At 64.1% G+C, this 57,671-nt stretch carries 39 protein-coding genes and 5 tRNA genes (2 of these 44 cut by a window edge); 15 read left to right on the top strand and 29 right to left on the bottom strand.

The annotated features are described in order from the left end of the window. The 7 genes from OIK44_RS04045 to OIK44_RS04015 all read right to left on the bottom strand — a co-directional run. Positions 1 to 1,826, bottom strand: partial view of a 3-hydroxyacyl-CoA dehydrogenase NAD-binding domain-containing protein gene (locus OIK44_RS04045; protein WP_273669386.1) — the 5' portion only. Its footprint begins 262 nt before the window's first position; the window shows 1,826 of its 2,088 coding nt (coding positions 1-1,826); its start codon is at positions 1,824 to 1,826; the stop codon falls past the left edge of the window. A gap of 212 nt (positions 1,827 to 2,038) precedes the next feature. Further along, positions 2,039 to 2,743 carry an ABC transporter ATP-binding protein gene (locus tag OIK44_RS04040; protein WP_273669385.1) on the bottom strand — a complete coding sequence of 235 codons (705 nt, stop codon included), beginning with the start codon at positions 2,741 to 2,743 and terminating at the stop codon, positions 2,039 to 2,041. Continuing rightward, entirely contained in the window at positions 2,740 to 3,498 is a 759-nt protein-coding gene (locus OIK44_RS04035; protein WP_273669787.1) for an ABC transporter ATP-binding protein, read from the bottom strand. Before OIK44_RS04035 ends, OIK44_RS04040 begins: the two co-directional genes overlap by 4 nt. Before the next feature lie 2 nt (positions 3,499 to 3,500). After that, positions 3,501 to 4,757: a branched-chain amino acid ABC transporter permease gene (locus OIK44_RS04030; RefSeq protein ID WP_420213813.1), complete on the bottom strand. Its 1,257-nt coding sequence runs from the start codon at positions 4,755 to 4,757 to the stop codon at positions 3,501 to 3,503. After that, positions 4,754 to 5,698, bottom strand: coding sequence for a branched-chain amino acid ABC transporter permease (locus OIK44_RS04025; RefSeq protein WP_273669384.1), 945 nt, complete (start codon positions 5,696 to 5,698; stop codon positions 4,754 to 4,756). Before OIK44_RS04025 ends, OIK44_RS04030 begins: the two co-directional genes overlap by 4 nt. A gap of 13 nt (positions 5,699 to 5,711) precedes the next feature. After that, the gene (locus OIK44_RS04020; protein ID WP_273669383.1) at positions 5,712 to 6,959 is read right to left on the bottom strand and encodes a branched-chain amino acid ABC transporter substrate-binding protein; all 1,248 of its coding nucleotides are present in this window, start codon (positions 6,957 to 6,959) and stop codon (positions 5,712 to 5,714) included. Positions 6,960 to 7,032: 73 nt separating this feature from the next. Further along, a complete protein-coding gene (locus OIK44_RS04015; RefSeq protein WP_273669382.1) occupies positions 7,033 to 8,685 on the bottom strand; it encodes a 3-(methylthio)propionyl-CoA ligase in 1,653 nt (550 codons plus the stop codon). Positions 8,686 to 8,989: 304 nt separating this feature from the next. On the opposite strand from OIK44_RS04015, the gene OIK44_RS04010 reads away from it, so the two are divergent. The 7 genes from OIK44_RS04010 (at position 8,990) to OIK44_RS03980 (ending at position 14,267) form a co-directional block, all read left to right on the top strand. Continuing rightward, complete coding sequence (locus tag OIK44_RS04010; protein ID WP_420213812.1) at positions 8,990 to 10,384, top strand: protein adenylyltransferase SelO; 1,395 nt, start codon at positions 8,990 to 8,992, stop codon at positions 10,382 to 10,384. A gap of 10 nt (positions 10,385 to 10,394) precedes the next feature. Continuing rightward, the gene (gene msrB / locus OIK44_RS04005; RefSeq protein WP_273669381.1) at positions 10,395 to 10,793 is read left to right on the top strand and encodes a peptide-methionine (R)-S-oxide reductase MsrB; all 399 of its coding nucleotides are present in this window, start codon (positions 10,395 to 10,397) and stop codon (positions 10,791 to 10,793) included. Positions 10,794 to 10,811: 18 nt separating this feature from the next. Further along, positions 10,812 to 11,444 (top strand): septation protein A, encoded by a 633-nt coding sequence (locus OIK44_RS04000; RefSeq protein ID WP_273669380.1) that lies wholly within the window; start codon positions 10,812 to 10,814, stop codon positions 11,442 to 11,444. Beyond that, complete coding sequence (locus OIK44_RS03995) at positions 11,441 to 11,719, top strand: BolA family protein (protein ID WP_273669379.1); 279 nt, start codon at positions 11,441 to 11,443, stop codon at positions 11,717 to 11,719. Before OIK44_RS04000 ends, OIK44_RS03995 begins: the two co-directional genes overlap by 4 nt. A 118-nt stretch (positions 11,720 to 11,837) precedes the next feature. Continuing rightward, positions 11,838 to 12,617: a peptidylprolyl isomerase gene (locus OIK44_RS03990; RefSeq protein ID WP_273669378.1), complete on the top strand. Its 780-nt coding sequence runs from the start codon at positions 11,838 to 11,840 to the stop codon at positions 12,615 to 12,617. Positions 12,618 to 12,723: 106 nt separating this feature from the next. Further along, the gene (locus OIK44_RS03985; protein ID WP_273669377.1) at positions 12,724 to 13,500 is read left to right on the top strand and encodes a peptidylprolyl isomerase; all 777 of its coding nucleotides are present in this window, start codon (positions 12,724 to 12,726) and stop codon (positions 13,498 to 13,500) included. Between the two features lie 77 nt (positions 13,501 to 13,577). Continuing rightward, positions 13,578 to 14,267 (top strand): DNA alkylation repair protein, encoded by a 690-nt coding sequence (locus OIK44_RS03980; protein WP_273669376.1) that lies wholly within the window; start codon positions 13,578 to 13,580, stop codon positions 14,265 to 14,267. A 146-nt stretch (positions 14,268 to 14,413) separates the two neighbouring features. Here OIK44_RS03980 and OIK44_RS03975 read toward each other — a convergent pair whose 3' ends face one another. The 3 genes from OIK44_RS03975 to purL form a co-directional block, all read right to left on the bottom strand. Next, positions 14,414 to 15,466: a tetratricopeptide repeat protein gene (locus OIK44_RS03975; RefSeq protein ID WP_273669375.1), complete on the bottom strand. Its 1,053-nt coding sequence runs from the start codon at positions 15,464 to 15,466 to the stop codon at positions 14,414 to 14,416. Positions 15,467 to 15,952: 486 nt separating this feature from the next. Next, positions 15,953 to 16,342 carry a hypothetical protein gene (locus tag OIK44_RS03970; RefSeq protein WP_273669374.1) on the bottom strand — a complete coding sequence of 130 codons (390 nt, stop codon included), beginning with the start codon at positions 16,340 to 16,342 and terminating at the stop codon, positions 15,953 to 15,955. 314 nt (positions 16,343 to 16,656) lie between these two features. Further along, the gene (gene purL, locus OIK44_RS03965) at positions 16,657 to 20,709 is read right to left on the bottom strand and encodes a phosphoribosylformylglycinamidine synthase (protein ID WP_273669373.1); all 4,053 of its coding nucleotides are present in this window, start codon (positions 20,707 to 20,709) and stop codon (positions 16,657 to 16,659) included. Between the two features lie 297 nt (positions 20,710 to 21,006). On the opposite strand from purL, the gene OIK44_RS03960 reads away from it, so the two are divergent. The 3 genes from OIK44_RS03960 (at position 21,007) to OIK44_RS03950 (ending at position 25,643) form a co-directional block, all read left to right on the top strand. Continuing rightward, complete coding sequence (locus tag OIK44_RS03960; RefSeq protein WP_273669372.1) at positions 21,007 to 22,632, top strand: tetratricopeptide repeat-containing response regulator; 1,626 nt, start codon at positions 21,007 to 21,009, stop codon at positions 22,630 to 22,632. Between the two features lie 234 nt (positions 22,633 to 22,866). Continuing rightward, positions 22,867 to 25,320: a DUF8189 domain-containing protein gene (locus OIK44_RS03955; protein WP_273669371.1), complete on the top strand. Its 2,454-nt coding sequence runs from the start codon at positions 22,867 to 22,869 to the stop codon at positions 25,318 to 25,320. Further along, positions 25,317 to 25,643 (top strand): hypothetical protein, encoded by a 327-nt coding sequence (locus OIK44_RS03950; RefSeq protein WP_273669370.1) that lies wholly within the window; start codon positions 25,317 to 25,319, stop codon positions 25,641 to 25,643. The genes OIK44_RS03955 and OIK44_RS03950 overlap by 4 nt, the downstream gene beginning before the upstream one ends. Positions 25,644 to 25,730: 87 nt before the next feature. On the opposite strand, the gene OIK44_RS03945 is transcribed toward OIK44_RS03950, so the two are convergent. The 4 genes from OIK44_RS03945 to OIK44_RS03930 form a co-directional block, all read right to left on the bottom strand. Further along, complete coding sequence (locus OIK44_RS03945; RefSeq protein WP_273669369.1) at positions 25,731 to 26,327, bottom strand: HD domain-containing protein; 597 nt, start codon at positions 26,325 to 26,327, stop codon at positions 25,731 to 25,733. Positions 26,328 to 26,520: 193 nt separating this feature from the next. Continuing rightward, positions 26,521 to 28,251 (bottom strand): S41 family peptidase, encoded by a 1,731-nt coding sequence (locus OIK44_RS03940; protein ID WP_273669368.1) that lies wholly within the window; start codon positions 28,249 to 28,251, stop codon positions 26,521 to 26,523. A 401-nt stretch (positions 28,252 to 28,652) separates the two neighbouring features. Beyond that, positions 28,653 to 30,827, bottom strand: a complete 2,175-nt coding sequence (locus OIK44_RS03935; RefSeq protein ID WP_273669367.1) for a phosphocholine-specific phospholipase C — start codon at positions 30,825 to 30,827, stop codon at positions 28,653 to 28,655. A gap of 519 nt (positions 30,828 to 31,346) precedes the next feature. Then, a complete protein-coding gene (locus OIK44_RS03930) occupies positions 31,347 to 34,958 on the bottom strand; it encodes a hydantoinase B/oxoprolinase family protein (RefSeq protein WP_273669366.1) in 3,612 nt (1,203 codons plus the stop codon). Positions 34,959 to 35,143: 185 nt separating this feature from the next. Between OIK44_RS03930 and OIK44_RS03925 the strand changes: the two genes are divergently transcribed. Then, positions 35,144 to 36,649, top strand: a complete 1,506-nt coding sequence (locus OIK44_RS03925; protein ID WP_273669784.1) for an NAD(P)H-hydrate dehydratase — start codon at positions 35,144 to 35,146, stop codon at positions 36,647 to 36,649. A 90-nt stretch (positions 36,650 to 36,739) separates the two neighbouring features. Here OIK44_RS03925 and OIK44_RS03920 read toward each other — a convergent pair whose 3' ends face one another. Beyond that, on the bottom strand, positions 36,740 to 37,507 hold the full coding sequence (locus tag OIK44_RS03920; protein ID WP_273669365.1) for an ABC transporter ATP-binding protein: 768 nt from the start codon (positions 37,505 to 37,507) through the stop codon (positions 36,740 to 36,742). Here OIK44_RS03920 and OIK44_RS03915 point away from each other — a divergent pair. Together OIK44_RS03915 and mnmH are read left to right on the top strand one after the other, a co-directional pair. Further along, a complete protein-coding gene (locus OIK44_RS03915; protein WP_273669364.1) occupies positions 37,506 to 38,198 on the top strand; it encodes an arylesterase in 693 nt (230 codons plus the stop codon). The genes OIK44_RS03920 and OIK44_RS03915 overlap by 2 nt on opposite strands. Beyond that, a complete protein-coding gene (gene mnmH, locus OIK44_RS03910; RefSeq protein ID WP_273669363.1) occupies positions 38,195 to 39,250 on the top strand; it encodes a tRNA 2-selenouridine(34) synthase MnmH in 1,056 nt (351 codons plus the stop codon). The genes OIK44_RS03915 and mnmH overlap by 4 nt, the downstream gene beginning before the upstream one ends. A gap of 52 nt (positions 39,251 to 39,302) precedes the next feature. Here the strand turns inward: mnmH and OIK44_RS03905 are convergent, their stop codons facing one another. The 14 genes from OIK44_RS03905 to OIK44_RS03840 form a co-directional block, all read right to left on the bottom strand. Beyond that, on the bottom strand, positions 39,303 to 41,648 hold the full coding sequence (locus OIK44_RS03905; protein ID WP_273669362.1) for a TonB-dependent receptor domain-containing protein: 2,346 nt from the start codon (positions 41,646 to 41,648) through the stop codon (positions 39,303 to 39,305). Between the two features lie 303 nt (positions 41,649 to 41,951). Further along, positions 41,952 to 43,877 (bottom strand): SurA N-terminal domain-containing protein, encoded by a 1,926-nt coding sequence (locus OIK44_RS03900; protein ID WP_273669361.1) that lies wholly within the window; start codon positions 43,875 to 43,877, stop codon positions 41,952 to 41,954. 368 nt (positions 43,878 to 44,245) lie between these two features. Further along, positions 44,246 to 44,322: transfer RNA gene (locus OIK44_RS03895), tRNA-Asp, on the bottom strand. 18 nt (positions 44,323 to 44,340) lie between these two features. Continuing rightward, positions 44,341 to 44,417: transfer RNA gene (locus OIK44_RS03890), tRNA-Asp, on the bottom strand. Positions 44,418 to 44,443: 26 nt separating this feature from the next. After that, a tRNA-Asp gene (locus tag OIK44_RS03885) sits at positions 44,444 to 44,520 on the bottom strand. 29 nt (positions 44,521 to 44,549) lie between these two features. Further along, positions 44,550 to 44,625, bottom strand: a tRNA-Val gene (locus tag OIK44_RS03880). Positions 44,626 to 44,688: 63 nt separating this feature from the next. Continuing rightward, a complete protein-coding gene (locus OIK44_RS03875) occupies positions 44,689 to 44,961 on the bottom strand; it encodes an HU family DNA-binding protein (protein WP_017875663.1) in 273 nt (90 codons plus the stop codon). A 205-nt stretch (positions 44,962 to 45,166) separates the two neighbouring features. After that, the gene (gene lon, locus OIK44_RS03870; RefSeq protein WP_273669360.1) at positions 45,167 to 47,578 is read right to left on the bottom strand and encodes an endopeptidase La; all 2,412 of its coding nucleotides are present in this window, start codon (positions 47,576 to 47,578) and stop codon (positions 45,167 to 45,169) included. 279 nt (positions 47,579 to 47,857) lie between these two features. Then, the gene (clpX, locus tag OIK44_RS03865) at positions 47,858 to 49,126 is read right to left on the bottom strand and encodes an ATP-dependent Clp protease ATP-binding subunit ClpX (RefSeq protein WP_273669358.1); all 1,269 of its coding nucleotides are present in this window, start codon (positions 49,124 to 49,126) and stop codon (positions 47,858 to 47,860) included. A gap of 175 nt (positions 49,127 to 49,301) precedes the next feature. Continuing rightward, positions 49,302 to 49,928, bottom strand: a complete 627-nt coding sequence (clpP, locus tag OIK44_RS03860; protein ID WP_273669357.1) for an ATP-dependent Clp endopeptidase proteolytic subunit ClpP — start codon at positions 49,926 to 49,928, stop codon at positions 49,302 to 49,304. An 82-nt stretch (positions 49,929 to 50,010) separates the two neighbouring features. After that, a complete protein-coding gene (gene tig, locus OIK44_RS03855) occupies positions 50,011 to 51,354 on the bottom strand; it encodes a trigger factor (protein WP_273669356.1) in 1,344 nt (447 codons plus the stop codon). A 536-nt stretch (positions 51,355 to 51,890) separates the two neighbouring features. Next, positions 51,891 to 51,973: transfer RNA gene (locus tag OIK44_RS03850), tRNA-Leu, on the bottom strand. A gap of 178 nt (positions 51,974 to 52,151) precedes the next feature. Further along, positions 52,152 to 55,250, bottom strand: coding sequence for an efflux RND transporter permease subunit (locus OIK44_RS03845; protein ID WP_273669355.1), 3,099 nt, complete (start codon positions 55,248 to 55,250; stop codon positions 52,152 to 52,154). Continuing rightward, on the bottom strand, positions 55,247 to 56,383 hold the full coding sequence (locus OIK44_RS03840) for an efflux RND transporter periplasmic adaptor subunit (RefSeq protein ID WP_273669354.1): 1,137 nt from the start codon (positions 56,381 to 56,383) through the stop codon (positions 55,247 to 55,249). Before OIK44_RS03840 ends, OIK44_RS03845 begins: the two co-directional genes overlap by 4 nt. A 208-nt stretch (positions 56,384 to 56,591) precedes the next feature. On the opposite strand from OIK44_RS03840, the gene hpnC reads away from it, so the two are divergent. Then, complete coding sequence (hpnC, locus tag OIK44_RS03835; protein ID WP_273669353.1) at positions 56,592 to 57,431, top strand: squalene synthase HpnC; 840 nt, start codon at positions 56,592 to 56,594, stop codon at positions 57,429 to 57,431. Between the two features lie 54 nt (positions 57,432 to 57,485). Beyond that, a protein-coding gene (hpnD, locus tag OIK44_RS03830) for a presqualene diphosphate synthase HpnD (RefSeq protein ID WP_273669352.1) crosses the window boundary here: on the top strand, positions 57,486 to 57,671 show its 5' end (the start). 648 nt of this gene lie beyond the right edge of the window; 186 of the gene's 834 nt are visible here — the first part of the coding sequence; its start codon is at positions 57,486 to 57,488; the stop codon falls past the right edge of the window.

The following is a 57,671-nucleotide window of genomic DNA, read 5'->3' as shown; positions in this document are numbered from 1 at the left end:
AGGCGCTCGACGATTTCTTGGTCGCTGACCTTGCGCCGCTCGACGCCGATGTCGGCCGAGTGCTTGACGATCATGTCGTCGACCAGCGCCGATGGATATGCCTTGCGGTCGCCCGGCTTGTAGTCGTACCAGCCGGCGCCGGTCTTCTGGCCGAAGCGGCCCAGTTCGCACAACAGGTCGGCGCTTGCCGAGTAACTGATGGCCGGCGCCTCCACATAGCGGCGCTTGCGGATGTACCAGCCGATGTCGTTGCCGGCCAAATCGCCCATGCGGAACGGCCCCATCGCGAAGCCGAACTTCTCGGCGGCCTTGTCGACCTGCTCCGGCAGACAGCCCTCCTCCAGCAGGAAGCCGGCCTGGCGGCTGTATTGCTCGATCATGCGGTTGCCAATGAAACCGTCGCACACGCCGGAGACGACGCCGGTCTTCTTCAGTTTCTTCGACAGCGCCAGCGTCGTCGCCAGCACGTCCTTGCCGGTGGCCGCGCCGCGCACGATTTCCAGCAGCTTCATCACGTTCGCCGGGCTGAAGAAATGCGTGCCGATGACGTCCTGCGGCCGCCCGGTGAAACCGGCGATGCGGTTCAGGTCCAGCGTCGAGGTGTTCGACGCCAGGATCGCGCCCGGCTTCATCACCGCGTCGAGCTTGCGGAACACGGTTTCCTTGACACCCATGTCCTCGAACACGGCTTCGACGACGATGTCGGCCTGGCCGATATCCTCATACACCAGCGTGCCGCTGAGCAGCGCCAGGCGCTGCTCGAACTTCTCCTGGGTCAGCTTGCCCTTCTTCAGGGTGTTTTCATAGTTCTTGCGGATCGTCGCCAGGCCCTTGTCGAGCGTCTCCTGCCGCGTCTCCAGCAGCACCACGGGGATGCCGGCGTTGACGAAGTTCATGGCGATGCCGCCGCCCATCGTGCCGGCGCCGATGACGGCGGCGCGCCGGATGTCGCGCGTCGGCGTGTCCGCCGGCACGTCGGGCACCTTGCCGGCGACGCGCTCGGCGAAGAAGGCGTGGCGCAGCGCCTTCGATTCGCTGGTCTGTATCAGTTGCATGAAGCGCTCGCGCTCGAACTTCAGGCCATCCTCGAACTTCATCGTCACCGAGGCGGCGACGGTTTCCACGCATTGCAGCGGCGCCGGGAACGGCCCGGACATGGCCTTGACGGTGTTGCGCGTGAATTGCAGGAAGGCTTCGTGGTTCGGGTAGTCCACCTTGCGGTCGCGCACCTTCGGCAGCGGACGCCGGTCGGCCACTGTGCCGGCGAAGGCGACGGCGGCGGCCAGCAAGTCCGCGCCGGGCGCGGTCACCGCGTCGAACAGGGCGGTCTGGGCCAGCTTGTCCGACGCCACCGGGGTGCCGGAGACGATCATGTTCAGGGCCATTTCCAGGCCGAGCACGCGCGGCAGCCGCTGCGTGCCGCCGGCGCCCGGCAGCAGGCCGAGTTTCACTTCCGGCAAGGCCATCTGCGCGCCGGGCGCGGCAATGCGGTAGTTGCAGCCGAGCGCCAGTTCCAGCCCGCCGCCCATGCAAACGCTGTGGATGGCCGCCACCACCGGCTTGGTCGAGTCTTCGACGGTACGGATCAGGGTGTGCAGGCTCGGTTCGGTCAGCGCCTTCGGCGAATTGAATTCCTTGATGTCGGCGCCGCCGGAAAACGCCTTGCCCGCGCCGGTGATGACGATGGCTTTGACGGCGTCGTCGGCCAGCGCTTTGCGGATGCCCTCGACCGCCGCCGTGCGGGTCGCCAGGCCCAGCCCATTGACGGGCGGATTGTTCAAGGTGATGACGGCAACGCTGCCATTGACCAGGTATTCGGCGCTCATGTCTCTTCCTTTTTAGAGTGAAACAGCAATGGCACGACTATACCGCAAATAAATAGTACGGCCGTATTATTTTTTGACAAGACGCGCACGCTGGAAGACGCAATGTGGCTTGATTGACAAATCCCGAAAAGATTGCCCGCAAGGAAATATTGCTTGCGATGCCAGACCTAGGGACAAGGCCGGCCCGGCAAGGCGCCCGCGGACCTGCCGGCCTATACCTCCAGCCACTCGCGGCGCACGCCGCCATCCTGGCGCAACTGCTCCGGCGTGCCCTCGAAGACGATGGCGCCGCGCCCCATCACATAGACGCGCTGCGAAATGTCCAGCGCGATCGCCAGCTTCTGCTCCACCAGCAGCACCGCGATGCCGCGCTCCCGCAGCGCCAGCAGGTAGCGCGCCACCGGCGCGACGACCTGCGGCGCCAGCCCCTCGGTCGGCTCGTCGATCATCATCAGGTCCGGGTCGCCCATCAGCGTGCGGCACAGCGTCAGCATCTGCTGCTCGCCGCCCGACAGCAGCCCGGCGGCGACGCCGCGCCGCTCCTCCAGGCGCGGGAACATCCGGTACATATCGCCCAGCCGCCAGCGCCCGGTGTCCGCGTTGCGCTTGCGGCCAAGCAGCAGGTTCTGCTCCACCGTCAGCGTCGGGAAGACGTCGCGGCTCTCCGGCACATAGCCCAGCCCCCGGTGCGCGATCTGGTAAGCCTTCAGGCCGAGGATGTCGGCGCCCTTGAAGCGCACGGCGCCGCGCGCCGCCACCTGGCCCATGGCCGCCTTCACCAGCGTCGAGCGGCCGACGCCGTTGCGCCCGAGCAGGCTGACGATCTCGCCGGCGCCCACATGCAGGTCGACGCCGTGCAGGACGTGGCTCTTGCCGTAAAACGCATGCAACTGGCGGATGTCGAGCAGCGCGCTCATGCGACAGCCTCCGCGGCGCCGCCAAGGTAGGCCGCCTGCACGGCCGCGTTGGCGCGGATATTGGCCGGCGTGTCGCAGGCGATCACCTGGCCATGCACGAGCACGGCGATCTTGTCGGCCAGCCCGAACACCACGCTCATATCGTGCTCGACCATCAGCAGCGTCTTGCCGGCGCTGACCCTGCGGATCAGCTCCACCGCCGCGTCCGATTCGGAGCGGCTCATGCCGGCCGTCGGCTCGTCGAGCAGGATGACGTCGGCGCCGCCGGCGATGGTGATGCCGATTTCCAGCGCGCGCTGCTCGGCGTAGCTGAGCACGCCGGCCGGCACGTCGCGCTGGCGCCGCAAGCCGATTTGCTCCAGCACCTGCTCGCTCCGCTCATGGGCGTCGCGCAGGCCGCTCAGGCGCTGCCAGAAGGAATAGCGGTAGCCGAGCGACCACAGCACCGCGCAGCGCAGGTTGTCGTACACCGACAATGTCGCGAAAAGATTGCTGATCTGGAAGCTGCGCGCCAACCCCAGGCGGTTAATCCGGTGGGGCGGCAAGCCGCCCACGCTGGCGCCCTTGAGCAGGATGGCGCCCGAGCTGAGCGGGAAGCGGCCGGAAATCAGGTTGAACAGCGTCGACTTGCCGGCGCCGTTGGGGCCGATGACGGCGCAGCGCTCGCCGCTGGCCACGCTCAGATTCGCGCCGCGGATGATTTCCGACTTGCCGAAACGCTTGCGGACATCGCGCAATTCCAGCGCGTTGGCCATGCTCATCGGACGCCTCCGCCGCGCTGGGCCGCCATGGCCTCGCTCCACGCCGCAGCGAAACCCGGTTGCAGGCGGCGGTAGGCGAACGCGGCGGCCAGCATCAGGCCGCCCGCCACGCACCAGGGCCAGGCCGCGCGCGTGTCGGGATGGAAGCCGAACAGCGGCATCACGCTGCCGTCGGCCGCTTCCAGCGTCAGGTGGTAGAGCATTTCCACGCCGCCCACGAAGCCCAGCAAACCAGCCAGCACCACGGCCAGCAGGCCCAGCAGCCGCGGCCCGACGCGGCCCAGCCCGCCGGCCGCCGCCAGCCTCAGCAGCATCAGCAACAGGCTGGCCAGCCCGGCCGGGGCATAGCGCACCAGCGCGATGAAGAACAGACCCAGGTACAACTGCCAGGCGTGGCTGAAGTCCGACAGCAGCACCGCGAAGCACACGCCGACGACGGCGCCCAGCATCGGGCCGACGAAAAAGCCGATGCCGCCGATGAAGGTGAACAGCAGAATGGCGCCGGAGCGGGCCGCGCTGACGTTTTCGGCGCTGACGATCTCGAAATTGATCGCCGACAGGCCGCCGGAGATGCCGGCGAAGAAGGCCGACAGGATCAGAGTCAGGTAGCGCACCCACTGCGCGTCGTAGCCGATGAAGCCGACCCGCTCGGGATTGTCGCGCACGGCGTTGAGAATGCGCCCCAGCGGCGTCCGGGTGAAGGCGAACATCGCGGCGGTGCTGAGGAACAGCCAGAAGGCGATCAGATAATACACCTGGATTTGCGGCCCGTAACTGATGCCGAGCACGGCCGCGCCGCTGGCGCGGTTGGTGGTGACGCCGCCCTCGCCGCCGAAGAAGGCGGGGAACATCAGCGAGGCGGCGAACACCAGTTCCACCAGCCCCAGCGTGATCATGGCGAAGGTGGTGCCGGACTTCCGCGTCGTCACATAGCCGAACAGCAGGCCGAAGAACATGCCGGCGGCGCCGCCGACCAGCGGAATCAGGCTGGTCGGAATGGCCGGGCCGCCCGCCGCCAGGTTCATCGCGTGAATGGCGCAGAAGGCGCCCAGGCCGGAGTAGACGGCGTGGCCGAAGGACAGCATGCCGCCCTGCCCCAGCAGCATATTGTAGGACAGGCCGAAGATCATCAGCGTGCCCATCTGGCACAGGATGGACAAGGCGCCGCCCTTGTTGAACAGCAGCGGCGCGCCGGCCAGCGCCAGCGCGAAGCCGCCCCACAGCAGCGCGCGGCCGAGCTTGGGCGGCCTCACTCGCGCGTCCCCATCAAGCCCCTGGGGCGGCAGATCAACACCAGCACCAGCAAGAGATACGGCAGGATCGCCGCGCTCTGGGCGATCGTCACCGTCAGCAAGGCATAGCCGGGCGTCTGCGCGGCGGGCGCCACCCCCACCAGGGCGAGCAGGCTGAGCAAGGAATAGTCGAGCGCGACGGCATAGCTTTGCAGCACGCCGATGAGGAGGGAGGCGAGGAAGGCGCCCGCCAGCGACCCCATGCCGCCGACCACCACGACGACGAAGATGATGCTGCCGACGCTGGCCGCCATCGCCGGCTCGGTGACGAAAGCCTTGCCGCCCACCACCCCGGCCAGCCCGGCCAGCGCGCAGCCGCCGCCGAACACCCACATGAACAGCCGCGGCACATTGTGGCCCAGCGCCTCGGCCGCCTGCGGATGCGTCAGCGCGGCCTGGATCACCAGTCCGACGCGGCTGCGCGTGAGCAGCAGCCAGATCGCCGCCAGCATGGCCAGCGCCACCAGCATCATGAAGCCCCGGTACATGGGAAAGCTGGTCGAATACAGCGTGAACAGCGGCCCGTCCAGCTCCGGCGGGATCGGATAGGACACGGCCGCCCGGCCCCAGACCAGTTGCACCAGTTCGACGACCAGGTAGGACAGGCCGAAAGTGAACAGCAGCTCGGGAATGTGGCCATGCTTGTGCAAGGGGCGCAGGCCATAGCGCTCCACCAGCGCGCCGAGCAAGCCGACCGCGCACGGCGCCAGCAGCAGCGCCGGCCAAAAACCGATGCGCGCGCCAATCGCGTGGGCCAGGTAGGCGCCCAGCATATAGAAGCTGGCGTGGGCGAAGTTCAGCACGCCCATCATGCTGAAGATCAGCGTCAGCCCGGACGAGAGCATGAACAGCAGCAATCCGTAACTGAGCCCGTTCAGCAGTGTAAACAGGGTAAATTCCATGCCGGCGCCGCGCCTACATGCCCGGCCGCTTCATCTGGCACGACGAGGGCTGCCTGGCCACATAGGCATCCATGCGCTTGTCCATGCGCCAGCCATAGCCGGTGTTTTCCTGGTCATAGCGGATATCCTTGCCGTTCGTCTTGACCCAGGTGGCGACATACAGCGGCTGCTGCAACTGGTGGTCGAGCTTGGCCATCGTCACCGGACCGTTCAGGCTCTCCAGCGCCATGCCCTCCAGCGCGAAGGCGACCTTGACGGGCTCCGTCGAGCCGGTTTCCTTGATCGCCTTGGCCAGCATGCCGAGCATGCTGTGCGGCTGGGCCGTATAGAAATCGTCGCCGTACTTCTTCTTGAACGCCTCAACCAGCTCCTTGCCGCTGAAGCCGTCGCTGTTAACCACCCAGTTGCCGATGACTTTCACGCGCTCGGCGCCGGCCGCGCCCATCGCCGTCGGCACGCCCGTCGTCGCGCCGTAATAGGTGTAGAAGCTGGCCTTCAGGTCGGCGTCCTTGGCGGCGCGGATCAGCAGCGCCAGGTCGGCGCCCCAGTTGCCGGTGATGACAGTGTCGGCGCCGGACGCCTTGATCTTGGCGATGTAAGGCGAAAAGTCCTTCACCTGGCCGATCGGATGCAGGTCGTCGCCGGCGATCTTGATGTCGGGACGCTTGCGGGCCAGGTAATCCTTCGCCGCGCGGCTGACGGCCTGGCCGAAGGCGTAGTTCTGGCCGATCAAGTAGACGCTCTTGATGCGCTTGTCGGGCGCGATGTAGCTGGTCAGCGCCTCCATCTTCATGTCCGAATTGGCGTCGAAGCGGAAATGCCAGAAGCTGCACTTGCTGTTTGTCATGTCCGGGTCGATCGCCGCATAGTTCAGGTACAGCACTTCCTTGCCCGGATTGCGCTCGTTATGCTTGTTGACGGCGTCGAGCAGCGCCAGGCCGACGCCGGAGCCGTTGCCCTGCACGATGTAGCGGTAACCCTGGTCGATGGCCGCCTTCAACTGGGTCAGCGACTCCTGCGGGCTACCCTTATTGTCGAAGCCCACCACCTGGAAGCGGTGCGCGCCGGCCCAGGCGGCGCCGTTGGCCGTATCGGCGAGCAGCTGGAAACCCCGCAACTGGTTTTGCCCGACCGGCGCAAACGGGCCGGACAGGGGATCGATGAAAGCGACCTTCACGGTGTCGGCCCGGGCGGCCGGCAGCGCGAACGGCGCCACGAGGAAGGCAAGAGCAACAGCTACGGCACAAGCGCGTTTTGTCATAGTCTCCATCCTGGTTCGATAGTGGCGGCCGGCGGCGGCTTCCCGCTTCGGGCTTGCTACGGTTTGCTATTGGCTAGGCGGTCGGCAAACAATGCCCCTTGAACTGCTCGCGCAGCTTGTTTTTCTGGATTTTGCCGGTGGCGCCCATCGGCAAGGCGTCCAGGAAGACGACGTCGTCCGGCATCCACCACTTGGCGATCTTGCCGTCGAAGAAATGCAGCAAGTCCTCGCGGCCCACCTCCATGCCGGGGCGCTTGACCACCAGCAGCAGCGGCCGCTCATCCCATTTCGGGTGCGCCACCCCGATGCAGGCCGCCTGCAGCACGGCCGGATGGCCCATCGCCAGGTTTTCCAGGTCGATGGTGCCGATCCACTCGCCGCCCGACTTGATGACGTCCTTGCTGCGGTCGGTAATCTGCATATAACCGTCGGCGTCGATGGTCGACACGTCGCCGGTGGGGAACCAGCCGTCCTGCAGCACCTCGCCGCCCTCGTCCTTGAAATAGCGCGCGATGATCCACGGTCCCTTGACCATCAAATGCCCGTAACTGATCCCATCCCACGGCAACTCCTTGCCGTCGTCGTCGACGATCTTCATGTCGACGCCGTAAATGGCGTGGCCCTGTTTCTGCAAGATCTTGCGCTGCGCCGCCTGCGGCAAGTCCATATGCTTGCTCTGCAAGCCGCCGCAGGTGCCCAGCGGCGACATTTCCGTCATACCCCAGGCGTGCACGACCTCGATGCCGAAGACGTCGATCAGCGTGTCCATCATCGCCGGCGGGCAGGCCGCGCCGCCGATCACCGTGCGGCGGAAGGTGGAGAACTTCAACTTGTTCTGCAGCGCGTGGTTGATCAGGCCCAGCCAGACGGTCGGCACGCCGGCCGAGAACGTCACCTTCTCGCTCTCGAACAGCTCGTAGAGCGATTTGCCGTCCAGCGCCGCACCGGGAAACACCATCTTCGCGCCCGACAGCGGCACCGAATACGGCAAACCCCAGGCGTTCACGTGGAACATGGGCACGACCGGCAGCACCGTGTCGGCCGCCGAAACGTTGAGGGCGTTCGGCACCGCCGAGCCGTAGGCGTGCAGCACCGTCGAGCGGTGCGAGTACAGCGCGCCCTTCGGGTTGCCCGTGGTGCCCGAGGTGTAGCACAGCGTCGCCGCCGAGTTTTCATCGAACAGCGGCCAGGTGTACTCGTCGGAATGGCTGGCGATCAAGTCTTCGTAGCACAGCAGGTCGGGAATCTTGCTGTCTTTCGGCATGCGCTCGCGGTCGCACATCAGCACGAAATGCCGCACCGTCTTGCACTGGGCGGCGATGGCCTCGACCACCGGCAGGAAGGTCAGGTCGAACAGCAGGCACTGGTCTTCGGCGTGGTTGGCAATGTAGACGATCTGTTCCGGGAACAGCCGCGGGTTGATGGTGTGCAGCACGGCGCCCGAGCCGGACACGGCGTAATACGCCTCCAGGTGGCGGTAGCCGTTCCAGGCCAGCGTGGCGACGCGGTCGCCGAGGCCCACGCCCAGGCCGTGCAGCGCATTGGCCAGGCGGCGCGCGCGCTGGTGGCATTCGCGGTAAGTGTAGCGGTGCAGATCGCCCTCGACCCGGCGCGAGACGATCTCGTTGCCGCCGTAATGGCGCGCGACGAATTCGATAATGCTGGAAATGAGCAAAGGCTGGCTCATCATCTGCCCCATCAAGGGGCTTTGTGGATAAGACGACATCGAATCTCCCGCAAATTTATCAAAGTGACATTGAGTTTGGTACGACCGTGCTAAAACAGTCAACGCATTTCGATGCTGCGTCGCAGCAAAGCTGCCCGCGCCGCCCGGATCGTGAGCAAATGTAACGCGCCCCCATAAACCAGCCGCCCGCGAATAAAATCGTCCGGTGCGGTAAAATCCATCTTAGCCCTGCGCCCCATCGGCGCGCAACCAATCTAGACCGAACGGAACCGCCATCACTGCCGACAATCTCCCCCTGGGCAATTCATTTGCGGCGCTGCCGCCGGCCTTCTACACGCGCCTGATGCCCACGCCCCTGCCCGCCCCCTATCTGGTTGCCGGCAGCGCCGCCGCCGCCGCGCTGATCGGGCTGGACGCGGCCGCCCTGGCCGACGAACTCTTCGTCGCCACGCTCAGCGGCAACCGCGTGCCGCAGCAGTCGCAGCCGCTGGCGGCCGTGTACTCCGGCCACCAGTTCGGCGTCTGGGCCGGCCAGTTGGGCGACGGCCGCGCCATTTTGCTCGGCGACATAGCCACCGCCGACGGCCCCATCGAACTGCAATTGAAAGGCGCCGGGGCCACGCCCTACTCGCGCATGGGCGACGGGCGCGCCGTGCTGCGCTCGTCGATCCGCGAATTCCTCTGCTCCGAGGCCATGGCCGCGCTCGGCATTCCGACCTCGCGCGCCCTCGCCGTCACCGGCTCCGACCAGGGCGTGATGCGCGAAACCGTCGAAAGCGCCGCCGTCGTCACACGCATGGCGCCCAGCTTCGTGCGCTTCGGCTCCTTCGAGCACTGGTGCTACCGCGACAAGAAGGCGGAATTGAAGATCCTTGCCGACTACGTCATCGACAACTTCTACCCGGCCCTGCGGCAACAGGAGCATCCCTACCAGGCGCTGCTGGCCGAGGTGGCGCGCCGCACGGCCCGGCTGGTCGCCCAGTGGCAGGCGGTCGGCTTCATGCACGGCGTGCTCAACACCGACAATATGTCCATCCTCGGCCTGACGCTCGACTATGGGCCGTTCGGCTTCATGGAAGCGTTCGACGCCGGCCACATCTGCAACCACACCGACCAGCAGGGCCGCTACGCGTACTCGATGCAGCCGGAAATCGGCCACTGGAACTGCTACGCGCTGGGCCAGGCGCTGCTGCCGCTGATCGGCGACGTGGCGGCGGCCCAGCAGGCGCTCGACGTCTACCAGCCGGCCTTCGCGGCGGCCATGGACGACTTGCTGCACCAGAAGCTGGGCCTGCTGACGGAGCGCGACGGCGACACGGCCCTGTTCGACGCGCTGTTCGCGCTGATGCAGGCCAACCACGTCGACTTCACGCTGTTCTTCCGCCGCCTCGGCGACCTGCGGGTGGACGCGCCCGACGGCGACGCGCCGCTGCGCGACCTGTTCATCGACCGGCCCGCCTTCGACGCCTGGGCCGCGCAGTACCGCCTGCGCCTGGCCGCCGAGGCCAGCGCCGACGCCGCCCGCCGCGCGGCGATGAACCGGGTCAACCCGAAATACGTATTGCGCAACTATCTGGCGCAAGTGGCCATTGAAAAGGCGCAGAAAAAGGACTTTACTGAAGTGACGCGCCTGCTGACAGTTTTGCAGCGCCCGTTCGACGAACAGCCGGAGTACGAGCATTACGCGGCCCTGCCGCCGGACTGGGCCAGCCACCTTGAAGTTAGTTGTTCCTCTTGAGAAGCCGACCATGACAAGCACAAAAGTAAGCAAAACCGATGCCCAGTGGCGCGCCCAGCTCGACACGATGCAGTATGCAGTGACGCGCCACGCCGCCACCGAGCCCGCCTTCACCGGTGAGTTCTGGGACCACCACGAGCCCGGCATCTACACCTGCGTGTGCTGCAACACGCCGCTGTTCGCCTCCGACGCCAAATTCGACTCCGGCTGCGGCTGGCCCAGCTACTTCAAGGCGCTGGACCCGGCCAACGTGGAGGAAATCGTCGACCGCAGTCATGGTATGCTGCGCACCGAAATCGTTTGCGCCGTCTGCGACGCCCATCTGGGCCACGTGTTCCCCGACGGCCCCGCGCCGACCGGCATGCGTTACTGCATCAATTCGGCCTCGCTGCGCTTCGACCCACAATAACTTGCACAAAAGAATACGATGAAATTTCTGTTCGATTATTTCCCCCTCTTCCTGTTTTTCGGCGCCTATAAATGGGCCGGCGTGTATCCGGACATGGCGCACGCCCTGGCCACCGAATACCTGTCGGCCATTGTTTCCGGCGGCGTCGTCAACCAGGAACAGACCCCTATCATGCTCGCCACCGTGGCCGGCATCGCCGCCACCTTTTTCCAGGTCGCCTATTTGCTGATGCGCAGAAAAGCCGTGCCCGGCATGTTATGGTTATCGCTGTTCATCTTTGTCGTGTTCGGCGGCGCCGGCATTTATTTCCACGACGCCACATTTATCAAATGGAAGCCGACGCTGATTTACTGGCTGTTCGCGCTGGCCCTGCTGCTGGCCCATGTGTTCTTTAACAAGAACTTAATGCGCAAAACCATGGAAACCCAGATCAAGCTGCCCGACTTTGTATGGAAGAAACTGCTGTTTGCGTGGATCGCCTTCCTGTCCGCGCTGGGCGCGCTGAATCTGTTTGTCGCCTTCGTCGTCTATAAGAACGATTTAAGCGCCTGGGTCAGCTTCAAGGCTTTCGGCGCCACCGGCATCTTCTTCGTCTTCATCATCGTCCAGACCCTGTTCCTGTCCAAATACATCCTGGAGGAAGACGCATGAGCGCGCCCGACACCCGCATCGAACGCATCCGCAGCCGCGTCGAAGCGGCCCTCGCCCCCCTCGAATGCCTGCTGGAAGACGACTCGGCGCGCCACGCCGGCCATGCCGGCGCGGCCTCCGGCGGCGGACATTACAATTTACGCATTGTTTCGGCTCAATTTGAGGGGCTCAGACTCGTCACGCGCCATCGACTCGTGTATGATTCCGTGCACGATATGATGCATACCGAGATTCACGCACTGGCGATAATCGCGCTGGCGCCGTCGGAAGTGTGACGGCGCCGCTGGATATTGAGGTAATTGAGTATCTGAAACATTGAACGAAACAGCCGCATCGACGATCTATTTCATTCAACGCACTTTTTCACGAACTTTTCCCTAACAGGATTTAATAATGACTTTTAAGCCAGCCCGCTTGCTGATCGCCCTCCTCGCCGTTGTCGCGGTACCTGTGCTCGCGCAAAACATTGCTGTTGTGAATGGCAAGCCTATCCCATCGTCGCGCGTTGACGCGGTCGTCAAACAAGTTGTGGCGCAAGGCCAGCAACCGGATTCGCCGCAATTGCGTGATTTGATCAAGAAAGACCTGATCGGCCGCGAAGTGCTGATGCAGGAAGCGGAGAAACAAGGCTTCGGCAAGGACGCCGCCGTCAAGCAGCAAGTCGAAAACGCGCGCCAGGCCATCATCATCAACGCCCTGGTTGGCGACTTCGTGAAAAAGAACCCGATCAAGGACGCTGACATCAAGGCGGAATACGACCGCTTCGTGGCCCAGTCCGGCGACAAGGAATACCATGTCCGCCACATCCTGACGGCCACGGAAGCCGAAGCGAAAGACGTCATCGCCAAGCTCAAAGGCGGCGCCAAGTTCGAAGACCTGGCCAAGACCTCGAAAGACACCGGTTCGGCCGACAATGGCGGCGACCTGGACTGGGCGGCCCCATCGTCGTTCCCGAAAGTGTTCTCGGACGCCTTCGTCGGCCTGCAAAAAGGCCAGGTCACGGAAACCCCGGTGCAAACGCCGAACGGCTTCCACGTGATCAAGCTGGACGACACCCGCGCCGCCAAACTGCCGACGCTGGAAGAAGTCAAGCCACAGATCGCCGAAGCGCTGCAACAAAAGAAACTGCAAGCGTACCAAGAAGAAATGGTTAAAAAAGCCAAGGTTCAGTAATCTGGCATTGCCGTCCGGCGCCCTTCGCGGCGCCGGAATTGTATTCCGAGTAGCAATGCGTGCTGCCCGGCAGCCGCGTTCCCTTGTATATTTATAGGATGTGATAATGAATTTGAAGCCTGCCCGCCTGTTGTTAACCCTGCTCGCCGCCGTGGCCATTCCGGCATTCGCGCAAAACGTCGCCACCGTCAACGGTAAAGCCATCCCGGCCGCGCGCGTCGACCAACTGGTCAAGCAAGTCGTCGCCCAGGGCAAGCAAACGGATTCGCCGCAATTGCGCGAAGCCATCAAACGCGACCTGATCGGCCGTGAAGTGCTGGTCCAGGAAGCCGACAAACAAGGTTACGGCACCCGCCCCGAAGTCAAGGCGCAGCTGGAAAACACCCGCCAAAGCATCATGATCAACGCCATGCTGGCCGACCACATCAAGAAAAATCCCGTCAAGGACGCCGACATCAAGGCCGAATACGACAAGTACAAGGCTCAGGTCGGCGACAAGGAATACCACGCCCGCCACATCCTGGTGGCCACGGAAGCCGAAGCGAAAGACCTGATCGCCAAACTGAAAGCCGGCGGCAAGTTTGAAGAACTGGCCAAGGTGTCGAAAGACGGCTCCGCCAACAACGGCGGTGACCTCGACTGGGCCAACCCGGGTTCCTTCGTCAAGCCGTTCTCGGATGCGATGGTGGCCCTGAAAGCCGGCCAGATCACCGAAACCCCGGTAAAAACGGAGTTCGGCTTCCACGTCATCAAACTGGAAGGCTCGCGCCCAGCCAAAGTACCGTCGCTGGACGAAGTCAAAGGCCAGATCGGCGAAGCGCTGCAACAGAAGAAAGTTGCCGCCCTGCGCGAAGAGTTGCTGAAAAAAGCAAAAATCCAGTAATCATTGCTGGAATGGAAAAGCGCTCTTCGGAGCGCTTTTTTTTCGTGTCGTGTCGCGGCAAGGTGCATAGGATAAAAATGGACGGCCAGTTTCTCCCCCATATACAAGCGGCGCTGGCGGACAGCGCCGACGCCGGGCGCGCCGCCTCCATGCGCGCCTACATGCGCGGGCAGTTCGACTTCCTCGGCGTGCCGACGCCGGCACGGCGCGCCGCGACGCGGGCCCCGCTGAGCGCCTTGAAAGGCGCCGGCGCCGACGCCCTGCTGGAGCACGCCTGCGCGCTGTGGCAACTGCCGCAACGCGAATACCAATACCTCGCGCTGGACTTGCTGGCAATGCACTGGAAGGAACTGGACGCCAGCCACCTCCCCGCCCTGCTGGCGCTGGCGCAGCGGCGCGCCTGGTGGGACAGCGTCGACGGCGTCGCCGCCATCGTCGGCGACCTGCTCAGACGGGAAAAGACCCACGGACGCGACGCCCACGGCAGCATGGACGCGGCGCTGGGCCACGCCGACCTGTGGGTGCGCCGCATCGCCATGACCCACCAACTGGGGTGGCGCGGCGACACCGACGCGGCGCGGCTGTTCGCCTACGCCCTCGCGCTGGCGCCGGAAACGGAATTCTTCATACAAAAAGCGCTCGGCTGGGGCTTGCGCGACTACGCGTGGCACGACCCGGCGGCCGTGCGCGGCTTCCTCGCGGCATCGGGCGAACGGCTGGCGCCGCTAAGCCGCCGCGAGGCGGGCAAACACCTGTCGCTTCCTTAAAATCATTCAAACTATCGACCGCGCGCATCAAAGCGATGTCAGCATATGCGCGCCGCAGGACGATGCCGGGACAACTTGCCCGCCGTGCTCAGTCCTGTCGTTTAAGCGGATGACGCCGCGCCCCTCATGTCGCATAGTTCCTCCGATCACTCGATTGCGGCCGGCTGCGCTTGCGGCGGCGCTGGCAAGACCACACCCATGGCGGCACCGAGTATTGTCCGGGAATTGCCATCCCAGGGTGGCAAGTCCGCAGGCGGCAGCGGCAACACCTTGTCCAGATACGGAAAACGCAGCGTCGGATCGTATTCAAGCTCCCACTCGAATAGCCTGTAGCGCAATGAGCGCAGCTTGCTGACCGTGGCACTGGCCGGCGACTGATCGATCCAGAAGCGCAACCTCAAGTCCTGTGCACATTCGCCGCAGCCCAACTTGACGCCCTCGTGCAAAATCTTAAAAGCACGCGCCTTGGCTTCCTGCGTGCTGACGCCAAGCCGCGTGCCGTTCGCCGCCCTCGGGGCTTCGTAAATACGATGCAAAGGCAGCGCCGCGTTGCCATAACCCTGGCCCATCGCGCACTCCAGCATCTGGATTGCCACGGGAATGTTCATCAGGCCATCGCCGATCCTCGTGTTCGACTTGGTGCTCAAGACCTTCGCCAGCTCCGTCATCGCCTGCGGATTGCCCAGCGCCGCCGCCTTTTGCCAGAGCGCGTAGCCTTTCGCCGCACTGGTCCGCACGCCCACCCCTTCCACGTAAAGCTTGCCCATAGTGTAGTAGGCGCGCGGCACACCGAGCCGCATTGCCTCGTCGAGCAATCTGAGTGTGTCCGTCTTATTGCGCCCCCACGCCCTGCCCCCCAGGTATACGCTGCCAAGTTTCAACATCGCCCCGCCGTGCTTGCGCTCGGCCGCCCTTTGCAGCAAATCCAGCATTTGCTTGAACTCTGCGCTGTCGGGCAGCATAGCCGACTGCTCCAGCGCCAGCGCTTCGCGGAACCATGCCTCGGCCTGCGCATCGGCCGGTGGCGCCTGGCCGACCTCCGCCACGCAGGTGAACGCCGGCACATTGGGCGGCGTGAACGGTGGCAGCGCCTGATCGCGGGGCCGCGTGTCATTTACCCCGTTTTGACAGGCAAACAAGAAACAGCACACAACGCTTCCCAGCGCAACGCGCGCCGCCGTGCCAGCGCGTGACATCACGATGCGGCCCCGCCACCAGCCAGGTCTGCCGCCAGTGCTGGTTGACGATGGCGCAGCGGTTGCCCGCTACGCACCCACGGTTGCCAGACGCCGCCGTCCGGGCAGTGAACTCGGTGCATGGTCAATCCTGACGTATAGTGGAGCTGCGTTTGTCTTTCAGCGGCATCATTGCCATGTCCTCCGTACACATGCCAGCCTTGGGACTGGCGAGAGCTGGCCCGCGAGACTCGGGGATGGAAGGCATGCCGGTGTCAAATCAACCGACATATCCCGCATCGGCGCCGGCCCGCAACCAGCGGGCGTGTCAGCCACGCATTACGCGAAGCGGTGACCTAGACGGGTGGCCGAGCGGATCAACGCCGCCGCCTTCGAGGAAATCGCGCCGGACAAGCAGGCTTTGGCTTACGCCAGCATCCCTTGGACTTCGCGGAGCAGCATGCGTCTACCGGGCCATCCTCCATGCGCGAGCGACTGCGAAAACGCCAATCAGCAGATCGAACCGTTGGTGCTCTTCCCGGTGGGTACGTCAAGGCCGAAATAGCAAGCGTACCCGTCGTCCTTGGCCCAGACGCAGCTAAGGTCTCCCCTACGCCGTGTCCGGTGATCAGGGCCGGCTCCGCAGGCTTCCTTCAAATCCGGTCCGATTTGCTCGAATAAATCCTTCCCGAGCGGTCCCGTGAACATGAACGCCACCTTCCTATCTTTTTTAGTCGGAGGCACCGCCTCGGATAGCGTCCCGCCGAACACCTGGTAGTCGCCCTTGAGCGGCTTTGGACGACCATCCCAGGTCTCCGGCTTCCCGGCAGCCTGGGCCAGCGAGGACAGGGCGAGGGCCACGCCGATAAACACCAAGCGCACCGCTGCGTCGATTGCCATGGCGCCTCCAAAATTGGTCGAGGGACGACAAAGGCATTGTTGCCTAGCCTTCACAATGCCGATTTGGGGAGGGTCAAGCGTAGTGCAATAAACGAGGGCTTATTGGACTTGCACCAAGAGTCCGGAGCGCCCCCCCCAAGGTGCGTGCCAGCGCCGAACTACACAACGTTTCCGCCAGTACCCTGCTTGCATCCATTTCGCCCCTCCACACGGGCCAGACGCAAAAAAGCCGGGGACAGACCACGATTTCCGGGCAATTCTTGCCCGGAAATCGTGGTCTGTCCCCGGCTGTGGGCGACGCTAGTTAGCCGGCCTTAGCCCACCCATTTGCGGGCGTTGCGGAACATGCGCATCCACGGCGCGTCCTCGCCCCACGATTCGGGGTGCCAGGATTGCTGCACGGTGCGGAATACCCGCTCGGCGTGCGGCATCAGCACGGTGAAGCGGCCGTCCGGGGTCGTCACCGACGTCAGGCCGTCCGGCGAGCCGTTCGGGTTGAACGGGTACGCTTCCGTGGACTGGCCGCGGTGGTCGACGAAGCGCATCGCCGCCGTCACGTCGCCGATGTTGCCGGTCTGCGAGAAGTCGGCGTAGCCTTCGCCGTGGGCGATGGCGATGGCCGTTTGCGTGCCGGCCATGCCCTGGAAGAAGATCGACGGCGAGTCCAGCACTTCGACCATGGCGAAGCGGCCTTCGAATTTTTCCGATTTGTTGCGCGTGAACTTGGGCCAGGCGTGCGCGCCGGGGATGATGGATTTCAGGTTGCTCATCATCTGGCAGCCGTTGCAGATGCCCAGGCCGAAGCTGTCCGCGCGCCCGAAGAAGCGGGCGAACTGTTCGGCCAGGCTGGCGTTGAACAGGATGGTCTTGGCCCAGCCTTCGCCGGCGCCCAGCACGTCGCCGTAGGAGAAGCCGCCGACGGCGATGATGCCCTGGAAGTCGTCGAGGCGGGTGCGGCCGGCGATCAGGTCGCTCATGTGCACGTCGACGGCGGTGAAGCCGGCCTGGTGCATCACGTAGGCCGTTTCGATGTGCGAATTGACGCCCTGCTCGCGCAGGATGGCCACGCGCGGCCGCACGCCGGTCAGGATGAACGGCGCGGCGACGTTTTCCGACGGGTCGAAGGTGATGAGCGGCGTCATGCCCGGATCCTCGACGTCGAGGATGCGGTCGTATTCGGCGTCGGCGCAGGCCGGGTTGTCGCGCAGGCGCGCGATGCGCCAGCTGGTTTCGCTCCACAGGCGCTGCAGCGCCGCGCGCGGCTGGGTGTAGATCAGTTTCGCGTCGCGCGTGAATTCGATGACGTCGCGGTCGTTCGGCTTGCCGATGATGTGGCTGCAGGCGCCCAGGTCGAAGCTGCGCAGCACGTCCATGACCAGCGATTTCTCGTCGGCGCGGACCTGGATCACGGCGCCCAGCTCCTCGCTGAACAGGGCGCGCAGCGTCAGTTCGTTGCGCCGCTCCGCCACCTGGCCGGCCCAGTTCTTGGCGTCGCCCCAGTCGCTGGCATGCTCGCCTTCCAGCGTCAGCATGTCGAGGTTGACCGACAGGCCGCTGTGGCCGGCGAAGGCCATTTCCGTCAGCGTGGCGAACAGGCCGCCGTCGGAACGGTCGTGGTAGGCCAGCAGCTTGCCGTCGCTGTTGAGTTGCTGGATGGCGCCGAAGAAGCCCTTCAGGTCACTGGCGCTGTCGACGTCCGGCGTCTCGTTGCCCAGCTGGCCGATGACTTGCGTCAGCGCCGAGGCGCCCAGGCGGTTCTTGCCGCGCCCCAGGTCGATCAGGATGATGGCCGTGTCGCCGGCGTCCGTGCGGATTTGCGGCGTCAGCGACTTGCGCACGTCCGTCACGGGCGCGAACGCCGAGACGATCAGCGACACCGGCGAGACGACGGCCTTGTTCTCGTCGGCGTCGCGCCAGGTGGTGCGCATCGACAGCGAGTCCTTGCCGACCGGGATGCTGATGCCCAGCGCCGGGCACAGCTCCATGCCGACGGCCTTGACGGTGTCGTACAGGGCGGCGTCCTGGCCGGGCTGGCCGCAGGCGGCCATCCAGTTCGCCGACAGCTTGATGTCGGCGATGTCGCCGATGGCGGCGGCGGCGATGTTGGTGATCGCCTCGCCGACGGCCATGCGGCCCGAGGCCGGCGCGTCGATGACGGCCAGCGGCGTGCGCTCGCCCATCGACATCGCTTCGCCCAGGTAGCCCTCGAAACTCATCGCCGTGACGGCGCAGTCGGCCACCGGCACCTGCCACGGGCCGACCATCTGGTCGCGCACGCTCATGCCGCCCACCGAGCGGTCGCCGATGGTGATCAGGAAGGACTTGTCGGCCACCGTCGGCAGCAGCAGCACGCGCCGCGCCACTTCTTCCAGCTCCAGGCCGGTCAGGTCGACGGCCGGGAAGTCGTTGTGCACGTGGTGCACGTCGCGCTGCATTTTCGGCGGTTTGCCCAGCAGGACGTCCATCGGCATATCGACCGGCTCGTTGCCCAGGTCGGTGTCGATCAGTTTCAGCTGGCGCTCTTCCGTGGCGACGCCGACGGCGGCGAACAGGCAGCGCTCGCGCTCGCACAGGGCCTTGAACATCGGCAGGTTCTGCGGCGCGATCGCCAGCACATAACGCTCCTGCGACTCATTGCTCCAGATTTCCTTCGGCGCCATGCCGCTCTCTTCCAGCGGGATCTTGCGCAGGTCGAAGATCGCGCCGCGCTTGGCGTCGTTGGTGATTTCCGGGAAGGCGTTCGACAGGCCGCCGGCGCCCACGTCGTGGATAGAGATGATCGGATTGTCCGCGCCCATCTGCCAGCAGGCGTTGATGACTTCCTGCGCGCGCCGCTCCATTTCCGGATTGCCGCGCTGGACGGAATCGAAGTCCAGGTCGGCCGTGTTGGTGCCGGTCGCCATCGACGAGGCGGCGCTGCCGCCCATGCCGATGCGCATGCCGGGACCGCCCAGTTGCACCAGCAAGCTGCCGACCGGGATGTCGTTCTTGTGCGTGTGCTGGGCCGAGATGTTGCCGATGCCGCCGGCGATCATGATCGGCTTGTGGTAGCCGAACACGGTGTCGCTGGCGCCGGCGAACTGGCGGCCGATGTTCTGCTCGTAGGTGCGGAAGTAACCGCCCAGCACGGGGCGGCCGAATTCGTTGGAGAAAGCGGCGCCGCCCAACGGGCCTTCGATCATGATCTGCAGCGCCGAGGCGATGCGGTCCGGCTTGCCGTAATGGGCGGTGCTGCGGTGGGCGCCCGCCGCGGCGGTGACGCTGGCGGCGTTTTCCCAGGCCTGCACGGCGCCCGGCAGCATCAGATTCGACACGGTGAAGCCGGTCAGGCCGGCCTTCGGCTTGGCGCCGCGGCCGGTCGCGCCCTCGTCGCGGATCTCGCCGCCGGCGCCGGTGGAGGCGCCGGGGAAAGGCGAAATCGCCGTCGGGTGGTTATGCGTCTCGACCTTCATCAGCGTGTGCGTCAGCTCGGTCGAGGCGGCATACTCGTGGCCGCCGGCCGCGCCGCGCGGGTAGAAGCGCGACACGCTGGCCCCCTCCATGATCGACGAGTTGTCGCTGTAGGCGACCACGGTGCCCTTGGGCTGCAATTCGTGGGTGTTCTTGATCATGCCGAACAGCGACTTCGGCTGCGCCACGCCGTCGATGGTCCAGTCGGCGTTGAAGATCTTGTGGCGGCAATGCTCGCTGTTCGCCTGCGCGAACATCATCAGCTCGACGTCGGTCGGGTTGCGCCGCGCCTTCGTGAAGGCCGCGTGCAGGTAGTCGATCTCGTCGTCGGACATGGCCAGGCCGAGGTCGGTGTTGGCCTTCTCCAGCGCGGCCTTGCCGGCGCCGAGCACGTCGACCGATTCCAGCGGCCGCGCTTCCAGCGTGCGGAACAGCGTGGCCGCCTGGTCCGGGTGGCGCAGCACGGATTCCGTCATGCGGTCGTGCAGCAGCGCGGCGATGTCCTGCGCCTGGCTGTCCGACAGCTTCTTCGCCGCGCCGATGCTGCTGCCCAAGATGCCCGCCTTCAGATTGACGCGATAGGCGACGCCGCGCTCGACGCGCTTGATGTGCGCCATGCCGCAGTTGTGCGCGATGTCGGTGGCTTTCGAGGCCCACGGCGAGATCGTGCCGAGGCGGGGAATCACGAAGAACTCCTCGCACACGCCGTCGGCGTGCTCGGCCTCGGCCGGCTCGCCATACGTCAGCAGCGCGCCGAGGCGGCTGGTGTCGTCGGCCGACAGGGGCGCGGCGGCATCGATGAAATGGACGAAGCGTGCCTGCACCGACGCAATGGCAGGCAGCACGGCTTGCAATTGGGTCAACAGGCGTTGGCTACGGAATACGGACAGGGCATTGGAACCCGGCAGAATCAACATGGTTGGAAGGTGGTTGATGCAGCGTGGCTGCGGGTTAAAGGTAGGTAAGGCACAAGATGGTCTAGCTAAAATTCCTTTGCGCGCATTATACCCGCTCCCCCCCCTGTCCGCAGGCCGGCGGCGGCCCATCCGGCCACTTCGCTGCGCTCAATGCAACATTTTTGCCTTTGTTTGGAGGAAATCGGCGCAAGCGCATCCAAAAAGATGCGATTTTTGGCATCTTTGCAGTATGCTCGTTGGAAAATCCCCGCCATCGCCGTCAACAGAGCGGGAAGTCAGACACCAGAGAGATAAACGATGAAAGAATATAGCGACTTATCCGTTCTGATCGTCGATCCCAACCCCAGCATGCGCGGCAATCTGCACAACATGCTGAACCAGTCGTCCATCACGAAAATCGACTACGCCGTCAGTTCGGGCACGGCGATCCGCCAGTTGGGCAAGAAGCCCTTCGACATCATCCTGTGCGAGTACGACCTGGGCAGCGGCACGGACGGCCAGGACGGCCAGCAACTGCTGGAAGACCTGCGCCACCACAAACTGATCGGCCTGTGGACCATCTTCATCATGCTGACGTCCGAAGGCGTCTATAGCAAAGTGATGGGCGCGGCCGAACTGGCGCCGACCGACTACATCCTGAAACCGTTCACCGTCGACGTGCTGAGCGGGCGCATCGGCCGCGCCATCGACCGCCGCGCCATCTTCCTGCCCGCCTACCAGTTGATCGGCCAGGGCGCGCTGCGCGACGCCATCAAGGCCTGCGCCGCCGCCGAGACGACGCACCCGCGCTACGCCGCCGACTTCATGCGCCTGCGCGCCGAACTGCACCTGAGCCTGGGAGAGCTCGACCTGGCCGAGCAAATCTACCGGGAAGCGCTGGTGGCGCGGCCGCTCGACTGGGCCAGCCTGGGCCTGGCCAAGACGCTGTTCCAGCAGCAACACTACGAGGAAACGCACGAGACGCTGATCAAGCTGATCGAACAAAACGCCCGCCTGATGTCGGCCTACGACCTGCTGGCCAAGACCCAGGAGGCGATGGGCCAGCCGGCGCAGGCGAAGAAGACCTTGGAAGACGCCGTCGCGCTGTCGCCGCACATGGTGCGGCGCCTGCGCCACCTCGGCGAAGTGGCGCTGGACGCCGACGACATCGGCGCGGCCGAGCGCGCCTTCAAGCAAGTCGTGGCGAAAGCCAAGTACTCCGAATTCCGCGACCCGGAAGACCACGTCAACCTCGTCAAAACCCTGGTCAAGAAAGGCGACGCCAGCCAGGCCAGCGGCGTCGTGCGCGACCTGGAGCGGTCGATGCGCGGCAGCCCCAACGTCGAAGCGTGCCGGGCCATTTCGGCCGCGCTGCTGCAGGAACTGGCCGGCAACGCCGCCGGCGCCGCCAAGGAACTGAACCTGGCCGTGACGGCCATCGGCGCCAGCGCGGGCCTGTCGACCCAGCTCAAGATCGGCCTCGTGCACAGCTGCCTGAAAAACAAACTCGACAAAGCCGCCTCCGACGTCATGCTCAACCTGATGAACGACCCGGAAAGCGAAGTGACGATGGAACAGGCCGTCGACGAATTCGAAAAAGCCGGCCGCCACGACCTGGCGCAAAGCGTCGGCGCGCAAATCACGCTGCAAGTGGAAGAGCTGATGACGGACGCGGCCGACCAGGCCAGCCACGGCGAACTGAAGGCGGCCGTGCTGGCGCTGCGCAAGGCCCTGCGCAAAACGCCGAGCAACCTGCAGCTGCTGTTCGCCTCGGTCGAAGCGATCCTGCGCCAGCTCAACACCCTGGGCTGGGAAGCGCCGCTGGCCGAGCAGGCCCAGCACCAGATGCAAAGCATCCGCAAAATCGATGGCAAGCACCCGATGCTGGCGTCGCTGCACGACCAGTACGTGGCCACGCAACGCAAATACGGCATCGCCCACTGAAGCGCCGCCGGCGGTTTTCAACGAGGTCCGCGACAACCTCCTGAGCACCGCCGGCCGCGCCAAAGGGTGTGATTTTCCCGCTCCCCGCGGCGGAACAAGCGGCACAGCCAAAATCCCGCAATTGAACATTTATCCATCCATGCGGTCCCAGTAAAACAACCACCGCCATCCGGCCCGTGGTTACGCCGCGTTCGCCTTCCCCGCAGAACGCAGGCCATTCTTACTGGAGGCAACATGAAAGATAAACAAGGCAAAGAACAAGTGCAGGCCAACGGCGGCGCCACGCGCGAGGAAGGTGCCGGCGCAGAGCTGCAGCCGCGCATCTCGACGCATGACGGCGAGGCGGCCGGCCCTGCACATCAAATGCCCGGCGACGACAGCCTCACCGCTGCGGCGGGCGGCGACTCCGGCATGCCCGGACTGACCAGCCGCAGCGCGAAGGAAGGCATGCCCGGCGCCCCCGCGCATGAAAAAGGCGCGCCGGGCGTGAGCGCCGGCACCGCCGGCGGCATGCCCGGTGCCGGCATGGGCGGCGGCGTTGCCGGCGGTGGTGCCGGCGGTGCTGCCGGTGGCGGTGGCGGCGACTCCGGCGGCGGCCCCGGCAAAAGCGGCGCCGGCAGCGACGCCACTCCGCCGAAGATCCGCCGCTGCGGCACCATGGACGTGCACCGGCGCCTGCTGTCCACCGTTCCCGAATACGCCCGCATACGCAACGGCATCGAAAACCACGCGCGCCTGTACGAAGCGGGCGCGCGCGCGGCGCAGCGCACCGGCATCACGCGCATCCCCACCGTCGTCCACGTGGTCTGGAACAACGCCACGCAAAACATCTCCGACCAGCAGATCAACAGCCAGATCGACGTGCTGAACCGCGACTTCCGCCGCACCAACCCCGACGTCAACTCGACCCCGCCGCCCTTCCTGCCGCTGGCCAGCGATTCGCGCGTCGAATTCTTCCTCGCCGACACCGACCAGAACGGCGCGCCGACCAGCGGCATCGAGCGGCGCCAAACCAGCGTCGCCGCGTTCAACGACAACGACGCCGTCAAATCCCTCGGCAGCGGCGGCCTGAATGCCTGGCCCGCCGAGCGCTACCTCAACATCTGGGTCTGCCAGCTCAGCGGCGGCCTGCTCGGCTACGCCCAGTTCCCCGGCGGCCCGGCGGCCACCGACGGCGTCGTCATCCTGCACTCGGCCTTCGGCACGAACGGCACGGCGGCGGCCCCGTTCGACCTGGGCCGCACGGCCACCCACGAAATCGGCCACTGGCTGAACCTGAACCACATCTGGGGCGACGACGGCACCGGCTGCAACGGCACCGACAACGTCGCCGACACGCCGAACCAGGCCGGCTTCAACGTCGGCGCCCCGAACTTCCCGCACGTCACCTGCGGCAACGGCCCGAACGGCGACCTGTTCATGAACTATATGGACTACGTCGACGACCGCGCGATGTTCATGTTCACGGCCGGCCAGGTGGCGCGCATGCAAGCCTGTCTCGACGGCGTGCGCAACACCATCGGCGTCGACGCCGTGCGGGCCAGCTCCTCGCCCGTCGTCGCCTGGGGCGCGAACCGGCTCGATACCTTCGTGCTGGGCACCGACCGCGCGCTCTACCATAAATGGTGGGACGGCAACGCCTGGGGGCCGTCCGTCACCGACTACGAATACATGGGCGGCGTCTGCACCAGCGCGCCGCAAGCGGTCGCCTGGCAGCAAAACCGGCTCGACGTCTTCGTCACCGGCACCGACAGCGCGCTCTACCATAAATGGTGGGACGGCAACGCCTGGGGGCCGTCCGTCACCGACTACGAATACATGGGCGGCATCTGCGTCGGCGACCCGCGCATCGTCTCGTGGGGAGCAAACCGTCTCGACGTGTTCGTCATCGGCAGCAACCGCGCGCTCTACCACAAATGGTGGGACGGCAACGCCTGGGGGCCGTCCGTCACCGACTACGAATACATGGGCGGCATCTGCCTCGGCCAGCCCGAAGTCGTCTCGTGGGGACCGAACCGGCTCGACGTCTTCGTCATCGGCACCGACCGCGCGCTCTACCACAAGTGGTGGGACGGCAATGCCTGGGGGCCGTCGGTCACCGGCTACGAGCGCCTGGGCGGCATCTGCACCTCGGCGCCGCGCGTGACGGCGTGGGGACCGAACCGGCTCGATGTTTTCGTCACGGGAACGGACGGCGCGCTGTATCATAAATGGTGGGACGGCAACGCGTGGGGACCGTCCATCAACGGCTTCGAGTACCTGGGCGGCGTCTGCATCGGCCAGCCGGAAGCCGTGTCCTGGGGACGCGACCGCCTCGACCTGTTCGTCATCGGCACCGACAGCGCGCTCTACCACAAGTGGTGGAATGGCAGCGCGTGGGGGCCGTCGCCGACCGACTACGAATACATGGGCGGCATCTGCACCTCGCAGCCGCGCGTGGCCGCGTGGGGCGAGAACCGTCTTGACGTCTTCGTCACCGGCACCGACAGCGCGCTGTACCATAAGTGGTGGGACGGCAATGCCTGGGGACCGTCGCTCACCGACTATGAATACATGGGCGGCATCATCAGCACATTCCGGCAGCCCCCCCGCAAAGGCCGGGCCGCAGCCCCGGCGCCGCAACTGCAAGCGCCGCCGCCCATCATCCGGCGCCCGACACGCCAACCCGCCACCGGCATGGACGCATGATGGACGCGAACCAGGGCGGCCCGGAGATCAGCGGCAGCTGGACACATTCCTATGAAGAGGACAGCGGGGACGTGCAGACCTATCGTCCGACGCACTCGTTCGCGTTTCCGCCCAGCCGGCGGGGCCGTGAAACGCTGGAATTCGGCGCCGCCGGCCAGATGGTCAGCGGCAGGCCGGGGCCGGACGACCGGCTGCAGATGTCCAGCGCCAGCCTGACGGCGCTGGGCATGAACCGCTTCCGGCTGGACGGTATGGGCATGCCGGGGCGGGTCGTCGAGATAATCGACGCGCGGCCCGACATACTCAAGGTCCGCTTCAGTTGAAACGGCAATTGCGGCGCCAACACCCTCCCCTGCGCGGGAGGCGTTGGCGCCGCGTCCGACAATCAGGCCGCGACTCCCCCACCTTCCCTAGCTATTCCACTGCGACGCGGCGCCTTTGAAATGGCACTCAATCCATCCACGCGCAACCTCCCACAAGGCCGGCGCACCGCGCTGAATGACCGGCCCATACCGTTCCAGCACCTGCTGATACTGCACATCGCTTTCCGCCCACGTGCCGCCCTCGGTGAAAACATTGATCAACAGCGGCTGAAAACGATCCAGCGCCTTGGCAAACTGCGCGTCCCCGGACTCTGCCGCCTCGAACTCGCGCCAAAGCGCCTGCAACTCCTCGCACTGCCCCGGCGGCAGCAAGCCGAAGATGCGATCCGCCGCAAGCGATTCGCGCGCCGCCTGGCTGCCGTCCAGCACGCCGTGAATCGGCGTATCGCCGGCATCGACCTCGACAATATCATGCAGCAACAGCATCTTTACCACCCGCCCGGCGTCGACGTGCTTGGCGGCGTACTCCGCCAGTATCCAGGCGTACAGCGCCAAGTGCCAGGAATGCTCGGCCGAATTTTCCTTCCTGCTTTGATCGAGGAGCGGCGACTGCCGCATGACACTCTTCAAGCGATCTATCTCGCGCAAAAAATTTAGTTGACGAAATATCTTGTTCGATTCCACGAATTACCTTTCGCGCCAAGCGGCGCTCGCAAGAAAAGGGAAATACTATCAAATAAGTAATGTAGAAGCACACATAAATCCGCCGGCGCAGTGCGCGATTGCTTTTTTGACATGCCAGAACGCCTCGACAATACGGTTCATGGAAGTGTCGACAGCAAGCAATTAGAGCGAGCGTTGTTTATACACACGCCTATTACTTTAACGAAGAAATGGCACGATCCAGCACGATATCCCGTCCTGCTCGCAAGGCGGCAACGCTAGTTTCAACGACGATGCTTGGCTGAATGCCTTTTCCGACGAACTCGCGCCCGTCGGGATAAGTATCGCGCTTGACACAAATGCGGCCCGTACCGCCTCCCGGCAAGTCGATAACCATCGGTTGCCCTGTGCTACCGCCGGTTGCTTCGCCAATCGTGATGCCGCGTTGCATAGTCTCGAAAGAAACAACAAAATCCTCACCCGCTGAAAAGGTGCGCGGCCCGATAAGCACCGCCACGGGACCGGCGAATATCTGCTTCCGGTCGAAAGGAATTGGTATGCCATTCTCGGGATTCGGTTTCCATTTAATGACGTTGCCGTCCATACGCGAGTAAGCATTATCCGCACGCGTATAGCTATGGGCGGCCATGATTGGCTTTTTACTAAGATAGCTAAGAATCTCCAAACCGTAAGACGTTGATCCCCCACCGTTGCGGCGCAAATCAAGGACCAGCGACTTCGCTTTCATAATTTGGGGTAAAACACGGACGAACGCCTTCACGCCCTCATCGCTTTCAAAATGGTCGAGCGAAAAATAGGCCACTTCACCAGGCAACATCCTGAACGTAAACTGTGGCGGGGAGTGAATGTCCTGGTAACCGGAGCGGGCAACGATTTCGACGCGCTCCTGCCCCTCCCCATTACGCAGGCGCAGCCTTACTGGCGTGTCGCGCTCCCCTCTTAACAACTGATAGTTATACATGCGCAAAGTGCGGTCCTGCGGCGTCGAACTGCTGACAAATGGCGCCACCCGCTCCTGAGCATAACGTTGGACGGGAATGTCATCGATGGTGACGATTTCATCGCCGACCTTCAGACGCCCCTGCAAAGAAGCGCTGTGTATGCTTTCGATCAGCACCTTGTTATCCAGCATAACTGTCTGCATTGGCGGCCGGGCCGAGAACGCCTTGGCCAGTTCCTCGGGTTCGTAAATATTGGTATGGCCGTCATGCAGCAAAGGGGCCAATTGCATCAAGACGCGGTAATAATCACGCGTGGTCGTGGTCGCCAGGACCTTACTCAGGTATTCCAGGTAGATCTTGTCCCATTCCAGCTCGGGCACATGGTCGAAGTACACGAAATTCTCCCGGACTTGCGTCCAGAACAAGGACAGCCCCGCCACCCTCTCCTCCGGCGTGAGCGTTTTCTTGAAGGGAGGCGCCAATGCGGGGCTATTCCACAAACGATCAGGAATGGCAGATGTCGCCATCACGACCTTGAAACGCGGCTCGTCACGCAATTTGCTCAACGACGCATCATCAGCAACTAATTTCGCCAATTGGGGAAGCCATGCAAGACGCAAAGTGTCCTCCAAGCTTGAAAGCGCTTTATCTTTCATGCCCAAGTCGTTGTAGATTGCAGCTAAATCCCGGCGCGTGTCGAAGCCACGAAAGTACAGGTACTCGTTACCGGACGCCAGATCGCGTACCGCTGGCGTGTCCAGGTAAGCCAATGCCGCCTCCAAATGCCGCGCGGCGTTCAGCCGCGCATCCTTCGAGGTGGCGCCCTCGGCAATCATTGCCTCCGCCTCGTCTCGCATTGTCTGAACGCGCGCATAGCTATTCATGGCAGTTTCTGCCGGCGCAACGGTCCGTCCATGGGCAACACCACATGCCAGCGCGAGCGCTGCAGCGAAAATAGCGGGACGAATCATAGTATCAATCATCCATATCCTTAATTCAGACAGAAAAATATTCACTATATTGCAATGAAAAGACAATCAACTAGCAATTTTTGCGACGCATTTTTTTGTGCGGCGTAGTTTTTATCTACCGCGCCAGTGCCGCGCTCAGGTATTGCTGGCTTAGTATGGTTTTGTCTGCAGTATGAAGAGTGAAGGAACTACTGGGAACTTTACCCGCGAATTCGCGCGAATTTGGCGATGGCAGTGGAGCTTTCTTGGCATAGGAACATCGATGCCGTCTCTGAACACTGCTTCCCGAACATCAAAACGGAGCGGGTCGCAAGCAACACCCCTCGGCTTCCATTTTAGGCTATCCCGGTACTCGAGTAGCGCCGGACAAGGCAAGCGGCTTCTACCACCCGCCCCGTCCGGTTCATCCCGATTTACGCCGGGACGCTCAATGCGCGCCCGCCCATCGCCGGGTCGCTGGTGGTGTCCTTGCCCGTCTCCACGCGGCCGGCGAAGCGCCGCGCATAGCCTGGCAATTCCTGTACCTGCACGCTGAAGTCGTACCAGTTAGCGCAATCGCACAACTGCCACGTCTGCTCGGCCTCGGCATTGGCGGCCACGCTGACGGTCCACGGCGCATCCTTCAGGTAGGCGTTGGCGCGCACCGTGAAGGTGGCGACGGCGCTGCCGGTGTTGTGCAGCTTCGCCGTCACGGCGCCGTTGACGATGTCATAGCACACCTGGATTTCCGGATTCGGCGCCATGCGCGGCGAGCTGGCGTTGGCGTCGCCGACGAAGTGGCGGTGGAAACCGTTCGGCCCCAGCACCCACAGGTCGTACTTGCCCAGTCCGTCGCCAAGCGCCCAGGAACCGCGCAGATCCTTGCCCGCCTCCACCGTGTAGCGGCGCGGCGCCTGTTTCAGGTTCATCTTGTCGTAGACGTGGAACACGGCGGCCGCCGCGCCGGTGTTGGAGAAGATCAGTTCGATCTGCACCGTCTCGGGATGCACGCGTGCGCTCACGTGCAATTCATACGGCAAGGCCCGCGACGGCCGCGTGCCGCTGTTTTGCGTCGGCAGCTCGGGCAGCGCCGGCGTCGGCGGCGTGCGCGTGGCGCTCAGCGATTTGGCGCGCTGCGCCAGCGCCTTCGTGTCCGGCAACTGGCCGGCGAACGGGGCGGCGTCGGGATTGCTGAAGTTGAAGGCGCTGACCAGGTCGCCGCAGACGGCACGGCGCCACGGCGTGATGTTCGGTTCCATCACGCCGAAACGTTGTTCCAGGAAGCGTATCACCGAGGTGTGGTCGAACACTTGGGAGTTGACCCAGCCGCCCTTGCTCCATGGCGAAATGACGTACATCGGCACGCGCGGCCCCAGGCCGTACGGGCGGTGCATCAGGGCCGGCGCTTCGCTCGATTCCTTGCTGAGCAGGTGGTGGTATTCGCCGTCGGTGCTGACGGTGGAGGCGCCGGCCAGCTTCGCCAGGCGCGGGTCGCTATCCCATTGCTCGTAGGTGGGCGCGGCCGGCGGCGGCACGTGGTCGAAGAAGCCGTCGTTTTCGTCGAACATGAGGAACAGCGCGGTCTTGCTCCAGACTTCGGTGTTCGACGTCAGCGCGTCCAGCACGGCGGCCGTATAGGCGGCGCCCTGGGCCGGGCTGGATGGGCCGGGATGTTCGGAGCCTTCGGCCGTCGCCACGATGAAGGACACTTGCGGCAGCTTGTTGTTTTTTACGTCGTCCTTCAGCATGTCGATGTCGCGCGTGCTCAGACCGCGCTCGCGCAGTTGCGGATCGGAGTTGCGCACGGCGCCGTAGGCGTCGCGGTAGCGCCGGAAGCCGGCCAGCGGATTGTCGGTGAAGTTGTCGTCCATGTTTTGGTAGACCTGCCAGGTCACGCCGGCCGCCTGCAGGCGCTCCGGATACGTGGTCCACAGGTAGCCGCCGGTCGGGTCGTGGTCGAGGCTGTCATAGCTGTTGCCAATCACCGGACCCTGGCCCTGCTGGAACGGGTCGTTGTAGCCGGTCCAGGCGTAGACGCGGTTCGGGTTGGTGCCGCCCTGGAAGGAGCAGTGGTAGGCGTCGCAGATCGTGAACGCGTTCGCCAGCGCGAACTGGAAGGGGATGTCGGCTTCCGTGTAGTAGCCCATCGAGTGGTTTTGCTTGTACGTCGGCCACTTGTCGAGCATGCCGTGGTTCCACGCGTATTGCGCGTTCGGCCAGGAGTGCGGCGTGCCGGACACGCGCATGTAGTCGAAGGTTTGCTGGGTGTTCAGGTGGAACGGTGCGATGACGCGCGGCGAGGCGGCGGCGCTGTCGTTGAGTTGATACCAGACGTTGTGCTTGCCCATGAAGGCGGACTCGGGCAGCGGAATCGGGAAGCGGTCGGCGAAGCCGCGCACGCCGCGCAGTGTGCCGAAGTAGTGGTCGAAGGAGCGGTTTTCCTGCATCAGGATGACGATGTGCTCGACGTCCTTGATGGTACCGGTGCGGTTGTTCGCGGTGACAGCAAGTGCCTTGCGTATGGCCGGAGGGAACATGGAGAGGGCGGCGGCGGCGCCGCCAACGCTGGCGGCCTTGCGCAGGAAGGCGCGTCTGCTATTTATGGTCATAACGTTTTTTTCTTTATTGTGGTGGTCGGGCGCGCGCCGGGGCTGGCCGGTTCGCACGGTGGTGGCGTGGGCTGATGCGCGGCCGCGTCAGGGCGCGCAGCGATTGTTCGGGGTTTTGACGCTGCAGCTGCGCGCCGGGTCGGTGGGTTCGGTCGGTTTGGCGGGTTCGGACGGCACTTCGGTGCTTTCGCCGCAGGCTGCGAGCGTGGCGGCCATCAGGGCGGCGAACAGCAGGCGGGCGCCTTGGCGGCGTAAGGGAGATGTCGGGAGGGAAAACAAAATGGACTCACCTTTCTTTAATGAATGAATATTCAGCGGCCGGGGAACGCTCGGGCTGAAAGGCGAAATAGTAGGGGCGAAGTGTGACGTGACGGTGACGTGCGCGTTACAGGACAATGACGACGGCAAATTTGGCGCGAAACGTCAAAAAGAAGGGAAGTCGGCCAGGCGCGGATGGGCCTGAAAACGGCCGCGGCGACGGCCGGGGACAGGCCCCGGGCATGCGCCGCGGGCCGCGGTTTAGTCTGCGGGCGGGCCGTAGCCCCCTCCCCCCGGCGTCTCGATGATGAAGGCGTCGCCGGCTTGCATGTCGGTTTTGCCGATATGGGCCAGTTCTTCGGTGCGGCCGTCGGCGCGCAGCACGCGGTTGCGCCCCAGTGCGCCGGGCGCGCCGCCCGCCATGCCGAACGGCGCGTGGATGCGGTTGTTGGACAGGATCGCCGCCGTCATCGCCTCCAAAAAACGTACTTTGCGCACGCCGCCGTTGCCGCCGCGCCAGCGCCCCGCCCCGCCCGAGCCCGGCCGTATTTCATAGCTGTCCAACCGCACCGGGAAGCGCCACTCCAGTATCTCCGGGTCGGTCAGGCGCGAGTTGGTCATATTGGTCTGTACGACATCGGTGCCGTCGAAGCCGGGGCCGGCACCGGAGCCGCCGGAGATGGTTTCATAGTACTGGTACTTGGCGTTGCCGAAGGTGAAGTTGTTCATCGTGCCCTGCGCCGCCGCCATCACGCCCAGCGCGCCGTACAGCGCGTTGGTGATGCAGGTCGAGGTTTCGACGTTGCCCGACACGACGGAGGCCGGATAGCGGGGGTTCAGCATCGAGCCCGGCGGGATGATGACGTTGAGCGGCTTCAGGCAGCCGGCGTTGAGCGGGATGTCGTCATCGACCAGCGTGCGGAAGACGTACAGCACGGCGGCCATGCAGACGGCAGACGGCGCGTTGAAGTTGTTCGGCAGTTGCGCCGAGGTGCCGGTGAAGTCGATGTCGGCGCTGCGCCTGGCCGCATCGACGCGGATCGCGACCTGGATCTGTGCACCGTTGTCGAGTTGGACGGTGTAGGCGCCGTCCTTGAGCGCACCGATGACGCGCCGCACGGCTTCCTCGGCGTTGTCCTGCACATGGCCCATGTAGGCTTGCACGACGTCGAGGCCGAAGTGGGCGACCATATTGCGCAGTTCGTCGGCGCCTTTCTGGTTGGCCGCCACCTGGGCGCGCAAGTCGGCCATGTTCTGCTCGGGATTGCGCGCCGGGTAGCGCGCGCCCGCGAGCATGGCGCGCGTCTCGGCGTCGCGCAGGTGGCCGGCGCCCTGCCGGCCGTCGACGAGTTTGAAGTTGTCGATCAGGACGCCCTCTTCTTCGATGCTGCGCGAGTCCGGCGGCATCGAGCCGGGCGTGGTGCCGCCGATGTCGGCGTGGTGGCCGCGCGAGCCGACGTAGAACAGGATGTCCGCGCCCTTGTCGTCGAACACGGGCGAGATGACGGTGACGTCGGGCAGGTGCGTGCCGCCGTGGTAAGGGTCATTGAGCATGTAGACGTCGCCGGGGTGCATGCGGCCGGCGTTTGCCGTCATGACGGTCTTGATGCTCTCGCCCATCGAGCCGAGGTGGACCGGCATGTGCGGCGCGTTGGCGATCAACTGGCCGGCGGCGTCGAAGATGGCGCAGCTGAAATCGAGCCGCTCCTTGATGTTGACCGAATAGGCGGTGTTTTGCAGGCGCAGCCCCATCTGTTCGGCGATCGACATGAACAGGTTGTTGAATATCTCCAGCATGACCGGGTCGGCCGTGGTGCCGATGGCGCGCCGCGCCGGCAGCGCTGCGACGCGCGTCAGCACCAGGTGCTCGTGCGGCGTGACGCGGGCCTGCCAGCCCGGTTCGACGACGGTGGTGGCGTTGGCCTCGGCGATGATGGCCGGGCCGTCGATGCTGTCGCCCGGCCGCACGGCGTCGCGCAGGTACAGGGCGGTGTCGCGCCAGCGTCCGCCGCTGTACATCGGCACGACGCTCAGCGGCGCCAGCGCGGCCGCGCGCGGCGGCTGCTGCGGCGGCGTTTCGGCCGGCGCGTCCGATGTGCCGATCGCTTCGACCGAGACGGCTTCGACGACCAGCGCCTTGCCCGGCATGAGAAAGGAAAAGCGTTTTTTGTAGCCGGCCTCGAACTGGGCCTGCATGGCGTCGTTGTCGTCGAACAGCACGATCAGCGCGGAGTCGGTGCCTTCGTAGCGAAGGTGAACGCGGCGAATCAGGCGGATGCGCGCGTCTGCGACGCCTTGGCGCAGCAGCTCGGCGCGCGCGTCGGCGCCGAGTTCGTCCAGGCGTCGCGCCAGTTGCGCCGGCGAGCCGGCGGCCAGACGCGCTTCGACGGCCGCCTCGCGCATCGCGCTCTGGTCGGCCAGACCCATGCCGTAGGCCGACATGACGCCGGCCAGCGTGTGGACGAAGACAGTTTTCATACCCAGCGCGTCCGCCACCAGGCAGGCGTGCTGGCCGCCGGCGCCGCCGAAGCTGGTGAGCGTGTATTCGGTGACGTCGTGGCCGCGCTGCACGGAAATCTGCTTGATGGCGTTGGCCATATTGCCGACGGCGATATCGATATAGCCTTCCGCCACCTGCTCGGCCGAAGTGGGCTGGCCGGTGGCGGCGGCGATCTGCGCGGCCAGCGCGGCGAACTGCTCGCGCACGGTCTGCGCGTCGAGCGCCTCGGCGGCGTCCGGGCCGAACAGTTTGGGGAAGTGCGCCGGCTGGATTTTGCCGAGCATGACATTGCAGTCGGTGACGGCGAGCGGGCCGCCGCCACGGTAACTGGCCGGGCCGGGCCGGGCGCCGGCGCTGTCCGGGCCGACGCGGTAGCGCGCGCCGTCGAAGTGCAGGATGGAGCCGCCGCCGGCCGCCACCGTGTGTATGCTCATCATCGGCGCGCGCATGCGCACGCCGGCGATCTGGGTTTCGAAGACGCGCTCGAATTCGCCGGAGTAGTGCGACACGTCGGTCGAGGTGCCGCCCATGTCGAAGCCGATGACGCGCTCGAAGCCGGCCAACTGGCTGGCGCGCACCATGCCGACGATGCCGCCGGCCGGGCCGCTGAGGATGCTGTCCTTGCCCTGGAAAGCGCGGGCGTCGGTCAGGCCGCCGTTCGACTGCATGAATTGCAGGCGCACGCCGGGCATCTCCGCCGCCAACTGGTCGACATAGCGGCGCAGGATCGGCGACAGGTAGGCGTCGACGACGGTGGTGTCGCCGCGCGCCACCAGCTTCATCATCGGACTGACGCGGTGCGACACGGAGATTTGCGTGAAGCCGATCTGCCGCGCGATGTCGGCCACGCGCGCCTCATGCGCGCCGTAGCGGTAGCCATGCATAAAAACGATGGCCAGCGAGCGCAGTCCCTGGGCATACAACGCTTGCAGCGCGGCGCGGGCGGCGTCGGCGTCCAGTTCGCGCACCAGCTCGCCGTGGGCGCCCAGGCGTTCGTCGATTTCGATCACGTGCTTGTAGAGCAGCTCGGGCAGCACGATGTGGCGCTCGAACAGGCGCGGCCGGTTCTGGTAGGCGATGCGCAGCGCGTCGCGAAAGCCACGCGTGATGGCCAGCACGGTCGGCTCGCCCTTGCGTTCGAGCAGTGCGTTGGTGGCGACCGTCGTGCCCATCTTGACGGCTTCGATGCCCGCCACGGGAATGGCCGCGCCGGCGTCCAGCCGCATCAAGTGGCGGATGCCGGCGACGGCGGCATCGCGGTACTGCCCCGGGTTCTCCGACAGCAGCTTGTGCGTCACGAGGCCGCCGTCCGGACGGCGCGCCACGATATCGGTGAAAGTGCCGCCCCGGTCTATCCAGAATTGCCAATCCATCCTATGCGCCCCGTTTTAAATGAACGCCCCATTGTAACCAAGTGCCGCTCGCTTACAGAGCCGGAAACTGGACATTCGGCTCCACAACGCCGGTCCAGGCGGCCGTTCCCTGCTTTTTGCAGTTGCAATAAAGCCGGATCGGTCATATGTTGGACGTATCTTCCAATTCCACCACGGCCATGCCCATGAACCCGCTCTACTCCATTGCCGAGATCCGCGCCACCGAACAGTCCGCCGCGCGCCAGTTGCCGCCCGGCGCCTTGATGCAGCGCGCCGGCCAGGCCGCCGCCAACGCCGCCCTCGACCTGCTTCCGTTCACACCGGCGCAGTGCAAGGTGCTGCTGCTGGCAGGCCCCGGCAACAACGGCGGCGACGCGCTCGACATGGCGGCCCACCTGGCGCACGCCGGCATGCGCGTGTCGGTGTGGCTGCTGCCCGATTCCGGCGCGCCGTCGGCGCAGCGGCAGGACGCGCTGCAGCGCGCCCGCGCCAGCGCGGCCACCTTCGTCGAACCGTCCGCCGCCGCGATCGCGGGCGGTGTCTGGACGCTGGTCGTCGACGGCCTGTTCGGCATCGGCCTGCAACGCCCGCTCGGCGGCGCCATTCGCGCCGCCGTCGAGCAAATCAACGCGCTGGATTGCCGCGTGCTGGCCCTGGATGTCCCCAGCGGCCTGAACGCCGACACCGGCGCCGTCGTCGGCCCGGACGGCGTGGCGGTGCGCGCCACCCACACCGTCACCTTCATCGGCGACAAGCCCGGCTTGCACACGGGCGACGGCCGCGACCACGCCGGCGCCGTGCAGGTGGCGCGGCTGGACATCGACGCCAGCCATTTCGCGCCGGCCCGCGCACATCTGAGCGGGGTCGGGCATTTCGCCCGCCACGCCCGGCCGCGCCGGCAGAACTCGCACAAGGGCAGCCACGGCAGCGTCGTCGTCATCGGCGGCGCCCACGGCATGGCCGGCGCGCCCGTTCTGGCGGCGCGCAGCGCGCTGTTCGCCGGCGCCGGGCGGGTGTATGTCGCCTTCCCCGAGGAGGCGCCCGCCTACGACAGCGGCCATCCCGAGCTGATGTTCCGGCTGGCCGCCGACGTCGATTTCGATGCGGCCGTGCTGGTGGCCGGCCCCGGCCTGGGCGCGTCGCACCGCGCCCGCGATTTTCTGCAGCGGGCCATCGACAGCGGCAGCGCGCTGGTGCTCGACGCCGACGCCTTGAACTTGATGGCCGCCGAGCCGGAGCTGCAGACGGCGCTGGCGCTGCGCGGCACGGGCGCCGTGCTGACGCCGCATCCGCTGGAGGCGGCCCGTCTGCTCGGCGTGAGCGTCGCCGAGGTGCAGGCGGACCGGCTGGCGGCGGCGCGCCTGTTGGCCGCGCAGATGCAGGTGACCGTGGCGTTAAAGGGGTCGGGTACGGTGCTCGCCTCGGCCAGCGGCGACGTCGTCGTCAACACCACCGGCAATCCGGCGCTGGCCACGGCCGGCACCGGCGACGTGCTGGCGGGCCTGTGCGGCGCGCTGCTGGCGCAGGGTTGGCCGCAGTGGGAGGCGGCGCAGGCGGCCGTGTGGCTGCACGGCATGGCCGCCGACGTGCTGGTGGCCGACGGCGTCGGGCCAATCGGGCTGACGGCCAGCGAGCTGGTGCCGGCGATTCGCGTGGCGATTAACCGGATGGTGCAGCAGCGGACGGCATAGCGGCAAGCCGGGGCCGCCCCTCAGGCCCCGTTCGTCTTGGCGGCTGCGGCGCCTTTGCGGAGGCTGCGCCGGCAAGCAAACGCGGCGGCCTTACACCAGCCGGCCCGCCGCGATGGTGATGGTGCGGCCGCAGCGCGCCGCAATCGAGGCGTCGTGCGTCACCAGCACCAGCGTCGAGCCGTGTTCGCGGTTGAGCTGGAACATCAACTGGATGACGGCTTCGCCGGTGGCCGCGTCCAGGCTGCCGGTCGGCTCGTCGGCGAACAGCAGCGGCGGTTCCGTGACGAAGGCGCGCGCCAGCGCGACGCGCTGCTGTTCGCCGCCCGACAGGTATTTCGGATAGTGTTTCAGGCGGCTGCCCAGCTTGACGCGCTCCAGCATGGCCGCCGCCTTGTCCCTGGCGTCGGCGTCGCCGCGCAGTTCCAGCGGCAGCATGACGTTTTCCAGCGCCGTCAGGTGGGCCAGCAATTGGAAGGACTGAAACACGAAGCCCAGCTTGGCCTTGCGCAAACCGGCGCGGCCATCCTCGTCGAGGGCGAAGATGTCGGCGCCGTCGAGCACGACGCGGCCGGCCGACGGCGTGTCCAGCCCCGCCAGCAATCCCAGCAGCGTCGACTTGCCCGAGCCGGAGGCGCCGACAATTGCAAGCGTCTCGGCCCGTTGCACGGTAAAATCGACGCTGTGCAAGATCGTCAGTTCGCCGTCGGCGTCCGGCACGCGCTTGGTCAGGCCGCTCACTTCGATGGCGGCCGGCGCGGCGACCCGCTCCAGGCGGATGGCGGCGTGGTGCTCAGGCGCGGCAGAGGCCGCGCCGTCGGGCAGGAAATTCGTGGAAGTCGCTTTGGGAAATTCAGGCATGCTGATCTATCTTAAAAAATTACGTGAACACATACGTGGCCACGCCGGCCAGGTGCTGCGGCGCCGGCGCCTGCTGTTGTCGCTGCCCGTGGCCGCGCTCTTGTTTGCGGCGGGAACGACGAGCGCCTATTCTGCACCAAAAACGGTGCTGGTGCTTGGCGATAGTTTGTCGGCCGAGTACGGCCTGAGCCGTGGCAACGGCTGGGTGGCCCTGCTGGAGCGCCGCCTGGCGACGCAAAAGATCGACGCGGCCATCGTCAACGCCAGCATCAGCGGCGAAACGACGAGCGGCGGGCGCACCCGCCTGCCCGCGCTGCTGAGCAAGTACCGGCCGCAGATCGTTGTCATCGAACTGGGCGCCAACGACGGCTTGCGCGGCTTGCCGGTGGCCGCCGCCGAGGCGAATCTGCAGGCGATGAGCGCGCAGGCCCACCAGGCCGGCGCCAAGGTGCTGTTGGTGGGCATGCGCATGCCGCCCAATTACGGCCGCGACTACGCCGACAAATTCTTCGCCATGTATGGCAAGCTGGCCAAAGACCTGCGCGCGCCGCTGGTGCCCTTCATGCTCGACGGCGTCGCCGACAAGGCGCAACTGTTCCAGCCGGACCGGCTGCACCCGACGGCCGAAGCGCATCCGATTATCCTGGCCAATATCTGGCCGCAACTGCTGCCCCTGCTGAAAGTCCGATGAAGTACCCTGCCCTGCTCAGTTTTGAAGAAGTCCTGTCCCAGCTCGACCACTACGACGCCATCATCGACGCGCGCAGTCCGTCCGAATACGCGCTCGACCATCTGCCCGGCGCCATCAACTGCCCGGTGCTCGACGACGCCGAGCGCATCCAAGTCGGCACGCTGTACAAGCAAGTGAACGCCTTCGAGGCGAAGAAGGTCGGCGCGGCGCTGGTCGCCAAGAACATCGGCCGCCACATCGAAACCCTCTGGCTGGACAAACCGCGCGACTGGAAGCCGCTGGTCTACTGCTGGCGCGGCGGCAACCGCAGCGGCGCCATGGCGCACATTCTGGCCAAGATAGGCTGGCCCGTAGTGCAGCTCGACGGCGGCTACAAGGCTTACCGCAACCACATCAACACGGCGCTGGCGCAGCAGCCGGCGCCCGCCCTGCAGGTGATCTGCGGCACGACGGGCAGCGGCAAGAGCCGCCTGCTGGAGGTGCTCGACGGCATAGGCGCGCAGGTGCTGGACCTGGAGCGGCTGGCGGTCCACCGCGGTTCGGTGCTGGGCAACCTGCCCAGTCAGCCGCAGCCTTCGCAAAAGGCGTTCGAGAGCGCGATCTGGCAGCGCCTGCGCCAGTTCGATGCGGCGCGGCCCGTGTTCATCGAATCGGAGAGCAAGAAGGTCGGCAACCTGCGCGTGCCCGACGCGCTGATCGAGAAGATGCGCGCCGCGCCATGCATCGCACTGACCCTGTCGCGGCCGAACCGGGTGCGCCTGTTGATGGAAGATTACGCCCACTTCACGCAGGACCCGGCGCATTTGAATGCCCAGCTCGATTGCTTGCTGAGTTTGTACGGCCGGGAAAGATTGGGCCGCTGGCACGACATGGCCAACGCCGGGCAGATGGCGGAGCTGGTCGACGAGTTGCTCGTCGACCATTACGATCCCGCCTACACGCGCTCGATCGGGCGTAACTTCCAGAAGTATGACGAGGCCGAGGTGCTGGCGCTGGATGACATTTCCAAGGACGCCTTCCTGGCGGCGGCGCGGCGCCTGCATCCAGCCTGAATTTAAACAGCCGGGGCCGGCCCCGAAGAGCCGCCCCCCGGCCTGACGCGGTTCAGAAACGGTTCGACACGCTCAGGTAGATATTGCGCGCCTTGCCCACCTGCGGCGTGGTTTCCAGCTTCATCGCGTTCAGATAGGGCCGGTTGAACAGATTGTGCACGCCGGCCAGCACCTCGATTTCCCGTCCCAGCACCTTCAGCGGCGCCGCCTGCGGCCGCCAGCGCACGCTCAGGTCGGCGATGGTGTAGGCGTCGCGCACGTAATACACCGTCGCCTTCTTGCTGTTGAGCACCGAGGCGGGATTCTGCTCGGGCCGCAACCAGTGCGACACGGCCAGTTCCACGCTGCTTGCCGGCGTCAGCCAATAGGCGGCGCTGACGCGCAGCTTGTCGGCAAAACCGGACGGAAAGTTCTCGCCCGTGGCCTGGTCGGTTTGCTTCAAGTGCTCGAAGCTGGCGCCCAGTTCCAGCTGCGGCAGCTTGTACTCGACTTCGATTTCGTAGCCGCGCCGCTTGACGAGGTTGGCGTTAACGTATTTGGCATAGTGTTCGCTCTCGGGCGGCGTGCCCAGCTCCGGCAGCGCCTTCAAGCCTATCATCTGCGATATCTTGCCGTCGAATACCATCGCCTTGGCGAACAGTGTGTCGCGCTCGGCGAACACGGCGTCGCGCTTCAGCGAGGCGCCCAGCTCCAGCTCCTTGGACAGTTCCGGCTTCAGGTCCGGGTTGGGCAAGTACCAGTAAAACGGATTGAGCGCGCCGCTCGACGAGGTTTCGTGCGGCGTCGGCGCCCGGTAGGTCTGCGAATAGTTGCCGAGCAGCGTGACGCCGCCGCCGACGGCAACGCTGGCGCCCAGCCGCGGCGAGAAATTCGAGCCGCTGTAATCCTTGGCCTGGGTTTTTACCTTGCGACGGAAACTGTCGTAGCGCCCGCCCGCGTGCAGCACGAGGCGATCGTCGAACAGGTGCATTTCCTCCTGCACGTACACGCCGCTGTCCTGGTAGGTGTTCGGCATCGAGCCGAAGTCGCTCAGCGCGCCGTCGGCAACCATGCGCGCGTCTTCGTGGCGGCGCTCGTGGCTCACGCCCAGCAGCAAGCGGTGGCGCGCGCCCAAAGCCGAAAACTCCATGCGGTTCGATACCGTGACGCCCTTGCGCTCGTCCTCATTGCTGTAATCCATGGTGGTGCGCTTGGCGCCGTTCTGGTGGTCGTAACCGCGCTGGTAACTGGCGCTGCTCTGGTAGGCCGTCGCATCCAGGTTCAGCCACGGCAAGCCGGCGGGGCTGGCCGTGTAGCGCAGCACCCAGTCGCGCTGCAGCAGCTTGCCCTGGATCGGCCCGGTGGTCGGCGTCTGCGCGTGCCACAGCGTTTGCCAGGCCGTGCCGACGCGCTGCTGGTAATCATAGTAGGACAGCGTCAGGCGCTGCTGCGGCGCCAGTTTCCAGCCGCCCTTGACGAAGTAGACGTTGCCGTTCTCGTCATTGTCGGTCTGCTGGTAGGTATTCGGCGCCGTGCCCACCCGGCGCGCCAGCTTGATGTTGCCATCGTGGCTTTTCTTGGTGTAGGCCACGATGTCGAAGAGGCCGGCCGCCGGGGCGGCGGCAAAAGCCAGATAGCCCTCGCGGCGGTTGTTGCTGTCGTAGCGCAGCTTGGTGGCGACGCCCGTTTCCGCGCCGGCCGCGAGGAAGTCCTCGGCGTCGACGGTGGTCATCGCCACCACCCCGCCGATCGCGCCGCTGCCGTGCGACACGGACGAGGAACCCTTGACGATTTCTGCCCGCTTGAGCAAGTCGTTGTCCATGCGGAAGCTGGAGATATGGTTGGAGAACAGCGACACGGAGCGGCGGATGCCGTCCTGCTTGACGATGACCCGATCTTCGCTCTGGTAGCCGAAGCCGCGCACGGCAAATTGCTGGCCGATGTCGCGGCCGCTGCCGCCGCCGCCGGCGAAGCCCGGCACCTTCGCCAGCGCCTCGACGACGTTGCCGCGGGTGCTGAAGTCGTCCCGTTCCAGCACGGCGACAGAGCCCGGATACACGGCGCGCGCCACATCCAGCCCGGTGCCATTGACGGTGACCTCAGGCAGCACCTGCGTGGCGGCGAAATGGCGCACGATGTGCACACGGTTGCCGTGCAGCTCGGCCTCGAAGCCGGAGCCGGCCAGCAGGCGCTCGAGCGCCGCGCGCGTTTCATAGCGCCCCGTCAAGGCCGGCGCCGACAGCGAGGACAGCGCCGCCAACTCGCCGGACAGCTGCAGGCCGGCCGACTGCGCCACCTGGCCAAGCGAGGCCGCCAGCGGCTGCGCCGGCAGGGCCAAATCCAGGGGGGCGGCCAGCGCGGCGCCGGACAGGGCGAACAAGACAGCGGCGCTGAGCGCGCGCAAACGAATAGAAGTCATACCTGACATACGAGCAATCCTCAAAATAAACGGTGGCCATTTACGTTTGAGTGCCGATTGGTGCCTGAACGGTATGGGTTGGAACGTTCGCCCGCGTCTCGCGCGGAACAAATGAGAATGCGAACTATTCGCAATAATAGGTATCCAGCAATATTTCCGCAAGATAAATTTACACGAATATGCATTTTTTCAACTTGAGTCAAGAAAATGCGGCGTAGATTGCATATGCGTGCGCAGCGGCAAGCGCGGCCAGGAAAAGAAAAAGCCGCTCGAAAGCGGCTTTTTCATCTGGGCGTAGGGCTTTTACTTGGCGTCGCCGTCTTGCTTGGCGGCTGCCGCAAGCGGCTTGACCATTTTTACCTTGGCTTTATGCTTGAGCACTTCGACATAATCGACCATCTCTTGCTGGGCCAGGATATTGGCGATCTGCTCCTGCTCGGACTGGCGGCGCGCCGCATCCTGCTGGGCTGCCTGCTGCACCTTGCCGATGCGGTACAGGCCGTAACCCATGCCCGGCACTTCAACGCCCACATAAACCGGCAACTTGCTGACGTCGGCTTTCATGATTTGCGTCATCGCCAGACGGTTGATGCCCTCGTCCTTGCTACGCGACACCAGTCTGGCTGGACGGAAGGCGCTGGCGTCGTCGGCCGCCTTCAAGGCCGCCAATTTGCTTTCGCCGGCCTTCTTGGCCAGCTTGACGGCTTCTTCCTGTGTGACGCGCTGGCGTATCAGCGCATCGACTTCGGCCAGCGGACGCTTGCTCGCAGGCTTGAACTCGACGACGCGGCCGGCGATCAGCGTACTAGGCGCCACTTCGATGGCTTCGGTGTTGCGCTTGTTTTTCAGCACGTCATCGGAGAACACGGCGTTCAGGAACTTGGCGTTGTTGAACGGCGCCGCGCCCAGTGCCGGCGAAGGATTGCGCGACAGGTTGGCGACCGTTTCCACTTTCAGCTTGAGCTTGTCGACGACCGGCTTCAGGCTATCCGACTGTTCGTAGATGGTATTGGTGAACTGCTCGGCCAATTCGGAATACTTCTTCGCCGCCTTTTGTTTCGTCAGATCGGCGGTGATTTCGCCCTTCACTTCGTCCAGCGCCTTGACGTGCGAAGGCTTGAGCGCGGTGACGGTGAGGATGTGGAAACCGAATTCGGAACTGACCACGGCGCTGATGTCGCCCTGCTTGAGCTTCAAGGCGGCTTCTTCGACGGCTTTTGGCAAGGCGCCCTTCTCCAGCACGTCCAGGTCGCCACCCAGTTCGGCCGAGGCCGGATCTTGCGACTGCGCCTTGGCAATCTTGGCGAAGTCGGCCGGCGCCTTGCGCACGTCGGCCAGCACCGCTTCGGCCTTGGCCTTGGCGGCGGCTTTCTCGGCCGCGCTGGCGTCCTTCTTCGAGGCGATCAGGATATGGCTGACGCGGCGGCTTTCCTCGGTGGTGAAGCGCTTGGTGTTCTGCGTGTAGTAGGCGCTGATTTCAGCGTCGGCGACGGCAACCTGGCCGGACACGGCGGCGCTGTCGAACAGCACATATTCCACTTTGACTTGCTCTGGAATGGCGAAGAACTTGCTGTTTTTCTCGTAGAAAGCCTTGACCATCTCGTCGGTGACTTTCACTTGCGGCAGGAATTCCGCGGCCGGCATCAGCAGTTCCTGGACTTCGCGTTCCTGGTCGTTGATGTCGGACAGACGCTTGGCCACGGTTTTCGGCGCGAACGCCGTGCCCTGGATCGCACCGCTCAATTGCTGCGCGGCCAGGTCGACGCGCAGGCGCGCATCGTACATGTCCGGCGTCATGTTTTGCGCCGCCAGAATGGCCTTGTAACGCTCCAGGTCAAAGCTGCCGTCCGGCAGCGTCAAGCCCGGCGTTTCCATGATGACTTTCTTGATGCTGGCGTCGCTGACGTTCAGGTGGCTGCGCGCGACTTCGGCGCCGACAGCGCGCTCGGCGATCAGGTTATCCAGGATGTCTTGTTTGGCTTCCGGCGTATCGAACATTTTCTGGTCGAAGCGCTCGCCGAGCATCTGGCGGTAGCGGTCCATCTGCTGACGCTGCGCCGCTTCCCATTGCAGTTGCGTGATCGGCTGGCCGTCGACCTTGGCGATGGTGGTGGCGTCGTCGCCAACGCTCTGATAGCCGCTGATACCGACCAGTGCAAATGACGGAACGATAAGCAGCATCAGTAAAAACTGCATCAAGCGTTGATGGGTACGAATAAATTCAAACATGGTCAGCCAATTCGGATTTGAGTGGATTACGATGGACTTGCACATATAAAAAAAGGCGAACTCTCGTTCGCCTCTTTTTGCGCCGGCGGAGTGGATTGGACAATATCTCGCAGTCCACTTCCCCTTTACATTCAATGACTTGGCGGCCAAACCGAACGAAGAATCTGCCGCCCAAATCAATACCACTGGATTCTACATCGACGCTAGCGCTATAGCAAGCGTAAATCATGGGGAAACGGCGGCCCGGCCGGCCGTCCGCGGACGCCGCAAAGCGGCCGCGGCGCCGGCTAAATGAGGGGAAATACAATAAGGCGCGCGGAAAAAGAAAAACCCCCGTAACTCACTGAGCTACGAGGGTATCTTTATTCTGGCGGAGTGGACGGGACTCGAACCCGCGACCCCCGACGTGACAGGCCGGTATTCTAACCAACTGAACTACCACTCCAGGTTTTCACAAGATTAATGGCGGAGCGGACGGGACTCGAACCCGCGACCTCCGACGTGACAGGCCGGCATTCTAACCAACTGAACTACCGCTCCAGCTCTTGCAAATGACTCGTATTTTATGGCGGAGTGGACGGGACTCGAACCCGCGACCCCCGACGTGACAGGCCGGTATTCTAACCAACTGAACTACCACTCCTAAAAATACAAGGTACTACGCGACTTGACTGGTGGGGGCTGAGAGGCTCGAACTCCCGACCTACGCCTTGTAAGGGCGCCGCTCTACCAACTGAGCTAAGCCCCCATTCGGATCACACCGATGGTGCCGTCAAATCGTTTCCAGTGACTGTCACCTCACTGAAGTCCGTTAGTTTACAGCATCTTTCAAAGCTTTGCCAGCTTTAAATTTAGGAACTTTAGCGGCTTCGATCGTAATGGCTTCTTTGGTGCGCGGATTGCGACCGGTACGCTCAGCACGTTCGCTCACCGAGAAGGTGCCAAAGCCGACCAGGGTCACGCTGTCGCTCTTCTGCAGGGTCTCGGTCACGCCGCCGATAACGGCGTCGAGTGCGCGGGCGGCTGCCGCTTTCGAGATGTCAGCTTTTTCAGCAATATGGTCGATCAATTCAGTCTTATTCACTAGCGGTCCCCATTACAAAGGTATATATCGTCTTTGCCGAGAATTGACTGGATCAATTCATCGGCAATCTTGCGGAAGAAAATTCTGCAGGGCGTATTAAACAAGCCGCGCTGTTTTGTGTCAAGCGCTTTACCCTAGAGAATGCGCTTTGAATAGCAAACAAGCGCTATAAAAGCGCTTGTTTGAGAGAAACTGCCAAAAACGCCTAGTGTTTCACCACTTCGCCGGCGGCGTCGGGCTTGGCGGCGGCGGCCGCGACCGCCTCCACGGCCGGCACTTCCACCAGCGCGACGGGAGCCCGTTCCAGCGCGATCTCCAGCACCTTGTCGATCCAACGCACCGGCACGATTTCCAGCTTGTTCTTCACGTTGTCCGGAATCTCGGCCAGGTCCTTGACGTTTTGCTCGGGAATCAGCACCGTCTTGATGCCGCCGCGATGCGCCGCCAGCAGCTTTTCCTTCAGGCCGCCGATAGGCAGCACTTCGCCGCGCAGCGTGATCTCGCCCGTCATCGCCACGTCGGCGCGCACCGGAATGCCGGTGAACACCGACACCAGGGCCAGCGTCATCGCCACGCCGGCGGACGGACCGTCCTTCGGCGTCGCGCCTTCCGGCACGTGGATGTGGATGTCGCTCTTCTCGAACACCTCGGGTTTGATGCCGAGGCGGCTGGCGCGGCTGCGCACGACGGTGCGCGCCGCTTCGATCGATTCCTTCATCACGTCGCCCAGCGTGCCGGTGCGGATGATGCCGCCCTTGCCCGGCATCGTCACCGCCTCGATCGTCAGCAGGTCGCCGCCGACTTCCGTCCAGGCCAGACCGACCACCTGGCCGACCTGGTTTTCCTTCTCGGCCACGCCAAAGTCATAGCGGCGCACGCCGAGGAACTTGTCGAGGTTCTTCGAGTTGACGATGACCTTTTTGTCCTGCTTCTTCAGCAGCAGCATCTTGACGACCTTGCGGCAGATCTTCGACACTTCGCGTTCCAGCGAACGCACGCCGGCTTCGCGGGTGTAATAGCGGATGATGTCGCGCAGCGCCGATTCGGCGACCGTGATTTCCTCTTCCTTCAGGCCGTTGTTCTTGACCTGCTTCGGCAGCAGGTAGCGCTGCGCGATGCTGGTCTTTTCATCCTCGGTGTAACCCGACAGGCGGATCACTTCCATCCGGTCCAGCAGCGCCGGCGGGATGTTGTAGGAGTTCGACGTGGCCACGAACATCACATCGGACAGGTCGAAATCGACTTCGATGTAATGGTCGGAGAAGGTGTGGTTCTGCTCGGGGTCGAGCACCTCCAGCAGCGCCGACGAAGGGTCGCCGCGGAAGTCCGCGCCCATCTTGTCGACCTCGTCGAGCAGGAACAGGGGATTGCGCACGCCGACCTTGGCCAGCGATTGCAAAATCTTGCCCGGCATCGAGCCGATGTAGGTGCGGCGGTGGCCGCGGATCTCGGCCTCGTCGCGCACGCCGCCCAGCGCCATGCGGACGAACTTGCGGTTCGTCGCGCGGGCGATCGACTGCCCCAGCGAGGTCTTGCCGACGCCCGGAGGGCCGACGAAGCACAGGATGGGCGCCTTGAGTTTGTCGACGCGCTGTTGCACCGCGAGGTATTCCAGGATGCGTTCCTTGACCTTGTCGAGGCCGTAGTGATCGCCTTCCAGCACCTTCTCGGCGTTGGACAGGTCGTTATTGACCTTCGACTTTTTCTTCCACGGCAGGTTGACCAGCGTGTCGATGTAGTTGCGCACGACGGTCGCCTCGGCCGACATCGGCGACATCAGCTTGAGTTTTTTCAGCTCGTTGGTGGCCTTGTCGAGCGCTTCCTTCGGCATTTTCGCCGTAACGACTTTCTTTTCCAGCTCGTCCAGGTCGGCGCCATCCTCGCCCTCGCCCAACTCCTTCTGGATCGCCTTCACTTGTTCGTTCAGGTAGTATTCGCGCTGCGATTTTTCCATCTGGCGCTTGACGCGGCCGCGGATGCGCTTTTCCACTTGCAGGATATCGAGTTCGCCTTCCAGTTGGCCGAGCAGGTGCTCAAGACGCTTGGCGACGCCGAAAATTTCCAGGATAACTTGCTTCTGTTCGAGCTTGAGCGGCAGGTGCGCGGCCACCGTGTCGGCCAGGCGGCCGGCGTCGTCGATGCCCGACAGCGAGGCAAGGATTTCCGGCGGAATTTTTTTGTTCAGTTTGACGTACTGGTCGAACTGCTGGACGATGGCGCGGCGCATGGCCTCCACTTCCGAATCGTCGCCCGGCTCGGATTCGAGCGGCGTCAGGTCGGCGATGAAGTGCGTCGGGGAATCGCTAATGTGGTTGATGCGCGCGCGCTGGGCGCCTTCGACCAAGACCTTGACGGTGCCGTCGGGCAGCTTGAGCATCTGCAAAATATTCGCGACGCAGCCGATCGGGTAGATATCGGACGCGGACGGTTCATCCTTGGCGGCGGCTTTTTGTGCGGCAAGCATGATGCTCTTGCCCTGCTCCATCGCCGCTTCGAGCGCCTTGATCGACTTTGGGCGGCCTACGAACAGCGGTATCACCATATGCGGGAAAACTACAACATCCCGCAGCGGCAATAACGGCAGTTGAGTTTGCTCAGTTAATTTGGAAGTTGTCATGGCGTACCTTATAGAAAGCGTATTGATGATGTTGGCGCTCGCTGCCAAAACACAAGACCGGCGAGAAGAAAAAATTCCGAAAAATAACAATATTTTGTTATTTGTCTAGAAAACACCGCCATAACTCTAAACGATGCTCGACAATCCAATAAAAAAGCCACGCGCAGCATGTCGCCGCGAGTGGCTTTTCGAGTGAAGCCCGACATCTATTATTGATTTAAATTGTACCGCCTTGCATTAGGGATGCAAATCCCTTTTATGCAATTGTGTGGCGGATGGTCAGTTTTCCCCGGAAGCCTTTGCCTGCTCCTGGTAGATCAACAAAGGTTTGGCGCCGCTGGTGATGGTATTTTCATCGATCACGACCTTGACGACGTTTTGCTCATTCGGCAATTCGTACATCACGTCCAGCAAAGCGTGCTCCAGGATGGAACGCAGGCCGCGCGCGCCGGTCTTGCGGGCCAGCGCTTTTTTGGCGATGGCATGCAGGGCGGCCGGGCGGATTTCCAATTCCGCGCCTTCCATTTCCAGCAGCTTCGAATACTGCTTGATCAGCGCATTCTTCGGCTCGATCAGGATCTGGATCAGCGCCTCTTCGGTCAGCTCGGCCAGCGTGGCGACGACGGGCAGACGGCCGACCAGTTCCGGGATCAGGCCGAACTTGATCAAGTCTTCCGGCTCCGCTTCCAGCAACACTTCGCTGCTGGCGCGCTGGGTCTGGCTCTTGACGATGGCCGAGAAACCGATGCCGCTCTTTTCCGAACGGTTCGAGATGATCTTCACCAGGCCGTCGAAAGCGCCGCCGCAAATGAACATGATGTTGGTCGTGTCGATCTGCACGAAGTCCTGGTTGGGGTGCTTGCGCCCGCCCTGCGGCGGCACCGAGGCCATGGTGCCCTCGATCAGCTTCAACAGCGCCTGCTGCACGCCCTCGCCCGAGACGTCGCGGGTGATCGAGGGATTGTCGGACTTGCGCGAAATCTTGTCGATCTCGTCGATGTAGACGATGCCGCGCTGGGCCTTGTCGACGTCGTAGTTGCAGCTCTGCAGCAGCTTCTGGATGATGTTTTCCACGTCCTCGCCGACATAGCCGGCTTCGGTCAGCGTGGTCGCGTCGGCGATCACGAAAGGCACGTTCAGCATGCGCGCCAGCGTCTGCGCCAGCAGGGTCTTGCCGGAGCCGGTGGGGCCGACCAGCAGGATGTTGCTCTTGGCCAGCTCGACGTCATCCTTCTTGCCCAGGTGCTTCAGGCGCTTGTAGTGGTTGTACACCGCCACCGACAGGATGCGCTTGGCCGTTTGCTGGCCGATCACGTACTGATCGAGCAAGGCGGCAATTTCTTGCGGCGTCGGCAGGTCGGACTTGGCGCCCGTGACCGACTCGATGCTCGACGTTTCATCGCGGATGATGTCGTTGCACAGGTCGATGCATTCATCGCAGATGAACACGGAAGGGCCGGCGATGAGTTTCTTCACCTCGTGCTGGCTCTTGCCGCAGAACGAGCAATACAGTAATTTTTCGCCGCTAGAGGATTTTTTGTCTGACATAAGGCATTTTGGTTGGAACTGCATTAACAATATTGCAAACTCGCTAACAGGGAGCTGCCCTTAAAGCGTTTGCGCGCGGAAAAATGCGCACATGCTCCATGCTACCCGAAATAAAAACGAAACGCCCGAACGTTTCAGCGCCCGGGCGTTTTTTAGCAATACCGGTTGGGGCACATCAAGCGCGGCTGGTCAACACTTTGTCGATCAAACCATACTCGGCGGACTCGTCGGCCGACAGGAAGCGGTCGCGGTCCGTGTCCTTGGCGATTTGCTCGACCGTCTGGCCGGTGCGCTCTGCCAGGATACCGTTCAAACGCGAGCGCAGATAGAGGATTTCGCGCGCCTGGATTTCGATATCGGAAGCCTGGCCTTGCGAGCCGCCCGAGGGCTGGTGAATCATGATGCGCGAGTTCGGCAGCGAGAAACGCTTGCCCTTGGCGCCGGCGGCCAGCAGGAAGGCGCCCATCGAGGCGGCCATGCCGGTGCACAGCGTCGAGACGTCCGGCTTGATGAACTGCATCGTGTCGTAAATCGCCATACCGGCCGACACCGAACCACCGGGCGAGTTGATGTAGAGCGAGATATCCTTGTCCGGATTTTCGCTTTCCAGGAACAGCAACTGGGCCACGATCAAGTTCGCCATCTGGTCGTTGACGGGACCGACCATGAAAATCAAACGCTCTTTCAGCAAGCGCGAGTAAATGTCATAGGAGCGCTCGCCGCGGCCGCTCTGTTCCACCACCATCGGCACCAGGCCAAGCATCTCAGTGTCCAGCGCCGGATTTCGGTTCATACCTGTCATGTTCTTTCCTTGTGAAGCAGCTTGGGGGCGGCGCCGGCGGGTTGCCCGGCCGGCGCCGCCCCTGTTGTAAAGGCAAGCTGGTTTACGCTTGTGCGTTGCTTCCCATCAGTTCGTCGAATGCCACCGCTTTCGACGTCACTTTCGACAGGCCCAGCACGTAGTTGACGACGTTTTCTTCCAATACAAGGGCTTCGACTTCACCGAGGCGTTGACGGTCGCTGTAGTAGTACTTCAGCACTTCGCGCGGATCTTCGTAGCTTTGGGCGAAATCTTCGACCTGGGCCTTGACTTGCTCGGCCGTCGCCTGCAGCTTGTTGTCGCCGACCAGTTGCGACAGGATCAGGCCCAGGCGCACGCGGCGCTCGGCTTTTTCAGCGAACAGCTCAGGAGGGAATGGCACGTCCTTGATGTTCATGCCGCGTTGCGCCATGTCCTGGCGGGTCATTTGCGCCAGGCGCTCGGAGTCCTGGGCGATCAGCGATTTCGGCACGTCCAGCTCGGCGACCTTGACCAGCGCGTCCATCACGCTTTCCTTGTTGCGGGCCTTGACGCGGCCAGCCACTTCGCGCTCCAGATTGACTTTGATGTCTTCGCGCATCTTGGCCAGGTCGCCGTCGGCTACGCCCAGCGATTTGGCGAATTCAGCGTCGACTTCCGGCAGGTGCGCCCATTCCAGCTTGACCAGGGTGATCGTGAACGAGGCGGTTTTGCCGGCCACGTCCTTGCCATGGTAGTCCTCAGGGAAGGCCAATGGGAAGGTCTTCGCTTCGCCGACCTTCAAGCCGACGGTTGCCGCTTCGAACTCAGGCAACATGCGGCCTTCGCCCAGCACGAAGGCATAGCCGTCGGCTTTGCCGCCTGGGAACTCGACGCCGTCGATGGAACCGACGAAATCAACGGTGACCTTGTCGCCGTTTTGCGCGCTCAGATCCTTGCCGCCGTCGCCGTGCTCGCCAGCTTCGCCCTTGACGTGGAAGTGCACGCGCTGCTTGCGCAGGATGTCGATGGTCTTGTCGATTTCCGCGTCCGACACTTCGGCCTTGACGGTTTCGATGGCAACGCCGCCCAGGTCGCCGATGACGACTTCCGGATAGACTTCGAAGGTGGCGTCGAACGCCAGCACGCCTTCGGCCGCCGCTTCCTTCGGTTCGATTTTCGGGTAGCCCGCCACGCGCAGATTGTTTTCGTTGGCGGCGTCGTTGAACGCGCGGCCGACTTTGTCATTCAGCACTTCGGTTTCGATTTGATAGCCGTATTGTGCTGCGACCATTTTTAACGGCACTTTGCCCGGACGGAAGCCCGGTGCCTTAGCCGTACGGGCTTGCACTTTCAGGCGCTTCTCAACTTCCGTGCGGACGTCCGTCAGCGGGAAGGAGATCGTGATACGACGTTCGAGTTTGCCCAAGGTTTCGACTGCAGTTGCCATGTAAAAAATCGTCCAAAAAATAAAATACGTTGGTGCGAGGAAGGCGCTGCACAGCCATCGACATTGGATAGCTGTGCAGCGCCCGCTCGCCTATTCATCTGTAACTTGTTGACGGCCAAAGGTCTTATGGCGACGGCTCCCCCGCTTACCGGAGTTTCCCAACCATCATCCAAACAACCCCTCCGACCACAACAACGCAACAGGGCTCCGACCAATCGGCCTTGCCACGAGGAAAAATCGCAGGGCCGACCACAATTCGGTAAAGCGTGGCATTATAGCAAAGGACTTCGCCGACGTGGCCAACATTGCTCACGCGGCGGCATAGCGCGCCACGGGGCAATGCAGGCGGCGGCCGGCAGCCGTCCCGATGCACAGTATATGCGATCCTGGGGCGCGCCCGAACAAGAAAAATGGAAGATCAAACGGCGCCGGCAAAATCGTTGGTTTAATTTATATCAAACCCTTTGGCCGCGCTGCCAATTGGCGTCCGGATCGGGCAAACGCGCCGGCCGAAACGAGAGAAATCCTGCAATTACTGGTGCGGATGGGGAGACTCGAACTCCCAAGCCGAAGCACTGGCTTCTAAGACCAGCGTGTCTACCAATTCCACCACATCCGCCCTACCTACCCCGCGATTTTAGCAAGTCGCGGCCCGCCTGGCTACAGCCGGGGACAGACCACGATTTCCGCGCAATTATTTGCGGAGAATCGGAGCCCGCCTCAAAGTTGCCTTGCGAGAACGCGGCATTCTACTGGATTTTCCAGTGGCGCGCCGCGTTTTTTGAGCATGCCGCCGCTCAGGCCGTCAGCCCCGGTTTGGCGAGCGGTTTCTTGACGCGGAACCAGGCCGCGTACAGGGCCGGCAGGAACAGCAGCGTCAAGGCCGTCGCCAGGATCAGGCCGCCCATGATGGCGACGGCCAGCGGCCCCCAGAACACCGAGCGCGACAGCGGTATCATGGCCAGCGCGGCGGCCGCCGCCGTCAGCACGATGGGGCGGCAGCGCCGCACCGCCGATTCGACGATGGCGTCCCAGGGCTCGGCGCCGCCGGCGATGTCTTGCTCGATCTGGTCGACCAGGATCACCGAGTTGCGGATGATCATGCCGAACAGGGCGATGACGCCGAGATTGGCGACGAAGCCCAACGGCCGCCCCAGCAGCAGCAGGGCCGCCGCCGCGCCGGCCACGCCCAGCGGCCCCGTCAGGAAGACCAGCAGCGCCCGCGAGAAGCTGTGCAACTGCAGCATCAGCAGCGTGAAGATGATGAAGATGGCCAGCGGCAGGTTGGCGGCGATCGACGCCTCCGCCGCGCCGCTGTCGGCCGCCGCGCCCTTGACGGTGATGCGGTAGCCGGAGGGCAGCCTGGCGCGCAAGTCGTCGAGCAGCGGATTCAGCTGGCCCGACACGGTCGGCCCCTGGATGCCGTCGACGACGTCGGACTGCACCGTGATCGCCCATTCGCGCCCCTCGCGCCACACGACGCCCGGCTCCCAGACGAAATGCGCGCGCGCCACCTGGGCGATGGTCACCGACCGGCCGTTGGCGGCGGGGATATTCGTGTCGTTCAGCACGGAAATCGTCGCCCGCTCTTCCAGCGGCTGGCGCACCTGGATGTCGATCAGCTTGTTGTTCTCGCGGAACTGGCCGATGGTGGTGCCGGACAGGATGGTATTGGCCGCCCGCATCACCGTTTGCGAGGTGATGCCGAGGGCGCGCATCTTGTCCTGGTCCAGGTCCAGGCGCAAGACCTTGACGGACTCGTTCCAGTTGTCGTTCACGCCCAGGGTGTTGGGGTTGGCGCGCATGACGTCCTTGACCTCGTCGGCGATCGCGCGCACCTTGGCCACTTCCGTGCCGGTGACGCGGAATTGCACCGGATACGGCACCGGCGGCCCGTTCGGCAGCAGCTTGACGCGGCCGCGCACGGACGGGAAGTCATGCTTGAAGACGGCGACGATCTTATCGCGCAGCGCGGCGCGCGCCTTCAAGTCCTTCGGCAGGATGACGAATTGCGACACATTCGTCTGCGGCAGGATCTGGTCCAGCGGCAGATAGAAGCGCGGGCTGCCCGTGCCGACATAGGCGGTGACGCTGACCACGCCGTCGAGCGTACCCACATAGGCCTCGAATTTCTTCGCCTGGGCTTCCGTGGCGGCGAAGGTCGTGCCTTCCGGCATCCACATCTCGACCATCAGCTCCGGCCGGCTGGAATCGGGGAAGAATTGCTTCTCGATGAACTTGAAGCCGTAGATGCCCAGCGCGAAGACGGCCAGCGTCGCCACGATGGTGGTCTTGCGCCAGTCGACGCACCAGTTGACGACGGCGCGGAAACGGCGGAAGCCGGGCGTGTCGAACAGCTCGTGGTGGCCGTCCGAGTGCGGCTTGACCTTCAGCAGCACGTAACCGATGTAGGGCGTGAAGATGACGGCGACGAACCAGGAAATGATCAGCGCCAGCGCATTCACCGAGAACAGCGAGAAGGTGTATTCGCCGGCGGCCGACTTGGCCAGGCCGATGGGCAGGAAGCCCGCCACGGTGATCAGGGTGCCCGTCAGCATCGGCATCGCCGTCGACGAGTAGGCGAACGTCGCCGCGTCGAAGCGCGAAAAGCCCTCCTCCATCTTGCGCACCATCATTTCGACGGCGATGATGGCGTCGTCGACCAGCAGGCCCAGGGCAATGATCAGCGCCCCCAGCGAAATCTTGTGCAAATCGATGTCGAGCAGGCGCATGAACAGGAAGGTCACGGCCAGCACCAGGGGAATCGTCAGCGCCACCACCAGGCCGGGGCGCACGTCCAGGCGGAAGGGCTTGGTGTGCAGGCCCAGCGCGACAAAGCTGACGGCCAGCACGATCAGAATCGCCTCGATCAGGGTGCGGATGAACTCGCCCACCGAGGCCGTCACGGCCTCGGGCTGGTTCGACACGCGCTGCAGCTCTATGCCGACGGGCAACTGGCTTTTCAGGCGCGCCACGGTCTTTTCCATGTGCTTGCCCATGACGATGATGTTGCCGCCCTTCTCCATCGACACGCCCAGGCCGATCACTTCCTTGCCGTTGAAGCGCATCTTGTCCTGCGGCGGGTCGCGGTACTCGCGCTTGACGGTGGCGAAGTCGCCGAGCCGGAAGGTGGTGCCGTTGGCGCGCAGCTCCAGGTCTTCCAGGTCTTTCACGGATTTCAGCGCGCCCGTCACCCGCACCTGCAGATTGTCGGTCGGCGTCACCAGCACGCCCGTCGATTCGATCGAGTTCTGCGTGGCGATCTGGTTGACGATGGCCTCGAACGGAATACCGAGCTGGGCGAATTTCTTGTGCGAAAACTCGATATTGACCTTCTCGTCCTGGACGCCGAACAACTCGACCTTCGACACCAGCGGCACGTTCAGCAGCTGCTGGCGCACCAGGTCGGCGTAATCCTTCATCTCGGCATAGCTGAAACCGTCGCCGGACAGCGCGAAAATCGAGCCGTAGGTGTCGCCGAACTCGTCGTTGAAGAAGGGGCCGACGACGCCGGGCGGCAGCGTGCCGCGGATGTCGCCTATCTTCTTGCGCACCTGATACCAGGCGGCGGCCGTCTCTTTCGGCGGCGCCGATTCGCGCAGCTTGAGCATGATGAGCGTCTCGCCCGGCTTGGAATAACTGGTAATTTCGTCGATATACGGCGTTTCCTGCAGCTTCTTCTCCAGCTTGTCGGTAACCTGGTCGGCCATCTGCAGCGCCGTCGCGCCCGGCCAGTTGGCTTTCACGACCATCATGCGGAAGGTGAATGGCGGATCTTCGTCCTGGCCGAGATTGGAATAACTGAGCATGCCGCCGATCAGGAACACGGCGATCAGGTAGCGCGTCAGCGGAATGTGTTCGAGCGCCCAGCGCGACAGATTGAAGCCGCCCTTCATTTCGGCGCCCCGGCGGCGGCAGGCTTGGCCTTGACCGTCAAGTCCTCGCCGAGGATGGTGACTTTCTGGCCCGGCTTGAGCAGATTGACGCCGGCCGTGACGACGCTCTGGCCGGCCTTGACTCCGCTGCTCAGCAACAAATCGTTGCCGGCCGCGCCGCCGATGGTGACGGGGACCAGCTTGACGGCGCCGTTTTCGACGACCCATACGGAGCTGGACGATTTTTCGTAGAACAGCGCCGTCAGCGGCACCTTGATCTGCGGCACCGCCGTCTTCGACGCGAACTGCACGACGGCCGTCATGCCCAGGCGCGCCTCCTTCAGGCTTTCGGGGATCGTCACCTTGACTGTATACGTGCGGGTGGCCGGATCGGCCATCGGCGAAATTTCGCGTATCTTGCCGGGCACGACGTCGGCCGGGTTGGCCCACAGGCGCACGCGGACGTCGGCGATGCGCCGCAGCGTCTCGACCTTGTCCTCGGGAATGCCGATGACGACCTCTTTTTCACCGGACTTGGCGACCCGCACCACCGGCGCGCCCGGCGCCACGACCTGCCCCACTTCCGCATCCACCGCCGTGACGACGCCGTCGATGTCCGACACCAGGCTGGCATAGCCGGCCTGGTTGGCCTGGCCGCGGTAACTGGCCTGGGTGGCGTCGACGCTGGCCTGGGCCGCCTTGAAGGCCGACTCCTTGGTGTCGAGCACGGCCTGGCTGACGAAATTCTTTTCGCGCAACTCCTGGTAGCGCTTCAATTCGGCGCGGGCCAGGTCGCGGCTCGTTTCCGCGCCGCGCAGGCTGGCCAGCGCCTGCGCCTGGGCCAGTTGCAAATCCTGCGGGTCCAGTTGCATCAGCACCTGGCCCTGCCGGACGACGGCGCCGGCATCGACCTTGCGCGCGACGATCTTGCCGCCGACGCGGAAGCCCAGGCGCGACTCGACGCGGGCCCTGACTTCGCCGGAAAATTCGGCGTTGACGTCAACATTGTCGCTGGCCAGCACCAGCACCCGCACCGGGCGGATGTCGGCGGTTTTTTCGACGGGTTTCGAGCAGCCGCTCAGTAAAACGGCGCCGGCGAGCAGCGAGGCAAGCGGTACGGGGGCAAATTGACGCAGGGATTTCAGGGCATACACGGTGTTTTCCTTTACTATGCGGACTGTTCGATTTATGCAAGGCAACATTAAAATAGTGCCAAACATGTAAACTCAGGAACGATGACAATATCAAGATGTTACTATTCTTACGGACCGTGCAGTAAATGACTTTCCGTTAAGTAATTATAGACGCGTCGGAAATGTTTGCAAATGACTTTTGCGTCATTAATTTAAATAAGTGCTTTTCATGCCAGTAGACCATTACGAAAATTTCCCTGTTGCCTCGGCTTTGTTGCCGAAACGCTTAGTTCCCGCCGTCGAAGCCATCTATGCCTTCGCCCGCAGCGCCGACGACCTCGCCGACGAGGGCGACGCCAGCCCGGAGCAGCGCCTGGCCGCGCTGGAGGTGTATGCCCGGGCGCTGGACGGCATCCACCGCAAGGAAGTCCAGAGCGACCCGATGTTCGCGCGGCTGGCCAAGGTCGTCGAGCAATACGAGTTGCCGCTGAAACCGTTCTACGACCTGCTGTCCGCCTTCAAGCAGGACGTCACCGTGACCCGCTACGCCAGCTACGACGAGCTGCTCGACTATTGCCGGCGCTCGGCCAACCCGGTCGGCGTCTTGATGTTAACGTTATATCAAGCTGTCGATGAAGACAATGTACGCGATTCCGACGCGATCTGCTCGGCGCTGCAGTTAATTAACTTTTTGCAAGATGTGGCAATTGACCAACAAAAAGAGCGGATTTACCTGCCGCTGGAAGACCTGAGCCGCTTCGCCGTGTCGCCGGCCGCCTTCGAGCGTGTCGAGGCGCACGGCAAATGGAGCGCGCTGATGCGTTTCGAGGTGGCGCGCGCGCGCGCCCTGCTGCTCGGCGGCGCGCCGCTGGCCCTGCGCCTGCGCGGGCGCATCGGCTGGGAATTGCGGCTGGTGGTCCAGGGCGGCCTGCGCATTCTGGAGGCCATCGAGGCCGTCAACTACGACGTCTTCCGGCGCCGTCCGAAACTGCAAAAGCGCGACTGGCTGCTGATTTGCTGGCGGGCGCTGCGCATGAAGCGCGAAAAACGCGTTTTGGCGCCTTCCTAGACGGCGCCAGGCTATAGAATAGCGGCTTCGAACAGTAACCATGCACTTTTGACTATGTCTCCCGACGAATACTGCCAACAAAAAGCCGCCCAGAGCGGCTCTAGTTTCTACTACAGCTTCCTGTTCCTGCCGCCGGAACGGCGCCGCGCGATCACCGCGCTGTACGCGTTTTGCCGCGAGGTCGACGACACCGTCGACGAATGCACCGATGAGGCGGTGGCGCGCACCAAGCTGGTCTGG

Source organism: Janthinobacterium fluminis (genome assembly GCF_028595325.1).
GTDB lineage: Bacteria > Pseudomonadota > Gammaproteobacteria > Burkholderiales > Burkholderiaceae_D > Janthinobacterium > Janthinobacterium fluminis.
This window is presented reverse-complemented; position numbering and strand designations above follow the sequence as displayed.

Excerpts from the sequence above, each read along its gene's own strand:
- OIK44_RS03845 (WP_273669355.1), bottom strand. The coding sequence starts at position 55,250 with ATGAAGGGCGGCTTCAATCTGTCGCGCTGGGCGCTCGAACACATTCCG.
- OIK44_RS03985 (WP_273669377.1), top strand. The coding sequence starts at position 12,724 with ATGAATTTGAAGCCTGCCCGCCTGTTGTTAACCCTGCTCGCCGCCGTG.
- hpnC (WP_273669353.1), top strand. The coding sequence starts at position 56,592 with ATGCCAGTAGACCATTACGAAAATTTCCCTGTTGCCTCGGCTTTGTTG.
- OIK44_RS03925 (WP_273669784.1), top strand. The coding sequence starts at position 35,144 with ATGAACCCGCTCTACTCCATTGCCGAGATCCGCGCCACCGAACAGTCC.
- OIK44_RS03915 (WP_273669364.1), top strand. The coding sequence starts at position 37,506 with ATGCTGATCTATCTTAAAAAATTACGTGAACACATACGTGGCCACGCC.
- OIK44_RS03940 (WP_273669368.1), bottom strand. The coding sequence starts at position 28,251 with ATGATTGATACTATGATTCGTCCCGCTATTTTCGCTGCAGCGCTCGCG.
- clpP (WP_273669357.1), bottom strand. The coding sequence starts at position 49,928 with ATGACAGGTATGAACCGAAATCCGGCGCTGGACACTGAGATGCTTGGC.
- mnmH (WP_273669363.1), top strand. The coding sequence starts at position 38,195 with ATGAAGTACCCTGCCCTGCTCAGTTTTGAAGAAGTCCTGTCCCAGCTC.
- OIK44_RS03955 (WP_273669371.1), top strand. The coding sequence starts at position 22,867 with ATGAAAGATAAACAAGGCAAAGAACAAGTGCAGGCCAACGGCGGCGCC.
- OIK44_RS03930 (WP_273669366.1), bottom strand. The coding sequence starts at position 34,958 with ATGGATTGGCAATTCTGGATAGACCGGGGCGGCACTTTCACCGATATC.
- purL (WP_273669373.1), bottom strand. The coding sequence starts at position 20,709 with ATGTTGATTCTGCCGGGTTCCAATGCCCTGTCCGTATTCCGTAGCCAA.
- OIK44_RS03995 (WP_273669379.1), top strand. The coding sequence starts at position 11,441 with ATGAGCGCGCCCGACACCCGCATCGAACGCATCCGCAGCCGCGTCGAA.
- OIK44_RS03920 (WP_273669365.1), bottom strand. The coding sequence starts at position 37,507 with ATGCCTGAATTTCCCAAAGCGACTTCCACGAATTTCCTGCCCGACGGC.
- OIK44_RS04025 (WP_273669384.1), bottom strand. The coding sequence starts at position 5,698 with ATGGAATTTACCCTGTTTACACTGCTGAACGGGCTCAGTTACGGATTG.
- OIK44_RS03960 (WP_273669372.1), top strand. The coding sequence starts at position 21,007 with ATGAAAGAATATAGCGACTTATCCGTTCTGATCGTCGATCCCAACCCC.
- clpX (WP_273669358.1), bottom strand. The coding sequence starts at position 49,126 with ATGTCAGACAAAAAATCCTCTAGCGGCGAAAAATTACTGTATTGCTCG.
- OIK44_RS03990 (WP_273669378.1), top strand. The coding sequence starts at position 11,838 with ATGACTTTTAAGCCAGCCCGCTTGCTGATCGCCCTCCTCGCCGTTGTC.
- OIK44_RS03970 (WP_273669374.1), bottom strand. The coding sequence starts at position 16,342 with ATGGCAATCGACGCAGCGGTGCGCTTGGTGTTTATCGGCGTGGCCCTC.
- OIK44_RS04040 (WP_273669385.1), bottom strand. The coding sequence starts at position 2,743 with ATGAGCGCGCTGCTCGACATCCGCCAGTTGCATGCGTTTTACGGCAAG.
- OIK44_RS04035 (WP_273669787.1), bottom strand. The coding sequence starts at position 3,498 with ATGGCCAACGCGCTGGAATTGCGCGATGTCCGCAAGCGTTTCGGCAAG.
- OIK44_RS03935 (WP_273669367.1), bottom strand. The coding sequence starts at position 30,827 with ATGACCATAAATAGCAGACGCGCCTTCCTGCGCAAGGCCGCCAGCGTT.
- OIK44_RS03980 (WP_273669376.1), top strand. The coding sequence starts at position 13,578 with ATGGACGGCCAGTTTCTCCCCCATATACAAGCGGCGCTGGCGGACAGC.
- tig (WP_273669356.1), bottom strand. The coding sequence starts at position 51,354 with ATGGCAACTGCAGTCGAAACCTTGGGCAAACTCGAACGTCGTATCACG.
- OIK44_RS04015 (WP_273669382.1), bottom strand. The coding sequence starts at position 8,685 with ATGTCGTCTTATCCACAAAGCCCCTTGATGGGGCAGATGATGAGCCAG.
- msrB (WP_273669381.1), top strand. The coding sequence starts at position 10,395 with ATGACAAGCACAAAAGTAAGCAAAACCGATGCCCAGTGGCGCGCCCAG.
- OIK44_RS03950 (WP_273669370.1), top strand. The coding sequence starts at position 25,317 with ATGATGGACGCGAACCAGGGCGGCCCGGAGATCAGCGGCAGCTGGACA.
- OIK44_RS04010 (WP_420213812.1), top strand. The coding sequence starts at position 8,990 with ATGCCCACGCCCCTGCCCGCCCCCTATCTGGTTGCCGGCAGCGCCGCC.
- OIK44_RS04000 (WP_273669380.1), top strand. The coding sequence starts at position 10,812 with ATGAAATTTCTGTTCGATTATTTCCCCCTCTTCCTGTTTTTCGGCGCC.
- OIK44_RS03900 (WP_273669361.1), bottom strand. The coding sequence starts at position 43,877 with ATGTTTGAATTTATTCGTACCCATCAACGCTTGATGCAGTTTTTACTG.
- OIK44_RS03905 (WP_273669362.1), bottom strand. The coding sequence starts at position 41,648 with ATGACTTCTATTCGTTTGCGCGCGCTCAGCGCCGCTGTCTTGTTCGCC.
- OIK44_RS04020 (WP_273669383.1), bottom strand. The coding sequence starts at position 6,959 with ATGACAAAACGCGCTTGTGCCGTAGCTGTTGCTCTTGCCTTCCTCGTG.
- lon (WP_273669360.1), bottom strand. The coding sequence starts at position 47,578 with ATGACAACTTCCAAATTAACTGAGCAAACTCAACTGCCGTTATTGCCG.